This is a genomic window from Pseudomonas sp. PDM25 (assembly GCF_019219045.1).
Classification (GTDB): Bacteria; Pseudomonadota; Gammaproteobacteria; order Pseudomonadales; family Pseudomonadaceae; genus Aquipseudomonas.
Genome location: NZ_JAHUWL010000013.1, coordinates 1 through 56,988 on the forward strand (window position 1 = coordinate 1; position 56,988 = coordinate 56,988).

Genomic DNA, 56,988 nt, shown 5'->3' on the forward strand with positions numbered 1-56,988 from the left:
ATCGGCGCTTGGGTGAAAGGAGGAGGGGCGAAATCTCCCACGGTCTGTACTGCGTCAACAGTCGGAATCGAGCCTTGTCCCTCCTCCTCCCTTCAAGTCCTACCATACAAGCGAGCCTGCTCGCGAAGGCGGACTCAAGAACACTGAAGAATCAGAGTACCGTCGGTGCATTCGGCAGCACTTGCTCACCAACACAAGCCCCGCGCAATTGCCCCTCAAACTGCTCGATAATCGCTGCCCACCCTTGGCGACTCGCATGCTGACGCGCATTAAGCCGCACGCAGCGCAAGGTTTCGCGCTCCTCCAACAGCCAGCACGCCGCATCGCAAAACGCCTCTTCGTCCCCCGGCATCGCCAGTACGCCGTTGTAGCCATGGCGAATGTGCTGAGCCGCTGCTGCCTGATCGTAAGCCACCACCCCCAAACCCGACGCCAGTGCCTCAAGCACCACGTTGCCGAACGTCTCGGTCAGGCTTGGAAACAGAAACACATCTCCCGACGCATAGTGACTGGCCAAGGCTTCACCGCGTTGAGAGCCACAGAAAATCGCCTCGGGCAGTTCCTTCTCCAGGACCACTCGTTGCGGGCCGTCGCCGATCACGATCAACTTCAGGTTTTTCTGTGGATAAGTCGTGCGCAGCCTGTCGAAACTGCGCTTGAGCAAGCCGAGATTTTTCTCCTGGGCCAGGCGACCTACATGGATGACGGCAATGTCACTGTCGGCCAGACCCCACTGTTCGCGTAACGACGTCAGCCGCTTGCTCGGGTGAAACAACTGGCTGTCGACCCCACGCGACAGCAACGCAAGGCGCTCGAAATGCCGGCGCTCCAGTTCCATTCGTTGACTCACGCTCGGCACCAGGGTCAGTGTCGAACGATTGTGAAACCAGCGCAGGTAGTGGGTCAGCAATCGCGTCAGCAGTCCAAGCCCATACTGACTGGAGTACTGCTGAAAATTAGTGTGAAAGCCGCTGACCACCGAAATCCCCAAGCGCCGCGCCGCGCGCAACGCGGACAATCCCAGCGGTCCTTCCGTGGCGATGTACAGCACGTCCGGCCGATGACGCTTCCAGCGCCGCAGCAGCTTGTGCATCGACGACTGACCCCATTGCAAGCCGGGATAACCCGGTAGCGGCCAGCCCCGGCATAGCAACAACGCATCATCGCTGCCCTGCTGCTGATCGCAACCCTGACGCGGTCGCACCAATTCCACCTGATGCCCGCGCGCGCGCAAGCCGTCACACAAGCGGCCGAGGGTATTGGCCACTCCGTTGATTTCGGGAGGGAAGGTTTCGGTGATCAGAGTGATATGCAGAGCTGTCGTCATGACCTCAGTGTCGGTTGAGGCCATGTCGTCAGTGTGACGGTGGGATGATGAATTTGTGACCGAATCAGCGCTGGACTACCAGGTTTTCCGCGCCGCGTTCACGCACCCAGAACAAGGTTGCACCCGCCACGGCGGCCGGCATCATCAGGATGTTGACCACCGGAATCAGCAGCACCAGATAAACACTGCCGCCGAAACTCATGCTCTGCCAGCGCTTCTCACGCAGCCAGGCGAGCATCTCGTTCCAGCCCAGTTTGTGGTTATCCGCCGGGTAGTCGATGTACTGGATCGCCATCATCCACACCCCGAACAGCAGCCACAATGGTGCGGCAACGATGTTAACCACTGGGATGAACGAAAGGATGAACAACCCGATGGCGCGTGGCAGGAAGTAGCCGAGTTTGCGCATCTCGCGGGACAGGGTGCGGGGGATCATGGCGATCAGTTCGCCCCAGCTGAAGGACGGGAAGTCGTCGGTGCCGCGCACCACCACTTCGACTTTCTCGGCGAGGAAGCCGTTGAATGGCGCGGCGATGACGTTGGCGAGCATGGTGAAGGTGAAAAACACCATCAAAACGACAAGCACGACAAAAATCGGCCACAGGATGTAACTGAGGAAACTCAGCCAGTCGGGCAGCGACGGCATCAACGTATCGACCCATAGGCTGAATTGATGGCTGGCCAGGTAGATCAATCCGACGAACAGCACCAGGTTGATCACCAGCGGCAACAGCACGAACAAACGCAGGCTTGGGCTCAGGACTAATTTGAGGCCTTCGCGCAGGTATTGCGGGCCGGACAGAACGGGGGCGGGCATAACGTGCTCCGAGCAAAGGGGAAACGCGCCGACCTTACCGGCTTTGCCTGACGGGCGAAAGCGCGGCAGCAGCATCGACATTAACTGTAACAAAGGCGCCTATGCATCCATCGTGATGGGATAGAGACCGCCTATGAGCTGGATTGTTAAACCGTATTTCCTTAATCTTCGCCCCCTCGATACGCTGCACCCCATACTTTTTACAGGACTGTCGAGTTCAAGCCTTCCCCAAGTGCTTTCAACGGTCCTTTTTTATTCCCGCCGGCAACCCGGCGTTCCGCGCCAGAAGATTCGGGCCGGTCAACAGGAGCAGGTCATGTCTGAAGTCCGTCATTCGCGAGTGATTATTCTCGGTTCCGGCCCTGCCGGTTACAGCGCCGCAGTCTATGCCGCCCGTGCCAACCTCAAGCCACTGCTGATCACCGGCATGCAAGCCGGCGGTCAACTGACCACCACCACCGAAGTCGACAACTGGCCTGGCGACGTCCACGGCCTGACCGGCCCGGCGCTGATGGAACGCATGAAAGAGCACGCCGAGCGCTTTGAAACCGAAATCGTCTTCGATCACATCAATGCCGTGGACTTCGCTGCCAAGCCGTACACCCTGACCGGCGACAGCGCGACCTACACCTGCGACGCCCTGATCATCGCCACCGGCGCCAGCGCTCGTTACCTGGGTCTGCCGTCGGAAGAAACCTTCATGGGCAAAGGCGTTTCGGCCTGCGCGACCTGCGATGGTTTCTTCTATCGCAACAAGCCAGTGGCCGTGGTCGGTGGCGGCAACACCGCGGTTGAAGAGGCGCTGTACCTGGCCAACATCGCCAGCAAGGTCACCCTGATCCACCGTCGCGAAACCTTCCGCGCCGAGAAGATCCTGATCGACAAGCTGAATGCCCGGGTTGCCGAAGGCAAAATCGTCTTGAAGCTGAACTCGACACTGGACGAAGTCCTGGGCGACAACATGGGCGTGACCGGTGCCCGTCTGAAGAACAACGACGGCAGCTTCGACGAGCTGACCGTCGACGGCGTGTTCATCGCCATCGGCCACACCCCGAACACTTCGTTGTTCGAAGGTCAGCTGACGTTGAAAGACGGCTACCTGGTTGTACAGGGCGGCCGTGACGGCAACGCCACTGCCACCAGCCTCGAAGGTATCTTTGCTGCCGGTGACGTGGCTGACCACGTTTACCGTCAGGCCATCACCTCGGCCGGCGCTGGCTGCATGGCGGCACTGGACGCCGAGCGCTACCTCGACGATCTGCAGAACGCTTGATTCTGATTCTGTAGAAAACAAAAAACCGGCTTCGGCCGGTTTTTTTGTACTTGCAGAAATGTCCGATCAACCCTGTGGGAGTGAGCCTGCTCGCGATAGCGGTGTGTCAGTCGACAACAATGTCTAATGATAAATCGCTTTCGCGAGCAGGCTCGCTCCCACAGGGGAAATGTTGTGCTCTCAGCCCTTCAGCCGTTCCTGGACGAAGTCCATGACCTTCAACGACTGATAGATGGCATTGGCGGCAATCCGCCCGAACGGTCCGCCGTTCCAGTCCAGCAGGTACGGTTTGAACAGCTGATAACGCGTACTTTCCCCGCACACCGCTTCGGCGATGACCCTGCCGCCAATCGAGCCGGTATTCAGGCCATGGCCACCAAACGAGGTACAGGCCCAGACGCCCGGCTCGAGCAATCCCAGGTTGGGCATCTTGTTGGTGGAGTAACCCATCAGGCCGGACCAGGCCAATTCGATGTTGACCGGGGCCAGTTGTGGATAGACCGACACCATGTCGGCCTTGAGCATGGTAGCGAGGGCCTTTTCGTTCTGTTCGTTACGGGTGGTGATGCGTCCGCCCCAGAGCAGGCGGTCGCCTTCGACCACGCGGTAGTAATCCGAGGCGCGGCGGTCGTCGGAGAACGCGGCGCCGGAGTCGAGGACGTTTTTGATCGAGTCGCCCAGGTGTTCGGTCAGCACCACATAGGTCGCGATGGGCAGGTAGGCGCGGCTGAGTTTTTGCAGTTCCGGGCCGCCGTAGCCGCCAGCGCAGAACACCAGGTCCTGGCAGCACACGGTGCCGTGAGCGGTCTGGACAATTTTGTCGTCGCCTTCGCGATGCCAGGCCAGCATTTTTGAGTGTTCGAAAATCTTCCCTCTAGCCGCTTCGATGGCGAGGGCCAGGCCCAGGCAATAATTCAGCGGGTGGAAGTGCAGGGCGTTCGGATCTTCGACACCCTGGAAATAGCGCAAGGTGTGCGCCCGTTCGCGAACCTGGGGAGTGTCGAGGAAGTTGAGTTCATAGCCAAAGTCGCGGCGCATGGTCTCGATATGGTTTTTCACCTCGGCGCCGTCGTCGTAACGCTTGACCCGGATCGTGCCTGCCGATGGCGCGCAACCGGCCAGAGCCAGTTCGGCAATGTTGTGGCGGACGATATCGACGCCCTCGACCGACATTTGGAATAACGCCTTTGCCTGTTCCAGCCCGAGTTTCTTGCGGATCGCTCCCGAACCCTCAGCCCAGCCTGGTGAGACCACGCCACCGTTCCGACCGGACGCGCCCCAGGCGACTTGCTGGGCTTCGAGGACGATCACGCGTTTACCGCGCCGGGTCAGCTCCAGGGCCGCGGTAAGGCCCGCGATCCCGGCGCCGATGATGCAGACGTCGCAGTTTTCGTCAGTGCGAAGTTCGGATCTGGCCGCGCGGGGCAGCGAGGTTTGGGAGTACCAGGTGGTGGGGAAGGACATGGTCAATCCTTGAGAAATTGCTTTTTGTGGGAGCGGGCTTGCTCGCGAAAGCGGTGTGACAGTCGACCTTAGGGTTGAGCGTTATACCGCTTTCGCGAGCAAGCCCGCTCCCACAGGGGTAGGTGGGGTTATTTGATGGTCGAGTAGTCGACGCCGTACCACTTGTCCGACAGCTTGGTCAGCGTGCCGTCCTTGTGCATCTCGCCGATGATTTGACCGAGCCTGGCCTTTAATTCCGCGTCACCCTTGTCGGTGGCAATGGCCAGGGGTTCGTAAAACGCCACTGCATTGTCGACGGCCCGCAGCGGGTAACCGCTCTTCACCGCTGCGTCCAGTGTGCTGCGTTGAGTGAGGATGGCGTCCAGCCGGGTACCGTCACCCAGGCGCAGGTCGTCCAGCGGTCCGACGGAACCGGAGTAAGTCTTCATTTTTGTGGTCTTTACGTCATAAACGACGGGTGGCACGTCAGTGGTTTCAATGGCCAGCGCCTGGCTGAAATAGTCCTCGGACGTGGTGCCGCCTTCAACACCGATCGTTTTGCCATTGAGCGCTTTGTGGTCGGTGAGTGTGGATTTGTTGTGAACCGCAAACACGTAAGGCACGTAGTAATAGGTCGCGGGGAAATCGAGAATTCGCGCGCGACTTTTGGTGGCGGTCATCGAGCCCACGGACATGTCCCAGCGCCCGTTCCACTTGCCGGCGGTGATCACGTCCCAGTCAGGCGTGATGAACTTGACGGCGACGCCGAGACGCTTGGCGATCTCTTTGGAAACGTCGATGTCAAACCCGTCGATTTCATTCTTGTCGTTGATAAATCCTTGGGGAGGCCAGGTCGCCGACGTGGCGACGGTCATTGTTTTACTGCTCTGGATTTTGTCCAGAACGGCTCCGGCGTTGGCGGCGCCGACGAACACCAGCGACATTGCGGCTGCGATTACGTGTTTTTTGCTGACCATGTCCATCTCCACTTATCGTTTTTGTTATGAAGGGGCAAAGCGGTGCTCAGTGACCAATGATCTGCGACAGGAATTTCTGTGCGCGTTCGGTTTGCGGGTTGTTGAAAAACTCGGAAGGGGTGGCTTGTTCGATGACCTGGCCCTGGTCCATGAACAGCACGCGGTCGGCGACCTTGCTGGCGAAACCCATTTCGTGGGTTACGCAAATCATGGTCATACCGTCGGTGGCCAACTCGCCCATCACGTCCAGCACTTCGTGGACCATTTCCGGATCGAGGGCCGAGGTTGGTTCGTCGAACAGCATCACTTTGGGGTTCATGCACAGCGCCCGGGCAATCGCCACGCGCTGCTGCTGGCCGCCGGACAGTTGCGAAGGGTACTTGTCGGCGTGTTCGGCAATGCGTACCCGTTCCAGGTAAACCTGAGCGCGCTTTTTCGCCTCGGCGCTCGACACGCCTTGCACCAGTTGCGGGGCCAGGGTCAGGTTGTCCATTACGCTTAAGTGTGGGAACAGGTTGAAGCTCTGGAACACCATGCCGATTTCCCGGCGCACCGCGCTGACACTTTCTGCCTCGCTGGTGAGGGTGATGCCGTTGACCTGAATGTGGCCTTTCTGGAAATTCTCCAGGTGGTTGATGCAACGAATCATCGTCGATTTGCCCGAGCCCGACGGCCCGCACACCACCAGGATTTCGCCCGTGGCGACGTTCAGGTCGACATCTCGCAACGCGTGAAAATCGCCGTACCACTTGTTCAGGCCGGTGATGGAAATCATCGAAGGGCTGGCCTGCGCAACAGGTGCCAGGTCGAGTCGTTCTGCCGTAGTCATCACTCATCAACCCCTTGCAATGGATCGGTTGACCCGTTTTTCGATCCGCGCCTGCACCCGTTCGAGGATGAACGACAAGGCCCAGTAAATCATCGCGGCGGTGATCAGCATTTCCAGGTGACGGAAATCCGCGCGGCCCTGGGTCTTGGCCAGGTACATCAATTCCCAGACGCCGATCACCGACACCAGCGAACTGTCCTTGAGCATGGCGATGAACTGGTTGCCGGTGGGCGGGATGATCACCCGCAAGGCCTGCGGCATGATCACCCGGCTCAGGGTCTTGAACGGGCTGATGCCCAGGGCTCGTGAAGCCTCCCACTGACCCACCGGAATGCTCTGGATGCCTGCACGAAAAATCTCGGTCATGTAGGCGCCGTAGCACAGCGACAACGCGAGGATGCCGGCCGGCACGGCGTCCACCACATAACCCAGTTGCGGCAGTCCGAGGTAAATCAGGTAGATCTGGATCAGCAGCGGAACACCGCGAAAAAACGAGGTGTAGAACGAGGCGATGGCATTGGCCAGGCCATTGTTCGACAGCTTGGCCACGGCGCCGATCAACGCCAGTACGAAGGCAATCACGATCGCCACGGCGGAGATGTACAGCGTGGTCGCGGCGCCCTGGATGATCAGGAAACCGATCTTGTCGAGGATGAAGCTGTAGGAAAGGTCGAAGGTGTCGAAGAACGCCAGGAACAGGATCAGCAGTTCGATCCATACCACGGTGGTCTGCACCTTGAATTTCAAGCGTCCGAGGACGTGAAAGTTCAGCGTGCCCAGTGCAGCAATCGCCAGGCCGATGGTGATATTGCGAGCGGTCAGGCTGTCCGGGGCATTGCCCAACAGTGGATGCAGGAAATGACTGAGGGCGCTGTTACCCAGGTTCATCAGGTAGGAGCCGAGAAACAGCACCACGGCTACGCCAAGCAGGAATTGAGGATCATTGGACTTTTTTTTATAAATTATATTGTCGTGATACATGAATGCCTCAGGCTTGTAGGGGGTAGTGATCTCGCTTGGTAAAAGGGGTATTGGGTGAGTATTGCGACGCGAAATCGGGGACTACAAGCGAACATAATTCGCTATGTCAGTCCCGGATCGCAGTTTGCTTTTCAGGAAAGCTTCGCCAGGCAGGCCTCGAGAATATCCAGCCCTTCTTCCAGCACTGCTGCCTCAGTGGTCAACGGCGCCAAAAGCCGAATGATGTGGCGCGACTTGCCGCTGGGCATCAGCAGCAAACCGGCATCTCGTGCCAACGCGAGCAGTTGTGTCAACTGCGCCGATGCCGGTGTGCCGTCGGCATTGGCCAATTCAATACCGCGCATCGCGCCAACGCCGGTCAGGCGGCCCAGAAACGGGGACAGCTTGTTGGCGCGCCAAGCCTCGTAGCGGCTGACGATGGCTTCTTCCTGTTGCGAACCCCAGGCGTGCAGGTTCGCATCGGTCATCTCGTCCAGGGTTGCCAGTGCCGCGGCGCAGGCAATCGGGTTGCCCGAATAGGTGCCGCCCAGTCCGCCCTTGGGCAAGGTGTCGAGCAGCGACTTGCGCCCGACCACCGCACCCAGTGGTATGCCGCCAGCAATGCTTTTAGCGAGCAGGATCAGATCGGGCTCAATACCCAGTCGCGAAAATGCAAAGCGCTGGCCGGTGCGACCGAAGCCGGACTGGATTTCATCAGCGATCAGCAGGATGTTTTTTTCATCACAGAAGCGACGTAGCGCCTGGGCGAACTCCACGTCCAGCGTCAGGAAGCCCGATTCGCCCTGCACCGGTTCGACGATGAAACAGGCGACGTCATTGACGTCGATCTCGACGCTGAATAGCCGGTCCATGGCTTTTAGAGCCTCGGCGCAGGTCACGCCGTTGTCCTTGCTCGGGAAGGGCAGGTGAAAAACCGGACCCGGCAGCACGCCGACTTTCTGTTTGTAGGGCGCGACTTTGCCGTTGAGGTTGAGTGTGGCAAGGGTGCGGCCATGGAAGGCGCCGTCGAAGGCGATGACGGCCGTGCGACCGGTGGCGCCACGCACGATCTTCAGGGCGTTTTCCGCTGCTTCCGCGCCGCTGTTGGTGAGCATGCCGCTGACCGGGTACTCCACCGGAATAAACGCGGTGAGACGATCCATCAGTTCGAGGTAGGGCACATGCGGGGCGGCGTTGAACGCGTAGTGGGTCAGCCGGGTGGCTTGTTCGCGAATGGCCTCGACGATGCGCGGATGGCAATGGCCGAGGTTCAATACACCGATGCCGCCGACGAAGTCGATATAGCGTTTGCCATCGGTGTCCCAGACCTCGGCATTTTTGCCGTGGCTGAGCGTGACGGGATGAACGATGTTGATCGACTGGCTGATGGTTTCGCTGCTCATGGATGACCGACTCTGAAGAAGGGATGCTTCTTTTTATCTAAGCCGTGAGCAGCGGTGCCCGGCAAACGAAATAAAGTTGCCGGGTCAATCTTAAAAGTCGGGATGTGCTGCGCCCCTTGCAGGAGCATGGCTTGCCAGCGATGGCGTTCTTGAGATCGCCATCGCCTGTAGGAGCACGGCTTGCCAGCGATGGCGATCTCCAGGGCGCTATCGCCGGCAAGCCGTGCTCCTACTGTTTATTCAGCGGCGAGTCAGCGGTTGCTGCGAGAACTTCACGCCAGCCAACCCATGCGCAATCAACGCACGAATATTGCCGTGGTCACTGCCCTCAGGCGTCGCCACCACCGAACGATAATGCTCGCCGAACGCCAACAGCGCTTCTTCATCGCTCAAGCCTTCCAGCAGCGCCAGGCCCAGGGTCTTGCACGAACCTTCGTTCTGCCCGGCAGCGTTTTCCACGCCGCCGTTGTTGAAAGCCTGAGGCTGATAGTCGTAGCCGGCGGCGATGAAGGCCAGTGTGTCGGCAAAAACGTGTTCGCCGCTCTTGAGGCTGGCGCGCAGGGTGTTCAAATCACTCATTGGGTTTTCCTTTGGCGAACGCCGCTTGTTGTTCGGCGTTGGCTTCTTGCTGGTATAGGGCTTTCCACTCGGCGTACGGCATGCCGTAAACCACTTCGCGGGCGTCATCGAGGCTGACTTCGATCTGGCGTTCATCGGCAGCGGCCTTGTACCACTTGGACAAGCAGTTACGGCAGAAACCGGAGAGGTTCATCAGGTCGATGTTCTGCACATCCTTGCGGCTGTCCAGATGGGCGACCAGCCGGCGAAAGGCGGCGGCTTCGAGTTCCAGGCGTTGTTGATCGGTCATGGCGGGCTCTGTGCAATCAAATCGTGGCGCGGATGATAAAAGTCTGACGAGCAATGTGCCAGACGCGGTCAGCGGCTCGCGGCGAGGGTAATCGATACCGACTCGGCGAAACGCAGGGCGTGGGGTTTGTCGACTTCGACCTCGGCGTACAACACCGACTCGTTGGCCATGACCAGGTCGAGAATTTCCTGAGTCAGGCGTTCGAGCAGGGCGAAGCGATTGCCTTCCACGTGGGCGATGATCGCCTTGGTGATGGTGCGGTAGTTCAGCGCGTGATCGATGTCGTTGTCACGCACCGCTTCCTGAGCGGCATACAGGATGGTCAGGTTGATCTGCACATCCTGCTTGTTGAGGATTTCATCCTCGTTAATCCCGATGAAGGTCCGCAGGCACAGGTTCTTGACCCGTATGCGTGCCGTTCCTGGTTGAAGTTGTGGCATTGCTACTTGCTCCGTCCAATCAATTGCAGGAACTCCTGGCGGGTATTGCTCGACTCGCGGAAGGCGCCGAGCATCACCGAGGTGTTCATGGTCGAATTCTGCTTCTCGACGCCGCGCATCATCATGCACATGTGCTTGGCTTCGATGACCACCGCGACGCCCGCCGCGCCGGTCACTTGCTGTACAGCTTCAGCGATTTGCCGAGTGAGGTTTTCCTGGATTTGCAGGCGACGGGCGAACATGTCCACCAGTCGTGCAATCTTCGACAGGCCCAGCACTTTGCCCGTTGGAATATAAGCCACATGGGCCTTGCCGATGAAGGGCAGCATGTGATGTTCGCAGAGCGAGTACAGCTCGATGTTGTCGACGATGATCATTTCATCGTTGTCGGACGCGAACAGCGCGCCGTTGACGATCTCTTCGACACTTTGCTCATAACCACGGCAGAGGTACTGCATGGCTTTTGCCGCGCGAACCGGAGTGTCTTGCAGACCTTCGCGGTCGGGGTTTTCACCGAGGCCGATAAGGATCTCGCGGTAGCTCTGGGACAGGGCTTTCTGGTGCAGGGATAACGTCATGGAACATCCTCGCGGGGGCCGCTTATTTGATGTGCCGTCCGCCGTTGACGGTCAGGGTTGTGCCGGTGACATAAGGGTTGTCGAGCAAATAACGCAGGCTCTGGTAGATCACTTCGCTGCCGGGTTCGATGCCCAGCGCGGATTTGGCGAGTGCCTTGGCGCGGTACGCCGCGTCGTCGTCGGGGTTGAACATTAGCAGGGCTGGCGCGATACCGTTGACCTTGATTGTCGGCGCGTATTTCGCGGCGAAGGACAGGGTGAGGCTGTCGAGCCCGGCTTTGCTGGCGCAGTAGCCAATGTGCTTGCTGCTGCCCTTGCGTGTCACGTCGTCGCTGATGTGCACGATGTCGGCGGGGCTTGAACGTTGCAGCAAGTCGGCACAATGCAGATTGATCAGATAGGGCGCCAGCATGTGGACGTTGAACATGCGGATGAAGGCTGCGGCGTCGGTGTCCGGGGTTTCGGCCAGCCATTCGGAGGCGTTGTGGACGATTGCCCGCAGGCTGTCGGTGTGGTTTTTCAGTTCGCTGATAAACGCGAAGATCCCGGCCTCAGTGGAGAAATCTGCAAACACCGCGGTTGCCCCCAGGTCGCGCAAGACTTGCACGCCGGGGCGCTCACTGCGGTAGCTGAAGATCACCGGCTGGCCATCCTCGAGCAAACGCTGCGCACAGTGCAGGCCGACACGTTGGCCGGCACCGGTGATGAGGATTGGAGCTGCGAAAGAGGTCATGAACGGCTCGCGTCGCGGTAAGAGCAAAACTATACCAGCGACGTGGGGCATTCACCTCTACCGCGTAGGAGCAATGCTTGCTCGCGATGAACGATGACGCGGTTTCACAAAAAGACCGGGTTGTCTCAATCGCGGGCAAGCCTTGCTCCTACAGAGATCAGTGATTTTGGGGGGAGGGTGCAGCGGGCAGCGGCCGTTGCGGCGTGGTGTTCAGCCAACTGGCCAGCAGGCGGGTCGACAGCGGAATGAAGAAGTAGACCATCAGTGGGGTCAGGCACAAGGTGCTGATGAACACCCGGCTCAGCAAACCCATGTCGCTCAGCAACGGCCCGAGGACAAAGTTGAACAGCAGGGAAACCGGAAAGAATGCCAGCCAGATCGCCACAGCCTGTTTCCAGCGTGGTGGTCGTTGGCCGGCCGCGCCGAACCAGCCTTCGATGCCGCTGACTCGGTGTTCCGTTGGATGGGCAAACAAGTCACTGCCGCGTGCCAGCCATGCGGTACGCGAGGCGGAATGCTCCCAGGCGTGCAAAGTCTGCTCGTTCGCGAAGCGGAAAATAATCTGGAATTCGTCATCGTCGGGCGGCGGAGCAAGCACGCCAGAGCCGAGATAGCCGGGAAAATCAGTGGCCAGTTGTTCGCCTTCGTGCAACTAGGCGATCAGGTCTTGATAGCGCCCATCGGCGACGCGGCGCGCAACCATCAGCGTGACGGGTGAGGTAGACATTGTGTATCTCCGTATGACAATCGCGTCGCTCCGGGTAGGAGTTTCGCCAGGCGCAGCGCCGGGGTGTTGGACTGCGTCTTGGAACAAGCAAGGATTATTCCTGATTCGGTCGGGTACGTCAGTGATAGTCGCCGCGATCAACGTCTTGAATGGTGTGGGGGGAGGAGAGTTAGAATGGGATCCAATTTATACATGGACGTAGAATTAAATGCCTGTCCTGACTGACGTTGTCCCTGGATTGCAGCCCAGTCTTCCACTCGAGCAGGAAGAACTGTTTCCGATTCGCGAAGTGTCGCGCCTGACAGGGGTCAACCCAGTGACGCTACGAGCATGGGAACGCCGCTATGGACTGATCCAGCCCGCGCGCACCGAAAGTGGGCACAGACTGTATTCGTTGACCGATATCGATCGTGTCCGCAGCATCCTTGGCTGGATTGAGCGTGGTGTTGCTGTCAGTAAAGTCGGCAAGATCCTGGCCAGGATTGCGCCGCTTCAGGCCCTGTCACACATCATCCCCAATGAACTCGTACACGCTGACCACACGCAATGGCAGCAGCAAGTTCAGTCGGCGGTGAGTGCCTTTGATGAGGTTCAACTGGAGCAGGTCTATGGACAGATCTTTTCCAGTTATCCCCTGACCATCGTGTTTCAGGACATTCTGCTTCCACTCTGGAAGCAACTGCGCCAGCGCCATGAAGCATTCGGCCAGGCCAGTGAGTGGCTTTTCCTGGATGGTTTTCTGCGTTCTCGAGTGTTGCAACGCCTGCTGCTGGTGCGTGTCCTGCAACCGCGACGGGTGATTGTCTGCGCCCTGAGCGATCAGTGTCGTGAACTCGATGTGCTGGTAACCGCGCTGTTTTTGAGCAGTGTCGATTCGGCTATTCAAGTGTTGGCTATCGGTCAGCCATTCGATGAATTGGCGCTGGTCTGCGAAAGAGTCAAGCCCCAGGCGCTGGTGCTGATTTCCAATCACGCGCCTGCGCTCGAGTTGCCGCGGCGACTGAAGCGCCTGGCCTTGAGCCTTGACTGTCAGTTGTTGCTGGCGGGGGATGCGTCCGATCTGGTGCAGGAAAGCCTGGCGGGATCGTCGATTGGATGTCTGGGTAACGAAGGTTCGGTCATGCGTCAGCGTTTGAAACAGTTCCTGACAGGCAATTTGGACACCTGAATCAGAGATGCATGGCCGGATGCGTCAGCCGATGCTGTTGAAGAATGTACTGGCGCAGGCGTTCGGTTTCGTCCTTGTCATCCTGATTCAACTGATAGGCATAGAAGCCGTTCTCGGTTTCTCTCTCGAAGGTGCCGCGCAACGCGATGCGCTCGTAGCCAGACGGGCTGAACCACAAGGCGAAATGTTTTGGCGGCTTGGTCTTGTTGCGAACTTCCAGCAAAACCCCTTTGAACGACACTTCGTGCACCCACATCGTACCGGACTGGCCACTGGCATTCTCCAGTGCAACCGGTTCTTCGAGTACCAGACGCCATGGCCGGACCATCGGTCCGTCTTCATAGATGCTGGGAACGCCAAGGCGTAAATGCATTGCGTGAAATTCGTCTTCCACCAGGTGCAGCGGGAAAGTCATTTGCTGATTTTCGAAGTTGGCCTGGATGGTGACTTGCTCATGAGCGGCAAGGCGCGTGAGCAGGTCACGGATCTGTGAACCACCGTTGACGAGCAGGCTCGACGTCGCATCCCGCACATTGAGTTGCGGGTTGTGTTGCATTTTCTGGATAAAATCCAGCTCATCCTGCGTCAGGAGTGCGTCGCGTTGCATGATCTGCTCGACAGAAAAAATTACGAAGTCACCGGTGATTGTAGTTAATGACAATCAATTCTTCGTTTTGTTTTTGCCGTTCGTCGCTTTTAGTGCGGCAAGCTCGGTCTGGACCTCGGCCAGTTGCGCTTCCAACTGTGCGACTCGCTGCTGCGCCTTGACCTGAAGGGTGACGTCTTTCTGCACACCGATGAAATAAGTTTGTCCGTCATCAGGGTTTTTCATCGTCGAGAGGGACAGTTCGTTCCAGAACGGCGTGCCGTCCTTGCGATAATTTCTGAGGATTTCCCGGCAGGAACCGCCACTGCTCAACGCTTCGCGAATCAACGGGAGAGCTTCCTGGTCGCGGTCCCCTGACTGAAGAAAACGGCAATCCTGGTAGAGGATTTCTTCGCTGGTGTAACCCGTCAGGCGTTCGAATGCCGGGTTGACGTAAATCAGGATGTTGTCCTGCTCGCCTTCCTTTTCGGCAATCACGATGCCGTCGTTGGAAGCGTTGATCACCATTTGCAGCAGTTGGGCGTTAATCATCGGAGAGTCCTTTCCAATTTGATTGTGGGATGCATTCTAAAAGAACAGTGAGAACTTTCTACTGGTCACCCGGGTTAATTGAGAGTCAATCGCAGCTTTTTTGCCACGGCTGTTAATATCCCCCGTCTTTTTACTCAGCTTCAGGATCAGATTGATGAAAGTCGCCATCCTTTCCGGCTCGGTGTACGGCACTGCTGAAGAAGTCGCCCGCCACGCCGCAACTATTTTAAAAGCAGCGGGTTTCGAAACCTGGCACAACCCGCGTGCGAGCCTCGCCGATGTTCAGGCCTTTGGCCCTGAAGCCTTCCTGGCGGTGACCTCGACCACCGGCATGGGCGAGTTGCCGGACAACCTGCAACCGTTGTATTTCGCCATTCGCGACCAGTTGCCGGCGTCCTGGCGTGGCTTGCCGGGCGCCGTGATTGGTCTGGGCGATGCGAGTTACGGCGACACGTTTTGCGGCGGCGGCGAGTTGATGCGCGAATTGTTCGGCGAACTGGGCCTGCGCGAAGTCCTGCCCATGCTGCGCCTGGACGCCAGCGAAAGCGTGACGCCGGAAACCGACGCCGAGCCTTGGCTGGCGGAGTTGGTCAGCGCTCTGCGGGGTTGACCGGCCGCTCGCGCAGCAAGGCGAGCCAGGCTTGCGCGGCTTTTGACAAGTACGCGCCCTGACGCCAGATGAAGGCGATATCCCAACGCAGATAGCTCGGCGCGTTCAAGGTCAGGCGCACCACGCCTGGCCGCACCAGCCCGCGTGCCACCACGCGCGGCAACAGCACCACCCCTTGACCGGCCGCCACCAGCGCCGCAAGAAAGTCAGCCTGGCCGCTGCGACCACCTTCCTTGGGCGTAAAACCCATCTGCTGGCAGGCTTGCAGCAAGCGGTCGTTGAGCACGAAGCTGCGCTGATACAGCAGGAATGGCGTGTCGGCCAATTCCTCCAGCCCAATCACAGTCTTCGACGCCAGCGGATGATCGGCCGGCAGCAGGGCGTCCAGCGGTTCATCGCAGAAAGGCTGGGAGGCGAACTGAGGGGCCTTCGTCAACAGGCTGCCACCCAGTTCCAGCTCTCCACTCAAAACAGCCTGTTCGATGTTCAGGCTACCGCCTTCAAGCAATTGAATGCTGATGTTGGGGTAGCGTCGCCGGTACTCGGCGAACAATCCGGCGAACAGCGCGTCGCTGCCCAGTAGCGGCAAACCCAGGCGCAATTCCCCGCGGGCCAGTTGGCTCAAGTCATCCAGCTCACTGAGCAGTTCGTTGCGCAGTCGCAACATGCCCTCGGCCCGTAGAAGGACCACGCTGCCGGCGGCCGTCAGGCGCAGCTGTGAACCCTGTCGTTCAAGCAGCGCGGTGCCCAGGCTCTGTTCCAGCTGGGCGACCTGTTTGCTCACCGCCGATTGACTGATGTGCAAGGTCTTGGCGGCTTGAGTAAAACCGCCCTGATGCATGACCTCGACGAAGCTGCGTAGTTGTTTGAATTCCATCTACATGATTCCATTTTGGAATGGCTTCGAGTCTAACAATTCGCTTCGGGTATGGCAGCCCGCTCCTTAAAATGAGCACCTGTGAGGACCGAAGACATGAACGCATCAACCTTAAAAAAATTGGCTCGACTGGCGACCGAATTGGCCGTGCTGCTGGCCATCTACCTGCTCGGCTGCCAGATGGCCGTGTGGTTTGCCTGGCCTATTCCCGGTGGTGTCATCGGCATGGTGCTGTTGCTGCTGGCGTTCGCTTTGGGTGTGGTCAAACCGGCAGCGCTGCAAATGGGCGCCGGCCTGTTGATGGCCGAGATGCTGTTGTTCTTCATTCCGGCGCTCATGAGCCTGCTCGATTACGGCGGCCTGCTGCGCAGCGACGGTTGGCGAATTTTGCTGGTGATCGGCGTGAGCACGCTGATGGTGATGCTGGTGACCGCTTTTACCGTGGAACTGGTGGTGCGGTTGAGGAGGTCTCGTGAAGCTTGAGCTGATGCCGATGTTCTGGCTGGCCTTCACGCTGCTGGCCTATCTGTTCAGTCGCTGGATCTATCGGCGCACCGGGCGCTATGTGTTGTCGCCACTGATTCTGGTTCCAGCCTTGCTGTTGGCACTCGCTGTGCCGCTGCACACCGCGTATGCCGAATATTCGAGCAACACCCATTGGCTGATGTTGGTGCTGGGGCCGGTTACCGTCGCTTTTGCAGTACCGATCTGGCAGCAGCGGCAGATGCTGATGCGGCATTGGTCGGCGTTGTTGCTGGGGATGCTGGCGGGCAGCGCGGCATCTATCGGCAGTTCGTTCGGGTTGGCCAAGGCGCTGGCACTGGACAGTTCGGTGACGATGTCGCTGGTGCCGCGCTCGATCACCACACCTTTTGCCATGCCGCTGGCCCATGACCTGGGCGGCGTACCGGAACTGACCGCGGTGTTTGTGATGTTCACCGGGGTGTTCGGGGCGATGCTCGGCGGCATTTTGCTCAAGTGGTTGCCCCTGCGCAGTGCCTTGGCTCGAGGGGCGCTGTTCGGTGTCGGTGCTCACGGTGCCGGGGTCAGTCGAGCACATGAAGTGGGGGGTGAAGAGGGCTCGGTGGCGGGGTTAGTCATGGTTCTGACGGGGCTGCTGAATCTGTTCGCCGCACCCTTGTTGGCGGCAGTACTTTGACATGGATCCACGTTCATCGGCGTACTGACTCGCTAGGCCATCAAGCTGGCTGCCAATGCAACTACACGATCCCCGGGGCGTGACTAGACTGGTGTAACGTCGGTAAACAATAGAAACCCGAAGAATAAAAATTAGAGGTTCCTTGCCGTGAACGTAGCTCCCGTCCCATCGCCACACACTGTCAAAGACCAGGTCAGCGCCGCTGAGTGGCAGACCCGAGTTGATCTTGCCGCCTGCTATCGTCTGGTCGCCCTGCATGGCTGGGATGACCTGATTTTTACCCACATCTCGGCCAAGGTCCCCGGTACCGAAGACTTTCTGATCAACCCGTTCGGGTTGATGTTCCACGAGATGACTGCGTCCAGCCTGGTCAAGGTCGATCAGGCCGGCAACAAGCTGATGGACAGCCCTTACGAGATCAACCCGGCCGGTTACACCATCCACAGCGCGGTGCACGAGGTTCGTCACGATGTCGTCTGCGTGCTGCACACCCACACCGCCGCCGGAGTCGCTGTGTCGGCGCAGAAACAAGGCATTTTGCCTATCAGCCAACAATCGTTGTTTGTCCTGTCCAGCCTGGCTTATCACGCCTACGAAGGTGTTGCGCTTAACCATGAAGAGAAAGCGCGGCTGCAAGCCGACCTCGGCGAAAACAATTTCCTGATGCTGCACAACCACGGTCTGCTGACCTGCGGCGGCACCATCGCCGACACGTTCCTGATGATGTTCACCTTCCAGCGGGCCTGCGATATCCAGGTGCTGGCGCAGAACGGTGGCGCCGAGTTGATCGCCATCGAACCGCAGATTCTGGCGGGCGCCAAGGCGATGATCGCCGGCGTCACCAAAAGTGCTCAAGGGATGGGCGGCGCACTGGCCTGGCCAGCGCTGCTGCGCAAACTCGATAAACAAGACCCGGGTTATAAACTCTAATGCCTCTCGCCGAGATCCCACTGTGTGTCTGGCGCAAATGCGGCCAGACGTTCGTATTCCGTGGCCAGACCATCCGTTACTGGACGGCGGGGCAGGGTGAGCCACTGTTGCTCATCCATGGCTTCCCGACCGCCAGTTGGGACTGGCATTTCCTGTGGCAACCGCTGACCCAGCGCTATCGGGTGATTGCCTGCGACATGCTCGGCTTTGGCGACTCCGCCAAACCGGTGAACCACGAATACAGCCTGCTGGAGCAGGCCGATCTGCAACAGGCTTTGCTGGCGCACGTGAAGGTCGAGCAGCCGGTGCACCTGTTGGCCCACGATTATGGCGACAGCGTGGCCCAGGAACTGTTGGCCCGGCATTACGAAGCGCGCATTGATATCGCCAGTTGTGTGTTCCTCAATGGCGGCCTCTTTCCTGAAACCCATCGTCCGATACTGATGCAAAAACTCCTGCTCAGCCCCTTGGGCTGGATGATCGGTCGAGCTTTTTCCCGTGACAGCCTGGTGAAGAGTTTCCGGCAGGTCTTCGGCCCCCAGAGCCGCCCCACCGAGAGCGAGATGGACGATTTCTGGAGCCTGATCGAGAGCAATCACGGGCCACGGATCATGCACAAATTGATCGCCTACATCCCTGAACGGCGTGCTCAGCGCGAGCGTTGGGTCAGCGCGATGCAGCGTGGTGAAGTGCCGTTGCGGGTGATCGATGGTGAGGTCGATCCGATCTCCGGCGTGCACATGGTCGAGCGTTACCGGGAACTGATCCCGAATCCGGACACGGTCTTGTTGCCCGGTATTGGTCACTACCCTCAGACCGAGGCGCCGGGGCAGGTACTCAAGCATTACCTGGAGTTTCGCGATCAGCTGGTTTCACCGCCGCGCAAGGTTGCTTGTTCCTGACTATCCCCCTGACTTATCGCACACCATTCAGACTCACCTCAGTTCATTGTGGCTCGCATTGTCGTGCCTGACACTCGAACTAATTGTCCCCTGGCCTGCTGGAGTCCCCCAATGAATGAGTCTGTGCGCTTCGAAGATAAAGTCGTGATCATCACGGGGGCAGGCGGCGGCCTGGGTCGGGCCCACGCGCTGTTGTTCGCCAAACAGGGCGCCAAAGTGCTGGTCAACGATCTCGGCGGCTCGGCTCAGGGCGAAGGCGCAAACGCTTCGGCAGCCGACCGGGTAGTGGCGGAAATTCGTGAGGCCGGTGGCATCGCCGAGGCCAACCATGACTCCGTCACCGACGGCGACAAAATCGTTCAGAACGCCTTGGACACCTTCGGTCGTGTCGATGTAGTGGTCAACAACGCCGGGATTCTGCGGGACAAAACCTTCCACAAAATGGAAGACGGCGATTGGGACCTGGTTTACCGCGTCCACGTCGAAGGCGCCTACAAAGTCACCCGCGCCGCCTGGCCGTATCTGCGCGAGCAAAACTACGGCCGCATCATCTTCACCGCTTCGACCTCGGGCATCTACGGCAACTTCGGCCAGTCTAACTACGGCATGGCCAAACTCGGCCTCTACGGCCTGACCCGCACCCTGGCCATCGAAGGCCGCAAGAACAACATCCTGGTCAACGCCATCGCGCCTACTGGCGGCACGCGCATGACCGAAGGCCTGATCCCGCCGCAAGTCTTCGAACAACTCAAACCGGAACTGGTCAGCCCGCTGGTGGTGTATCTCGCCAGCGAGAACTGCCAGGAAACCTCCGGACTGTTTGAAGTCGGTGGCGGCTGGATGGGCAAGGTGCGTTGGGAGCGAAGCCTCGGCGCCGGGTTTGATCCGCGGGTTGGTTTTTCCCCCGAAGATGTGGCGGCGCATTGGCAACAGATCTGCGACTTCGAAGGCGCGGCGCACCCGCAGGACAACCTTGAAGCGTTGAAGGAAATGATGGCGAATTTGCAGAAGTATTCGATTTAATCAAGCCAGCAAGGTCATCGTTCTTGACCTTGCCGGTTCTTGATAGCCGGCCCCGACATCTGGTTTGCAGCGGTCATCAAGGAAAATACTTGTGAACCAATGCCGCCAGATTCGCGGCCGTTTGCGCATCCATCATCCCGTTGTAAGTTTCCGGGCGAAAGTGCAACTGAAAGGCCCTGACCAGATGTGCGAAGCCTTGTTCGGTTGACGCGCCGGAAACGTCGTATCCGTATGTCTTGAACAGTTTGAGCAAGTCGCTTCGGGCTGGAATGCCGCTCTCGTTGTATTGCTGCAGATAAGTGTCTCGGGTGACTTCGTCGAACCAGGCACCCACCCCTTTCAAGTAAAGGGCATGCCAGGGGAACTTCGGCCCAGGGTCACTCTTGCGGCCAACCGCAATATCCGAATGCCCCAGAACCTGGGTCGGGCTGATGTCCGGGTAGCGTTCGAGGATGTCCAACGCCAGCTCTTCTACGGCAGCAATTTGTTCCGGCTGATACGGCGGAAAGTTGAAAACCCCTTGGCTAAACGTTGCAAGGTTGACGATTTCAACGCTGATGGACGTGTCGTTCAGATTACTTCGATTGCCCCAGGCACTGACGCCCGCATGCCACGCCCGCTTGGTTTCGTCGACGAGGTTGAAGACTTCCTGCCTGGTATAACCTGCTTTCAAGTAGCTCGGATCGGTGATGTCGGGAACCAGATAGTGGACGCTGACATTCGGGCCGGTGAGCGTATTTATCGAACTGGAGAAGTTGCCGGCTGTGTAGTGGAAGATCAGAAAACGTACGGGGGTGATGATGTTTTTAGTGGCTCGGTATTTGTTGTAGTCAATGGGTTTCATGAACAGATTACTCGCAATTAATTTGGTTAGAGTCAGCGTGCAAAAGAATGGCTGACTTGTTTTTAACCTTAATCGCGAGGGTGCTTCGCGTGATTACAGATCTATGTAGTCGCTTTCCGAGAAGTAGGTAGGTAATAGAAACTTAGAGTGGATTAAGTAGTTTGCACCACTTTTACTTCTGCAAATCTTTGCCATCGCTACAAAACCATCCCCCATAAAAAAGGCCGCTGCAAACGCAGCGGCCAAAGTAAGACGATTGATCAAGGAGCAATAAATCAACGTCAGTGAACACGGGGCGATGAGTCGAACATCTTCAACTCCTCTGAAATCTGTCACCAATGGCGTGGACTAGACACCGCCATTGCTTCCTGCTTTCCGGCCGTTTGCCGTGAAAGCCCGGCAAGAATAAGGCTTTGAGCCAAAAGGAAAAATAGCGATTCATGACATGAACTGTTGCAGCATGAGTAACAGTGCTGACAGACCCCTCCCACACGCCATGCGTTGCGTTGATAACCCCCCATCCAGCCCATCCATAACCCGCGCAAATCCCCGTCCCATGCGGGCATTCATCCTTTGGAGGTACACCGCGAATACCTCCTTGGTGCGCTTATCGCTCCCAACGCGCGGCAGTAGGGTGGGGCCTTCTGTCACTCACCGGGGAAGACGCATGACAAAAACAACAATGCGCGCCATCTTCACGCCGCAAGCGCTGGCCGCTGCGGTTGCCTTGGGTTGCTGCGCCCAGGCGCAGGCTGTTTCATTCAACATTGGGGAAATCGAGGGGACCTTTGACTCTTCGCTGTCCGTCGGCGCGAGCTGGGGCATGCGCGATGCCGACAAGTCTCTGGTGGGCACGGTCAACGGCGGTACCGGCCAGTCTTCGACCGGGGATGACGGGCGGCTGAACTTCAAGAAGGGCGAAACCTTCTCCAAGATCTTCAAGGGTATTCATGACCTCGAATTGAAGTACGGCGACACCGGGGTGTTCGTGCGTGGCAAGTACTGGTACGACTTCGAACTCAAGGACGAGGATCGCGAGTTCAAACCGATCAGTGATAGCGGTCGTAAAGAAGGCGCCAAGTCTTCCGGGGCGCAGCTGCTCGACGCCTTCGTCTATCACAACTATTCCATCGCTGAACTGCCGGGCACGGTGCGCGCCGGCAAGCAGGTGGTGAGTTGGGGTGAAAGTACCTTCATCGGCAACTCGATCAACAGCATCAACCCGATCGACGTTTCAGCGTTCCGCCGTCCTGGCGCCGAAATCAAGGAAGGCCTGATTCCGGTGAACATGTTGTTCGCCTCCCAAAGCCTGACCGACCAACTCTCGGTGGAAGGTTTCTATCAACTGGAGTGGGACCAGACTGTCGTCGACAACTGCGGCACCTTCTTCGGCAACGACGTGGTGGCAGACGGCTGCAACAAGAATTACACGGTGGCCAGCCCGGCGATTGCACCGTTGCAACCGATCGCTGCAGCGTTTGGCCAAGGCTTCGAAGTCAGCAGGGAAGGTGTGATCGTCCCGCGCGGTGGGGACCGCGATGCCCGCGATTCGGGACAGTGGGGAACGGCGCTGCGCTGGCTCGGCGACGATACCGAGTACGGCCTGTACTTCATGAACTATCACAGTCGCTCCCCGACGGTCGGCACCACCACTGCCGGTCTGACAACGCTGGCACGGATTCCGGCCATCGTCGGTGCCGCCAACAGAATCGCGCCCGGCACCGGGTCGGCACTGGCTCAGAGTGTGATGCTCGGTCGTGGCCAGTATTACCTTGAGTACCCGGAAGACATTCGTCTCTACGGCGCGAGCTTTTCCACCACCTTGCCTACCGGCACGGCGTGGACCGGCGAGATCAGCTATCGCCCCAACGCTCCGGTGCAAGTCAACACCAACGACCTGACGCTGGCCTTGCTCAACCCGATCGCAGGCGGCGCGGCATCGCCTATTGCCACCACGCCAGGTGCCGACAACAAAGGCTACCGCCGCAAGGAAGTGACCCAGGTCCAGAGCACCCTGACGCACTTTTTCGACCAAGTGCTGGGTGCCCAGCGGCTGACCCTGGTTGGCGAGGCGGCGGTGGTGCACGTCGGTGGCCTGGAGTCGCGAACCAAGCTGCGTTACGGCCGTGACTCGGTCTATGGCCAATACGGTTTTGGCGGCGATACCGACGGTTTCGTCACCTCGACCTCCTGGGGCTACCGCGCCCGGGCAATTCTCGATTACGCCAACGTGATCGGCGGGATCAACCTCAAGCCCAACCTGTCCTGGTCCCACGACGTCGCCGGCTACGGCCCCAACGGTCTGTTCAACGAAGGCGCCAAGGCCGTCAGCGTCGGCGTCGATGCCGACTACCGCAACACCTATACCGCGAGCCTCAGTTACACCGATTTCTTCGGCGGTGACTACAACACCCTGGAAGACCGCGACTTCCTGGCGCTGAGTTTCGGCGTGAACTTCTGATCTGGCTGAGAAGGATGAATTTAATGCGCAAGATGATTCTGCAATGCGGCGCCCTGGCCTTGAGTCTGCTGGCTGCCAACGTGATGGCGGCGGTATCGCCTGATGAGGCCAACAAACTGGGCACCAGCCTCACGCCGGTGGGTGCCGAGAAGGCCGGCAACGCCGACGGCTCGATCCCGGCCTGGACCGGCGGCATCCCGAAAAACGCTGGCGCAGTCGACAGCAAAGGTTTCCTGGCTGACCCGTTCGCCAGTGAAAAACCGCTGTTCACCATCACCGCGGCTACGGTCGACAAGTACAAAGACAAGTTGTCGGATGGCCAGGTAGCGATGTTCAAGCGCTATCCGGAAACCTACAAGATCCCGGTCTACCCGACCCATCGCACCGTGGCCCTACCCCCGGAGATTTACGAGTCGGCCAAGCGCTCCGCACTGAACGTGAACAGCATCAACGACGGTAACGGCCTGGCCAACTTCACCGGCAACCGCTACTACGCGTTCCCGATTCCGAAGACCGGCGTCGAGGTGTTGTGGAACCACATCACCCGCTATCACGGCGGCAACCTGCGCCGCATCATCACTCAGGTGACCCCGCAAACGAACGGCAGCTACACGCCGATCCGCTTCGAGGAAGAGATCGCCGTACCGCAACTGATGAAGGACCTGGACCCGGAAAAAGCCGCCAACGTGCTCACCTTCTTCAAGCAATCGGTGACGGCCCCGGCACGTCTGGCGGGTAACGTGCTGCTGGTGCACGAAACCCTCGATCAGGTGAAAGAGCCGCGTCTGGCGTGGATCTACAACGCCGGCCAGCGTCGTGTGCGTCGCGCACCGCAAGTGGCTTATGACGGGCCGGGTACTGCGGCTGACGGCCTGCGCACGTCCGACAACTTCGACATGTTCTCCGGCGCACCGGATCGCTACGACTGGAAACTGGTCGGCAAGAAGGAAATGTACATCCCTTACAACAGCTACAAACTCGACTCGCCGAGCCTCAAGTACGACGACATCGTCAAGGCCGGGCACATCAATCAGGACTTGACCCGTTATGAGTTGCACCGGGTCTGGGAAGTGATCGGTACGGTCAAACCGAGTGAACGGCACATCTACGCCAAACGCCACATGTACCTCGACGAAGACAGCTGGCAAGTGGCGCTGGCGGACCACTACGACGGTCGCGGTCAGCTGTGGCGAGTCGCCGAGGGTCACGCTCAGTACTACTACGATCACCAGACTCCGGCCTACACCCTCGAAGCGCTCTACGACATCATTGCCGGCCGATACATTGCCCTGGGAATGAAGAACGAAGAGAAGCACAGTTTCGAATTCGGCTTCGAAGCCAAGGCCGCCGACTACACGCCATCGGCCCTACGCGCCGAGGGCGTTCGGTAAGGGTTTTGATACATTGGCAGTACAAAAGGCGACCGGGTGGTCGCCTTTTTTATGGCTGCCAATCAGCGTGCTGAATACTTCTCAACAAGCGGGTTAGAGAGGGCTAGGGTTGCCGGACAATTATAAAAAGGCACGCCGCAATGACCGCCATGATCCCGTGTCTGGACCGTCCTGGATTTCTGCCCCGTCTGTCCACTCATCACTTGTCACGGGCTCGCTTGACCGAGCCGTTACTGGCGTCTACGGCACGGGTGAAATTACTCTGCGCGCCAGCCGGCAGTGGCAAGACTGCGCTGCTCGCCGAATGCCTGTTACAGGCCCCGCTGCAGTGCCGCGTGTTCTGGTTGCCATTGTCTGGCGTGGTGTTGAGCGCGGTGGATTTTCGTCAGCGTCTGGCAGAGACGCTGGGGCTGGCTACGTCGAGTGAAACGGAGCTACTGGGCTATCTGGCGCGATTGCAGACGCCGACCTGGCTGTTTCTGGATGATTATTGCCGCCTGCCTGATCCGGAGCTGGACCTGTTGCTCGATCGCATGCTGGCGACCAGCAGTCCGATGCTGACCTGGTGGCTGGGTGCTCGCCGCCGGCCACCCTGCAACTGGCCAAGGTTGCTGCTCGACGATGAGTTGTACGAGTGCGAAAGCACTTCGCTGGCTTTTACGGCCAATGAAGTCGAGCAGATAGTGCAGCCCTGGGTACCGGAGCATGCCGGCAAAGTGGCCAGTCGGATCATCCTGCGCACCGGCGGCTGGTGTGCCGGTGTGCGGATTGCATTGCTGCAGAAATGCGACTGGTCGCGTCAGGACAAACCCCTGGGACGGGCGGACACCTTGCTCGATTACCTGGAGCATGAGTTGTTCAACTCGCTGACGCCTGAGTTGAGCGAAGCCTGGCGGGTGCTGGCCCATTTGCCCCGCTTCAATGCCCGGCTGTGCGATCACCTGTTCGGGGCCGGAGAGGGCGCTCAGTACTTGCGGACCTTGCAAACGCTGGGCTGTTTTATCGAACCTTGGGGGGACTCCACCGATTGGCTGCAGATATTCACCCCGTTCACCCAGTTGTTGCGCGATGAGCAATGGCCGGCGGGACGCTCCTGGCATCGGCGTGCCTGCCAATGGTTCTGTACCGAACAGGACTGGAAATCGGCCTTCGAACAGGCCTTGCTCGCCGAGGAATATGAGGTGGCGGTCAGCCTGTTGCAGCACTTCAGTTTCGAGCATTTGTTCGAGGAGCAAACGGTGGTGCTGTTGTTGCGTTTGCATGAGCAGCAAGGCGAGGAATTGACGCTGGGCAGCCCGCAATTGGTCGGATTGATTACCGCTGCGCTGTTGTTCGCCGGACGTTTCGAACAGGCGACCGCCTGTATCGCGCATTTGGCGCATTTCACGCCTCAACCCTCGGCGGTGCTTGAGCGTCAACTGATTGCACGTTGGCAGGCCCTGCAGGGTTGGTTGCTGCATTTACAGGGACGAATGGAGGCTTCGCGCGCGCACTTTCTTGACGCGTTGAGCGTGCTCGATCCTGAATGTTGGACGGCGCGCCTGATGTGTTTGTCCGGTTTGACGCAACAGGCATTGCTAAGGGGCGAACTCGACGTGGCGCAAGCCCACAACCGCGACGCGCTGTGCCTGGCGCGGGCACAAGGTTCGCTGGTGTTCGAAGGCCTGATGGAACTCGATCATGCGCAATGGCTGGAGCAGCGGGGTGCCCCGGCTCGCGCTGAAAGCCTGCTCTGCAATATCGATGAACTGCTCCGTCAGCGTTCGGATCGACCCGCACCCTTGTTGGGACGAATTGCATTGCGTCGTGGGCGGTTGGCCCTGTGTCAGGGGCTGGATGAACAGGCAGCGGATTTTTTTCACTCCGGGTTGGAGGACTGTGTTCGCAATCAAGATAAACGTGCGCTGTACGGGTTTCTCGGGCAGGCACAACTGGCCGCCAATCAGGGCGACTACGCCCAAGCCTTCGTCCGTCTGCGCGATGCCGAGCGATTGATGCAACAGCGGCAGATTCCGGACACGGTCTACCGTGGTGCTCTGCTGCAGGTCAGCAGTCAGTGCTGGTTGCAACAGGGGCGTCCCGAACTGGCCCGTGAGGCGTTGAGTCGGGTGCTCAAACATTATCGGGGGCCACAGGCCCGGCAGGCTCCCCCGGCGACACTGGAGCTGATTCCGCGGATTGAGTATTTGTTGATTCTGGCCGAGGTCAAACTGCAACGGGTGGAGAATCCTTTGGCTCGACTCGCCGCTCTACTCGAGCATACACAAGTGAACGCAATGGTCAGCCTGGAAGCCGAGCTTCTGCTGGCAATGGCCGAGGCGGCGTTCATGGTGGGCGAACTGGGGAGTGCCCGGCAGTTTTTCGAAAAGGGCGAAACGAAGGCGAGCCGTTGTAACTTGCCGCAGTTGTTGACGCAGTTATACAGACGTTGCCCCAGCCTCTTGTCGGAACTGCACGTTGTCGATAATAACGAGCCATGTTCCGATAGGGAGACTAATGAAAGCCCACTGAGTCTGAGAGAGTTGGAAGTGCTTGAGTTAATTGCGTCGGGAAGTTCTAACCGGCAAATAGCTGATAAGTTGTTCATCTCATTGCATACTGTTAAAACACATGTCCGGCGGATTCATGGAAAGTTAGGGGTTGAGCGCAGGACGCATGCCGTGGCAAGGGCAAGAATGCTGGGTTTGTGCGGTTAATGGTTATTTAATAAAATTATTAACCTGTTTTTATGTTCTGGGTAATTAATGTTTTGTAAAGGACGGCGGGTGTCTTTATTGGTTTTGATTACGTTAAGTTAATTGCACTGGTTCAGGCAACGTTCGTTGTCTGATTTTTTAAAGTGCATTAATGGAATATGCATATGAGTGTTCAGGAAGTATCGCTGACACAGGCGCATCTGGGGCCGGTGTTTGAAAGTTTTACCGCGCTGGAAGAAGCGCTGAAGAAAAGCCCGTCGTTTAAACTAATCCTGCAAGAGGTTTTGTTGAAGGAACTTCAGCAGCTGTTGCTGGAGGTCTTCATCAGCAGGACTTACATCAATGCCCGACGTTCAGGCATTGCGAATCAGGAGCCGACCGGTCTGTTCACGGACGTGTTCATGGAGTGTCTGAGCCGTGGGCGTGCTCCTGTTTATGACGTGACTCAGTACGGCGTTTATGACGTGCATAACTCCGTGGATGAATCGGACCGGGTTGACGGTCTGGATGTGGTTGCTCTAGGGGAGCTGATCGGCGATGTGCTGGGTACGCTGGAACAAAAATACACGCTAGGTCTGGAACGATACTGGACGACACCTCTGGGCAAGGACGTCAACAGTAGTAAGCTGGCCTCTCGCCGCAGTGATCTGCGGGACTTGTATGCGGCGCTTTTCTGGCAAGAGTTGAAAGCAACAGTACAAATGCAAGGGGTGAGGTCGGAAGTAGAAGAGAGCTGCGAAGTTTATATCAGGGGCAATCTCCAGACGCCGGCTTGCAGTCTTTCTGTGGAACTGGAAAACGGACGATTTGCAACGCTGGCTTGTTGTTTTGTCATGTATTCAAGTGGCCGGACCATCGATGAGCTTGTGCCTGCCAATGATGACTGGGTCATTCTTTATACCCCTGAAAACGGGCTGGAAACGTTCCAGACGTCGGCAATAATGCATCGCTCGCTTGAGCTACGCCTGAGCGACCCGAAAAGCCGAATGCAGTTGCTCAAAGGTATTTCACAGCAGCACGCTGAACAGGTAAAAAGTGTTCCCGATATCCGTTATTTCAGAATCTATGGCGAAGTTTTCCAGATCGTCATCGACAATCTGTTGAATAAACAATGGCATGAAGTTGCTCATGGAATTCGCCGTTTGCTGGAGCCGGATGCGGATCTGCCCGCCATCATTCAATCGATTGAGCAGAGTCAACGTCTGGGCGAATTGGGCGATGATGCCAAGCACCGCACCGCACGTCTGCTCGCATTGGTGACGAAGAATGCCAGGCCACAATGGCTGAAGGAAACTTCCACCACCGAACAGGAAGTTTTTGCCTCTTTGGAACAGGCGTTGCTCAGTAGCCAGGTGAAATTGCATGAGGTGATGGGGGGACTGTCCTCATTCCAGGAGTATGTGCGGCGTGTCGTCGAAGAACATATTTCCCAGGGCGATGCCAATCGCGTTGATCCGGATACCGTTTGGGTGAAGGTAACGCATCGGGTACGTATGGGCGCCAGGAACATCGAGCATGTCCAGCGTAAAAATCTGACACAGCTGTTTATGTACGGTGTGCATGATGTTGCCGGGAGATACACCATTCAGTTTGAAGAGCATCATTACAATCCACGACTGACAGTTTCCAATATCGAATTCGCCATCCGGCAGTTTGATCTTCGTTTGAAATATGCCAATGAGCGAACTTATCGCCTCAGCAATCCGCAAGTTAAAGACGCCATGCGGGAAGTATTAAGTCAACAGACTGCACTCAGTAACTACGCCGCGATACTTCAAAAACATATCAGCCCGAAAGCACAGGACATCATGCAGCGCTATCTGTTTGGCGATCCTGGAATGGAGGCGTACAGCGTTGCTTTTGTCCACTACTACCGCCCCTTCAAAAATATGATCGTTTACCGTGCCAGAGGTACAACTCCTGAACTTTCGATGCATGTGCTCTATGCGCCTGGTGCACCGACGGGCCAGCAATGGTATGAGTTTCCCGATCTGACGGCATTGAAGCGACAGTTCGGTACGTGGGGTTTCGGGCAGCGCAACAGTGACTTCCTGATCGGGCAGGCTTTCAGCACGGATCGTGCGGAGTTCGTGAAGGACTATCTCTCCTATGACGAGCCGGAGCGGGTGCTCCAGCCATGGTGGTGGGGCGGTGTCACTTTGGTGAAATGGACGAGCGGAGTGGAAGACGGACCGCTGATGGGCGCCATCCATAACATTGTCGACTGGGAGATTGCCGAAGAACAGGTGGTTACACCCAACTGGTACAGAAAGGCTGCGGCACAAGATCGCGAACTTTTCACAAGGCTGAACACAGACTTCAAAGCCATCTACCAGGTATCAAAAGAACCACTGCATATTGAAACGTTTGCTGCCTTCTCACGAAAATTGGTCATGAAGGCGCTGAACGATTATCTGCGTCTATCCGGCCCGCATCCGGAAATCGATCCAGATCGGGTGAGAGTCAAGTTGCGTGGATACGACTATATGACGCTCACCAATGTGTTCATTCAGTGGCAGATTTGGCGCGCTGATGGAACGGTGTGGTTCGGCTCCATGGATAACTCGTCGCTGGGGCGCTTGAATGAGGCCACCGTCACTGCGTTGATCGACTTATTGCCGGGAGAAAAATATGAGCAGTATCTGCAGCAGGATTTTCTGGCAACGCCTTCTTATGATCTGAAGTCGAAGCTTTACTGCAAGATCGTGCAGAACGAAATGCTCAGGGCAGCATTGACACAAAAACTTCAGGGCTCTCTTTCCGGTGAACACTTCAATTGGCTCAAGGGGCTGATCGAGGGGCTGGATCATGATCGTTCTTACAATCCGGTTCCGTTCCTGACGGGTGCCGCGCCAGGCGAAGGCGTGTATACGCTGGCGCTCGAAGGGCGACGGTTGGAGGGGGCCTATACGTTTGGGCGCAACGTGGCTGGCAGGTTGGAATACCTGATCTACATTCCGAAAGCACCGGATGGCCTGACATTCCGTCCCATTGAGTCATTGACTCAGGGCTTGAAGGGATACTCACTGGGCAATCATGTTGTCGGGCTTGTCAGGTTGGAGGACAGAGGCGTAGTGCAACGTTATGTCGACAACTGCCGCAATGCTTCAGGTGCCTTGCCGACGCCAAGGTTGCAAGACAGTTACCCTGTGACCCACTTCAGGTTCGAATACAACAGCATGGTGTCGCGGCTTATCTACGACGTCGACTATCAGACGAGCACGCATGCGGAAATCTTCTGGCGTAATGTGATGACCGGCGCAGAACTGGTGGTGGATGTCATCTCGCTGTTTGTCCCTCCAGTCGCTCTGGTGGCCAGCATCCTGCGTATCACGCGCTCGATCGTTCAAGGTGTGGTTGCCTACAGCCTGGGCGATGAAGATGCCGGAAAAGCCTACCTCGCCTCGGCCTGGAGAAGCACCATCCTCTTGTATATTGGCATCGTCTCGGGGGTTGGCACATCCACTTCGGCAGTGGGCCTTCTGACGCGGATCAAAGACATCTCTGATATTGTGTCGACCGCGAGCGGCGTTCCGGTGGGCGTCGACTATGTCACTGCGGTGACGTCCACGTACCTGCTTCAGGACAGTAAAGCCCGAATCACAGATTGATCCTGCCGGGTTAGCCATTACTCCGGCTGATACCCCATCCGCCAACTCACGGCCCGCGTCGCAGCCAACAACCGCTGCGCCGCCGGGCCGTTTTCGTCGGCGTGGAACAACGAAGCCGGACCGACGATGGTCAGCACGGCGGCGATCTGTCCGACCGCGTTGAACACCGGGGCCGACAAGGCGTCCACGCCCGGCATCAACAAACCATGCACATGATGCAGACCGCGTTCGCGGATCTGTTCGCACAACGCCTGGTAGGCCTGATCGTCCGCCAGCGTATGTGAAGCGCTGCTGTGCAGTTCCTGCTCGCGCAATTCGACGGTTTCACGCTTGGGCAGATAGGCGCCGAACACCAGCCCTGTGGACGAACTGAGCAACGGCAATACCGAACCCAATTGCGTCACCACCGTCACCGCGCGCACTGCTGGCTCGATGTGCACCACGGTCGCGCCCTGGTTGCCCCACACCGCTATAAAGCAGGTTTCGTTCAACTCATCGCGCAATTCAGCCAGGGGCAGGGCGCCGACTTTCAGCACGTCCATACTGTTGAGTGCGGCGAGACCGACGCGCAAGGCTTCGCGGCCCAGACCGTAATGGTTGGTGGCCGCATTCTGTTCAGCAAAACCGCTGGCGATCAGCGCCTGTAGATAGCGGTGAACCTTGCTCGCCGGCATCTGTACGTGTTCGGCCAGGCGCGACAGTGACGTCGATGGCGATAACTCGGCCAAGGCCTTGAGGATGTCGGTGCCGACCTCGGCCGAGCGGACTTTCTGTTTATCGTTGCTGCGCGGCGTTTCCATGGAGGCGGTCTGATCCCGGGACGAATGGGCGTCTTTATAGCTTGACGGTCAATACCAATCAAATTACGTTAAGCGTAATCGAATTACGATAAAAATAACCCGGGCGTGCCCAGACCTCTTGAATGGAGCGACAGGCCATGCCTACTCCCTGTTCAGGAGGCTCCATGAACCTCGATTCAACGGCGCCCGAGCTGGCTTATCAGTCCGGCTTCGGCAACGAATTCAGCAGCGAAGCGTTGCCTGGCGCACTGCCCGTCGGCCAGAACTCCCCGCAAAAAGCCCCTTACGGTCTCTACACCGAACTGTTCTCCGGCACCGCGTTCACCATGGCCCGCAGTGAAGCGCGGCGCACCTGGATGTACCGTATTCAGCCGTCGGCCAATCACCCGGCGTTCGTCAAACTGGATCGGCAACTGGCCGGCGGCCCGTTGGGTGAAGTGACCCCCAATCGTCTGCGTTGGAACCCGTTGGACATCCCGAGCGAGCCAACCGATTTCATCGACGGGCTGGTGAGCATGGCTGCCAACTCCGGCGCGGAAAAACCGGCCGGGATCAGCATTTATACCTACCGCGCCAACCGTTCCATGGAGCGCGTGTTTTTCAACGCCGATGGCGAACTGCTGCTGGTACCGGAGCTGGGACGTCTGCGCATCACAACGGAATTGGGCGTACTGGAACTGGAGCCGCTGGAAATCGCCGTGCTGCCACGCGGCCTGAAATTTCGCGTCGAACTGCTCGATCCGCATGCCCGCGGCTACATTGCCGAGAACCACGGCGCGCCACTGCGCCTGCCAGACTTGGGGCCGATCGGCAGCAATGGCCTGGCCAATGCGAGGGACTTCCTGACCCCGGTCGCGCATTACGAAAACCTCAAGCAACCGACCACGCTGGTGCAGAAATTCCTCGGCCAGTTGTGGGGCTGTGAGCTCGATCATTCGCCGTTGAATGTGGTCGCCTGGCACGGCAACAACGTGCCGTACAAATATGACCTGCGTCGTTTCAACACCATCGGCACGGTCAGTTTCGACCACCCGGATCCGTCGATCTTCACCGTCCTGACGTCGCCGACCAGCGTCCACGGTCTGGCCAACCTCGACTTCGTGATCTTCCCGCCACGCTGGATGGTCGCCGAGAAAACCTTCCGGCCACCGTGGTTTCACCGCAACCTGATGAACGAATTCATGGGCCTGATCAAGGGCGAGTACGACGCCAAGGCCGAAGGCTTCGTGCCCGGCGGCGCGTCCTTGCACAGCTGCATGAGCGCCCACGGCCCGGATGGCGAAACCTGCACCAAGGCGATCAACGCCGAACTCGCACCAGCGAAAATCGACAACACCATGGCTTTCATGTTCGAGACCAGCCAGGTGCTGCGCCCGAGCCGCTTCGCCCTGGATTGCCCGCAACTGCAAAACAACTACGATGCCTGCTGGGCCACGCTGCCCGCCACTTTCGACCCGACCCGGAGATAACCCATGACTCAGACTTCCATCACTCGTAGCTGGGTTGCCTCCGCCAACGGCCACGCGGATTTTCCGCTGCAAAATCTGCCGTTGGGCGTGTTCAGCGTGAAGGGCGGCGCGCCGCGCAGTGGCGTGGCGATCGGCGACCATATCTTTGATCTGGGAGCGGCACTCGATGCCGGGCTGTTCGACGACGGTGCTGCGCGGACCGCCGTTGAAGCCACCCGTGGCGGCCAGTTGAATGCATTTTTCGCGCTGGGTCGCGAGGCTCGTGTCGCGCTGCGTCAACGCATGATCGAGTTGTTCAAGGAAGACAGCACCCAGCGCGGCAAGATCGAAGCCCAAGGCGCAAAACTGCTGCCGCTGGCGGCGGATTGCCAGATGCACCTGCCGGCGAAGATCAACGACTACACCGACTTCTACGTCGGCATCGAGCACGCGCAGAATGTCGGCAAACTGTTCCGCCCGGACAACCCGTTGCTGCCGAACTACAAGTACGTGCCGATCGGTTATCACGGCCGCGCTTCGACCATTCGCCCATCGGGCACCGAGGTTCGCCGTCCGAAAGGCCAGACGCTGCCAGCCGGCCAGACCGAGCCGACGTTTGGTCCGTGCGCACGTCTGGACTATGAGCTGGAGCTGGGCATCTGGATCGGTCAGGGCAACGACATGGGCGACTCGATCGCCATCGGTGACGCGGCCGATCACATCGCCGGTTTCTGCCTGCTCAACGACTGGTCGGCGCGGGACATCCAGGCTTGGGAATACCAGCCGCTGGGGCCGTTCCTGTCGAAGAGTTTCATCACCAGCATCTCGCCTTGGGTGGTAACTGCTGAAGCGCTGGAGCCGTTCCGTCGCGCTCAGCCGGCACGTCCGGAAGGCGATCCACAGCCACTGCCGTACCTGTTCGACAAACGCGATCAAGCCGCTGGCGCCTTCGACATCGAACTGGAAGTGCTGCTGCTCACCGAAGGCCTGCGCGAACAAAACCTGCCGGCCCATCGCCTGACCCTCAGCAATACCCAACACATGTACTGGACCGTGGCGCAAATGGTCGCGCACCACAGCGTCAACGGCTGCCAGTTGCAGGCCGGTGACCTGTTCGGTTCGGGCACGTTGTCGGGACCGGAGAACGGTCAGTTCGGCAGCCTGCTGGAAATCACCGAGGGCGGTAAAAAGCCGATCGAACTGGCGTCTGGCGAGGTGCGTAAATTCCTTGAGGACGGCGACGAAATCATCCTGCGTGCCCGTTGCAACCGCGAGGGTTTTGCCTCCATCGGTTTCGGCGAGTGCCGCGGCAAAGTGCTGCCGGCACAGTAAGAGGATCGGGTCATGGAACTCTATACCTACTACCGTTCGACTTCGTCCTTTCGGGTGCGTATTGCGTTGGCGCTCAAGGGACTGGACTACCAGGCGCTGCCGATCAACCTGATCGCGCCGCCAGGTGGCGAACATCGACAGCCGCCGTATCTCGGCATCAATCCGCAAGGCCGGGTGCCGGCCTTGCGCACCGATGAAGGCGAACTGCTGATCCAGTCGCCGGCGATCATTGAATACCTGGAGGAACGTTATCCACAGGTGCCGCTGCTCTCCAAAGACTTCGCCGCTCGCGCCCATGAGCGTGGTGTGGCGGCGGTGATTGGTTGCGATGTGCATCCACTGCATAACGTCAGCGTACTCAACAAGCTGCGGCAGTTGGGGCACGATGAACCGCAAGTGGTGGAGTGGATCGGGCACTGGATCAGCCAGGGATTGGCGACGGTGGAGCAGTTGATCGGCGATGAGGGTTATTGCTTTGGTCCGACGCCTGGGCTGGCGGATGTTTACCTGATTCCGCAGCTGTACGCGGCCGAGCGCTTCAGCATTTCACTTGAGGCGTACCCGCGGATTCGTCGAGTGGCGGCGTTGGCGGCGACGCATCCGGCATTCATCAAGGCGCATCCGGCGAATCAGCCAGATACCCCTTAACACCCTCACACCGAACCAATGTGGGAGCGGGCTTGCTCGCGAAGAGGGCGTGTCAGTCAACATGAATGTAGCTGACACACCCTCTTCGCGAGCAAGCCCGCTCCCACAGGGGATGTGTGGTTAATGGACGATGGAGTTAGGCGGCAAATGTCCCAACCGTTCAGTCAGGCGAATCCGCTGAATCGGGTCGTCACTGAGCAGCAGGGCATGCTCCAGGTCGAAGCGCTCGGCGTTCGGGCAATCCAGCCGTTGATAGAGGCTGGCCCGGGCCAGGTAATCGGAGGCACTGGCGTTGCCCAGTTCCAGCACGCGTTCGGCGTCGATCAGGGCGCCGATGTAGTCATCGTTGGAAAGGTGTAACTGACGCAGGTTGCGCGACAGCCGCTGCAGCATTTGCACCGGTTCGGCGGTGAGCAAATGCTCGGCGCCAAGCTGCATGTTCGGGCCGTACTGGCGTTGCAGCAATTCCCGGCAATCGTTGGGGTACAAACGACGCCCGCCGCACGGGTCGAGCAGGTGATCGGCGCCCGGTACCCGCAGCAGGAAATGCCCGGGGAAGTTGACTCCAACCATGGGGATTTCCAGACCTTTGGCCAGTTCCAGAGCAATCAATCCCAGGCTCAGTGGCTGCCCGCGTCTGCGTTCCAGCACTTTATTGACCAGCGCGACTTGCGGACGCAATGGCGTGGAGTCGTCCTGAGCGAATCCCAAGTCATTCATACGCCGTAACAACGGCTGGGCCAGCTCGCTCACCGGCAACATCGGCAAGCCACAACTGACCCGTTGTTGAAGGTCCTTGAAACCTTGCAGCACGGCCTCGGGATTGACCTCACTGTCGTGTTCGGCGGCAATCCACAGCGCCGCCTCGAACAGCGCGGGCGGTGAACGTTGCAGACAGTCGAAAAAACGTTGGCGGGGGGTCATCAAAATCTCCGGCTAATGCCTCGTTTTAGCCCCGTCTCCGGCATTCGTCCAGTGCCGAACATAGGCGGTTGCAGGTTATGTCCGAAAGTCTGCATGGCGGCGTCGCTTATTCCGGTGCGCTTCTGCAATTTTTGGGCGCAAGCCTATACTGGCCACTACAAGAAGTGATTCGGGAGCCCTACGATGTTCGCTCTCATGCAAAGCACTCGCCTTGAATCCCTGCATCTGAGCGTCGACTCGGTCACCGGGTTGAAGGCGGTCATTGCCATTCATAACAGCCGGCTGGGACCTGCCCTGGGCGGGTGTCGTTACCTTGCCTATCCCAGCGACGAGTCCGCCGTCGAGGATGCGGTGCGCCTCGCCCAAGGCATGAGTTACAAGGCGGCGCTGGCCGGCCTGGCTCAGGGCGGCGGCGTGGCGGTGATTGTTCGCCCGGTTCATGTGGAAAACCGCGCCGCGCTATTCGAAGCCTTCGGGCGTTGCATCAATCAGCTCGACGGCCGCTACATCACCGCCATCGACAGTGGTACCTCGGTGGCGGACATGGATTGCATCGCCCAACAGACCCAGCACGTCACCAGCACCACCGCGGCGGGCGACCCGGCACCGCACGCGGCGATGGGCGTGTTCGCCGGTATTCGTGCCACCGCCATGGCCCGGCTGGGCAGCGATAACCTCGAAGGCCTGCGAGTAGCGATTCAAGGGCTCGGCAACGTTGGCTATGCCCTCGCCGAACAGCTGCACGCCGCCGGAGCCGAATTGCTGGTCAGCGACATCGATCACGGCAAAGTCCAACTGGCGATGGAGCAACTTGGCGCCCATCCGATCGCCAACGACGCGCTGCTCAGCACCCCTTGCGACATTCTCGCGCCCTGCGGCCTCGGTGGCGTACTCAATAGCCACAGCGTGACGCAACTGCGCTGCGCAGCGGTGGCCGGCTCGGCGAACAACCAACTGACCCATCTGGAAGTCGCTGATCAACTGGAACGGCGGGGCATTCTGTATGCGCCGGATTACGTGATCAATTCCGGCGGGCTGATCTACGTTTCGCTCAAGCACCGCGGCGAAGAGCTATCGACCATCACCGCACACCTGTCGAAAATCAGCTCCCGGCTGACCGAAGTCTTCGCCCATGCCCAAGCGGAAAAACGCTCGCCGGCCCGGGTAGCGGACGAGTTGGCGGAGAAAGTGCTGTATCGATGAAGTGAACCGATGAAGGAGTGAGGGCCTATCCGGCAGACTTGCTCCCAAGGCCTGGCGCCACAAGCGTCAGGCTTGACTGACGCACGCTGACGCGGCGTGCCAGGAGCCCCTGTGATGCTTCACAAGGTTGAGCTGCCTTACACCCGATTTTTATCCCCTGACGGCCAATTGCTCGGCGAACTTCCTGCCTGGGCCGACGATTTCAATTTGCTCACGCGCCTTTATCGGCAGATGGTCCTGACCCGCCTTTTCGATCAGAAAGCCGTCGCCCTGCAACGCACCGGGCGCATTGGCACTTATGCGCCGACATTGGGCCAGGAAGCCATTGGCGTCGCCGTCGGCAGCGTGATGCAGGCCGAAGACGTGCTGATTCCGTATTACCGTGACACCGCCGTGCAATTGATGCGCGGGGTGCGCATGGAAGAAATCCTCCTGTACTGGGGCGGTGACGAGCGCGGCAGCGATTTTGCCGAACCGGCGGCGGCCCAGGACTTTCCGATCTGTGTGCCGATTGCCACCCAGGCGTTGCATGCCTGCGGCGTTGCCAGTGCATTCAAAATCCGCGGCGAACATCGGGTCGCCGTCACCACCTGCGGCGACGGCGCCACCAGCAAGGGCGATTTCCTCGAAGCCCTCAACGTCGCGGGTGCCTGGCAGTTGCCGGTGGTGTTCGTGGTCAATAACAACCAATGGGCGATCTCGGTGCCACGACGGATTCAGTGCGGCGCCCCGACCCTGGCACAGAAAGCGATCGGTGCCGGGTTCCACGGTGAGCAGGTCGACGGCAATGACATGCTCGCGGTTTATGACCGGGTACACGTGGCCCTCGACAGGGCGCGTCACGGTAAAGGCCCGGTGTTGCTCGAGTGCCTGAGCTACCGCCTCGGCGACCACACGACAGCCGACGATGCCACACGCTACCGGTCGGCGGACGAGGTCAAGCAGGCCTGGCTCGAAGAGCCGGTCAAACGCTTGCAACGTTTCATGGTTGACCAGGGCGTGTGGGACGAAGGCCGCGAACAGGCGCTGATCAGCGAATGTCAGGGCTTGGTTCAACGTGCTGTGGATAACTTCGAAGCGGCGGGTATTCAGGCGCCCGAATCGATCATGGATCACGTCTACGCCCAATGGCCGGCGTCCCTCGCCGGGCAGCGTGAAGAATTGCTCGAACGGGCGGCGCGCCGCGCGGGAGATGCGAGCCATGAGTAACGGCAAAGTCACGTTGCTGGAAGCGGTGAATCTCGCGTTGCATCGGGCCATGAGCGAAGACGAAAACGTCATCGTCCTCGGTGAAGACGTCGGGGTGAACGGCGGGGTGTTTCGCGCTACCCAAGGGCTGCGCGACAGCTTTGGCTTCAAGCGAGTCATCGACTCGCCGCTGGCCGAAACCATGCTCGGCGGACTGGTGGTCGGCATGGCCGCTCAGGGCTTGAAACCAGTGGTGGAAATCCAGTTCATGGGTTTCATCTACGCGGCCATGGAACACCTGGTGTCCCACGCCAGCCGCATGCGCAATCGCACCCGCGGGCGGATCACGTGCCCGATGGTGATGCGCACGCCGATGGGCGCAGGAATTCGCGCGCCGGAACATCACAGCGAAAGCACAGAAGCATTGTTCGCGCACATTCCAGGTCTGCGGGTGGTGATTCCGTCATCGCCGGCCCGGGCCTATGGCTTGTTGCTGGCGGCCATCGATGACCCGGACCCGGTGGTGTTTCTCGAACCGACCCGGCTCTATCGCATGAACCCGCAACCTCTGTTGGATGACGGTAAACGCCTGCCACTGGACAGCTGTTTCACCCTGCGTGAAGGCAGCGACATCACGCTGATCAGCTGGGGTGCCAGTGTGATGGAAACCCTGCAAGCTGCCACCGCATTGGCCGAGCGGGGCGTCTCGGCGGAAGTGATCGATGTCGCGAGCATCAAGCCGCTGGACCTCGACACCATGGAAGCCTCGGTGCGCAAGACCGGTCGTTGCGTGATCGTTCATGAAGCGCCGCGCTCCTGTGGCGTCGGTGCGGAAATCGCCGCGAGCCTCTATGAGCGGGTGTTGCTGGAATTGCAGGCACCGATCCAGCGCGTTACGGCGCCGGACATTCCGCCGCCGCTGTATCGACTTGAGTCGCTGTACATGCCCAACGTCGAGGACATTCTTCAGGCCTGCGATAACGTTCTTCACTTTGCCTGAACCCAAGGAGGCTGCGATGAAATACTTCAAACTGCCGGATCTGGGCGAAGGTTTGCAGGAGGCGGAAATCGTCCGCTGGCACGTCGCGGTCGGCGATAACGTCAAGGCCGATCAACTGCTGGTGTCGGTAGAAACCGCCAAAGCCCTGGTGGATATTCCCGCGCCCTATGACGGCGTGGTGGCAAAACTTTACGGCGGCGAGGGCGACATCGTTCACGTCGGAGAACCCTTGCTCGGCTACGAAGGCGAAGCCGATGCGGGCACCGTAGTGGGGCGACTCGAAGGTGGCGGCAGCAGTCAGGAGGACTCGTTTTTCATCGGAGCGGCCCCCTCGACCCGAGAGCACCTGGCGACTCGCGCCACGCCGGCCGTGCGGCAATTGGCCCGGCAACTTGGCGTGGAGTTGAGCGGTGTGACGGGCTCTGGCCACGAGGGGCTGATCACCCGGACGGATGTGGAAAACGCGGCTCAAACTGAACTGGATCGCTTCGGCGGCGAACGGTTGCGCGGTGTGCGGCGCAGCATGGCGCTGAACATGGCCCGGTCCCATGCCGAAGTCGTGCCGGTGACGATTTTCGGTGATGCCGACCTGCATCGCTGGGGTCAGGCGCGCGAACCGCTGATTCGTCTCGCCAAAGCGATGGCCGCCGCGTGCGCCGTGGAGCCGGTGCTCAACAGCGCCTTCGATGGCAAAAGCCTGTCGCTCAAGCAACACGAACGGCTCGACCTGGGCATCGCCGTGGACACCCCGGACGGCTTGTTCGTGCCAGTGCTGCGCGATGTCGGTCACCGCACCCCGGCTGATTTGAAGGAAGGCGTCATGCGATTAAGAGCCGATGTGCAGGCGCGATCGATTCCGCCCAAGGAAATGATGGGTGCAACCCTGACGCTGTCGAATTTCGGCACCTTGTTCGGTCGCTACGCCAACCCGGTGGTGGTGCCGCCGCAAGTCGCGATCCTCGCCGCTGGCGCGATCCGTGACGAACCGGTCGCGGTCGATGGCGCGGTGGTGGTGCATCCGGTTTTGCCGCTGTCCCTGACTTTCGATCATCGTGTGGTCACGGGGGGCGAGGCGGCGCGTTTCTTCAAGGCGCTGGTCGAGGCGCTGGAACAACCCGACGCTTAAGTTTTTCGCAGGCATGAAAAAGGCCCTGAGTCATTTGACTCAGGGCCTATTCAATTCGGGCGTTGCTTACTTGGCAGCCTTGGGCGCTTTAGCAGGCTTGGTCGGCTCAGCGACTTCAACAGGTGCAGGCGCCTCAACGGGGGCAGCCTTTTCAACGACTTCAGCAGGCGCATTCAGCAATTCGGACAACGCGTCCGGTTGGCTCTTGAACGCCTTGGCGAACACATCGCGGTTCTTCGCCATGTAGATACCGGCTTCTTCCACTTGCTGTTCGGTCAGGGACGGAACGGCTTTTTGCAACACTTCGGCCAGCAACTCGGCCAGTTCGAGCATTTTGTCATGACGGTCAGCTTCGGCTTTATCCATGAACAAGCGCTCCAGATCTCGGCTGCTGCGGTATACCACTTCGACGGCCATTCACCACCTCACATGCCTTCACATTAAGTTGTCTTGTCGACCACTGTATTTATATACAGCGAAAAGGATAAGCGAATCCCTGCGCTTTGGGTAGTGGCTTTTTAATGTAGACCGAATTCAGGTGGTCTGCGCAAACCTGTGGGAGCCGAGCTTGCTCGCGATGAGGCCTTCGAATCCAGTACAAAAGTGTCCAGTAGCAGCCCATCGCCATCTCACCCAACAGCCTCTGGCCTTTTTTCTGCATGCAGAACAACCGTCACGTCAAACCCGCATCATCCGCTCGAACCGAGCTAAGGAAGAATCATCGTGAAAATCAACTGGGCCGAGAACCTGCGGCAGAACGTGCATCAACTGGCCGAGTCCCTGGGCAACCTGTTCGTCGAGACCTTCCACTACCTGGCGCTGTTCGCCATCGGTGCAGTCACCGCGTGGGCGGCGGTGATGGAGTTTTTGCAGATGATCGAGGCGGGGCACATCAAGATCGATGACATCTTGCTGCTGTTCATCTACCTGGAACTGGGGGCGATGGTCGGGATTTACTTCAAGACCAACCACATGCCGGTGCGTTTCCTGATCTACGTCGCGATCACCGCGCTGACGCGACTGCTAATCTCCAACGTCTCGCACCACAACCCACCGGATATCGGCATCATCTACCTGTGCGGCGGGATTCTGCTGTTGGCGTTCTCGATTCTGGTGGTGCGTTACGCTTCGTCGCAATTCCCTTCGGTGAAGATCGAACACCCGCAACGCAAGATCGGTGCGGGTTCCGGTGAGCATCCCGAAGTCGAGAAGGGCGAGCTTTAAAGCCGCATGGCTGGCCGGCTGTGGCCCTTGACGCGCGGCGGCGGCAGGTTGTGATTGTCGCCGTCGGTCATGGCTTCGAGGATGGCCACGGCGCTATGGCCCTGTTCGATGGCGATGCCGAACTGAATGCTTTGTACCAGGCGTTTGAGGCGCTGGGGGTCATTGCGTTGTTCGGCGCTGATCATCCGTTTGGCGACCACGTGACCGCTGTTGGACAGGGTCAGCATGATGCTGCCATCCAGGCCCTGAATGCTCAGGTTGATCTGATAATCCGCTGCAAAAGCATCGGTAATGAGCTGAAAAGGGTTGTCCATGATGCGTTACCGCCTGATTGAACGTGCAGTTGTTGACCCGCCGTGATCGGGATTAGTTCGCAACACCAGACCACCGGCACGTCGCTCGCTGAGGTTTTCAACAGTCCTTTTGCCTCACAGGTAACGTAGCAAGGGGCATGCCGGAAAAATTGTCGAACAATAGACACGGCAAAAAAGAAGGCGGGCACTACAGCCCGCCTTCTTTTTGCCTGCCCGTTTCAGGGCATGAATGAGTAGATGATCGCAGACAGTGCAATCAAACCGATCAGTACCACGAACACGTTCGAGGCCTGACCCGAATACTGGCGCAAGGCTGGCACTCGACGGATGGCGTACATCGGCATCAGGAACAAAAGGCACGCGATGATCGGCCCGCCGAGGGTTTCGATCATGCCGAGGATGCTCGGGTTGAAGGTCGCCACGGCCCAGCAACTGAGGATCATGAACAGTGCGGTCACGCGGTTCAGCCAGCTCGCTGACATCACCCGGCCACGACCGCGCAGGCTTTTCACAATCAGTCCCTGAAAGCCTTCGCTGGCGCCGATGTAATGGCCGAGGAAGGACTTGGTGATCGCCACCAGCGCAATCAGCGGCGCCGCGTAAGCGATGACCGGTGTCTGGAAGTGGTTGGCCAGGTACGACAGGATCGAGATGTTCTGCGCCTTGGCAGCCGCCAAATCCGCCGGTGACAAGGCCAGCACGCAACTGAAGCAGAAGAACATCACCGTCACCACCATCATCGCGTGGGCGATGGCGAGGATGCCGCTGCTTTTGCGTTCGGCCTGTTCGCCGTAACGCTGTTTCTGATCGACGGAGAAGGCGGAGATGATTGGCGAATGGTTGAACGAAAACACCATCACCGGGATCGCCAGCCACAACGTCTTGAAGAACAGCGGCATCGGCATGCCTTCACTGGCGGTGGCGAAGAATGCGCCGTTCCAGTTCGGGATCAGGCTCAAACCGAGCAGCAGCAACGCCGCCACGAACGGATAAACCAGCACGCTCATGCATTTGACGATGACGCCCTGACCGCAACGGACGATGGCCATCAGACCGAGGATCAGCACCAGTGACAGAATCGCCCGTGGTGGCGGGGCGATGTGCAACTGATGCTCCATGAAGCTGCTCAAGGTATTGGTCAGCGCCACGCTGTACACCAGCAGAATCGGGAAGATCGCAAAGAAATACAGCAGCGTGATCAGCTTGCCCGCCCCGATGCCGAAGTGTTCTTCCACCACTTCGGTGATGTCCCCGGAACGCCCGGACAACACGAAGCGGGTCAGGCCGCGGTGGGCGAAGAATGTCATCGGGAAGGCCAGCACTGCCAGGATCAGCAGTGGCCAGAAACCGCCTACGCCGGCGTTGATCGGCAGGAACAGCGTGCCAGCGCCGATGGCGGTGCCATAAAGGCCAAGCATCCAGGTGGTGTCGTGTTTACTCCAGCCTTTGTGGGTTATTTCGCTATTGCGTGTCAGGTCTACAGCAGGATTATCGGCAGCAGGTGTACGTACATCGGTCATCGTTTGGCCTCGTTATTGTTCTTGCTCGGGCTCACGTGTTACAGGCGTCGGGAATGCTCCTCAGCACTCCACCCAGCTGACAGCCAGGCCGCCCCGTGAAGTCTCTTTGTATTTGTCATGCATGTCGGCGCCGGTATCGCGCATGGTGCGGATTACCCGGTCCAGGGAAATGAAGTGTTTGCCGTCGCCGCGCAAGGCCATTTGCGTAGCGTTGATCGCCTTCACGGCGGCGATGGCGTTGCGCTCGATGCACGGCACTTGCACTAGGCCGCCGACCGGGTCGCAGGTCAGGCCGAGGTTGTGTTCCAGGCCGATTTCGGCGGCGTTTTCCAGTTGCTCTGGCGTGGCGCCGAGCACGTCCGCCAACCCGGCGGCGGCCATGGCGCACGCGGAGCCCACTTCGCCCTGGCAGCCAACTTCGGCGCCGGAGATAGACGCGTTTTTCTTGCAGAGGATTCCTACGGCCGCGGCGCCCAAGAAGAACGCGACGACGTCATCGTCCGACGCGTCCGGGTTGAATTTCATGTAGTAGTGCAGCACCGCCGGAATGATCCCCGCCGCGCCATTGGTCGGCGCCGTGACCATGCGCCCGCCCGCTGCGTTTTCTTCGTTCACGGCGAGGGCAAACAGGTTCACCCACTCCATGGCCGATAGCGTGGAGGTGATGACATTCGGCTTGCCGATTTCCAACAGGCTGCGGTGCAATTTCGCCGCGCGACGCGGAACCTTCAGACCGCCGGGCAGGATGCCTTCATGGCGCAGCCCTTGCTCGACGCATTCGCGCATCACCGACCAAATGTGCAACAGGCCCTGACGGATTTCCGCTTCGCTGCGCCAGGCCAGTTCATTGGCCATCATCAACTCGGAAACGCGCAGACCGTGCTGGTTGCAGAGCTTGAGTAGTTCGGCGGCGCTGGAAAAATCGTACGGCAGCACCACATCGCTGGTGGGCGCGATACCGGACTCGGCTTCGGCCGCTTCGATGATAAAACCGCCACCGATCGAGTAGTACGTTTGCTCCGACAATTCACCGGTTTCGCCAAAGGCCGTCAGGGACATCGCATTGGGGTGGTAGGGCAGGCTCTCGTCGAGCAGCAGGAGGTCGCGTTGCCAGTTGAAGGCGATGGTGGTTTTGCCTGCCAGAGACAGTTCGCCGGTTTCGCGCAGGGTCTGGATTCGACTGTCGATGGACGTGGGATCGATGCTGTCCGGCCACTCGCCCATCAGGCCCATGACGCAGGCGCGGTCGGTGGCGTGACCGACGCCGGTCGCCGACAGCGAGCCATACAGTCGGATTTCTACCCGCCGTACGTCGGCCAGCAATTGTTGGTCAATCAGGGCTTGGGCGAAGGTCGCGGCGGCGCGCATCGGGCCGACGGTATGGGAACTGGACGGACCGATGCCGACTTTGAAGAGATCGAAAACACTGATAGCCATGCTAAAGCCTATACAAGCAATGGAAGAGAAATCGCTGCCATTTTTGTAGGACAAGCGCAATGTCGGCGATACTGCCTACCTCGGTCCTACGTGACCAACGAAACTTCCTAAGACAGCCTTTAGCAGGACTAAACAATGAGTCGCCAATTGCACGCCCAGACTTACGTCTGGCTGCACGTGTTTTCCTGTGCCGCGCGGCACTTGTCGTTCACCCGTTGCGCCGAAGAGCTGCACATCACGCCGGGTGCGGTCAGTCAGCAAATCCGACAGCTGGAAGAGCGACTGGGTTTTCGCCTGTTTCATCGTCGCGCTCGCGGCGTGGAATTGAGCGCTGAAGGCCAGCGACTGGCCATCACGGTCAACGAGGCCTACGGCAGCATCGATGCGGAATTGCGACGACTGGATGCCGGAATGATCAGTGGGATTTTGCGGGTGCGCTCTATTCCATCGTTCCTGAGCAAGTGGTTGACCCCAAGGTTGCCGCGCTTGCAGCAGCGCTTTCCGGACATTCAATTACGTCTGGTGGCCGAGGACAGCAGCGTGCCATTGCACGAAGGCGACTTCGATTTGGCCATCGACCTGAATGACGGCAGCTATCCCGGTTTGTTATCCACAACCTTGCTCGACGAGCAGATTTTTCCGGTCTGTGCCCCAGGCCTGCTGCGCGGCCGGCCGCCGCTGCATGGCCCGGCGGACCTGATGCATTTCCCGTTGCTGCACGACATTACCGCCTGGCGCGGCAGTTACGAGTACGCGGAATGGGAGTTTTACCTCAACGCCATCGGCTTCGAAGGTGCGGACGTGCGGCGCGGGCACACCTTCAATCGCAATCACCTGACCATCGAAGCGGCGATTGCCGGGATGGGCGTGGCGATTGCGCGGCGAACCTTGCTCAATGACGAATTGGAACGGGGGACGTTGATCGTGCCGTTTGGCCTGGCGGTACCCAATCACAAGCGTTACGTGCTGCTCTATGCGCCTGGGGCGCTGAGCCATCCGGGCGTGCGTGCGGTGCATGACTGGCTGGTGGAAGAGGCGGGGATATTTCGAAGCCTGCATCCGCTGGCGAAGCGGCAGATGTGAGCAATTGTGACAAAAGAGTCAGGCGACCCAACTCCCGACCTTAACAGCGCTTTTGCTCCTTGTCTGGCTTTTTTTGCGAATCAAAATTTATCTTTTTTTAGGGGTTGAATTGTTCTGCGAGCCGACCGATTGTGTAAGTAAGAGGTCACGGTGATGACGCCCAAGGGCCAGCCGAAGGGCCTCTCGCGAGCTAGCTGAAATAAGGGATGAACTATGCAAATCCAAGTCAACAGCGATAACCATATTCAAAGCAGCATCCGACTGGAGGAGTGGGTACGTACTACCATTGAGAGCACGCTCGAACGTTATGAAGAGGACCTGACACGCGTCGAGGTTCATCTGCGGGACGAGAACGGCGACAAGCCCGGTCCCCATGACATGCGCTGTCAGCTGGAAGCGCGGCCAAAAGGCCACCAACCGATTTCTGTCACCCATAAAGCCGCAAACCTGGAACTGGCGATCGACGGTGCGGCCGAAAAACTTGAACATGCGCTTGAGCACCTGTTCGGCAAACTGCGGGGCAAACCACGTGCCGCTATAGTGCCGTTCGAGAGAGTTGCAGCCGATGCGCTGCTGGAAGACGAGTTTCTCGAGAACGAACAGGCTGCGCAAAACGGCTGATATCTGATTAGGTTTTGACCTTCCACCACTGACAAACGGGTCTGCTTATGCAGGCCCGTTTTTGTTTGTGCTGACTGACCGCTGACTGCTGTAACAACGATCCCGTCAGATTCTATTTTGCACATGAGAATATTTATCATTAATATTGCGACCTTGTTGGCTCCGTGACATTCACGAGGCCTCACCCGTTTCAAGGTCGAAACATGAAAGGCAAAATCACCGCGCTCCCCGTTTCCTACCGACTGGCTGTCACTTCCCGAGTGCTGGCCGCCGTGCTGGGGGGGTACCTCGTCGCGGCATTGGCCAGTGTCAGCCTGACGATGTGGCTGCCTTTGGCTCGTGGCGAAGCGGTGGTCACCGGGATGATGACCTCGTTTTTGGTGTATCTGGTCGCCGTGCTTTGGTGCTTTGCCTGTCGAAGTGCGTGGCAAGCCTGGTTCGGATTGATCGTGCCAAGCGTGGTTTTGGCGGCGGTGGCGGGGCTGGCGTACTGGTTGGGCCACTGATGAAAGAGGGCTTTCGGCAGGCCATGGCCTGGCTGCACACCTGGGCCGGGTTGATCTTCGGCTGGTTGCTGTTCGCGATTTTCCTGACCGGCACGCTCGCCTATTTCAAGGATGAGATCAGCCACTGGATGCAGCCGGAAATTCCCGCCCGTTCGCTGTCCTCCGCAGCCAGTCTGACCCTGGCCCAGCGCTACCTCGAGCAGCACGCCGCGGGTGCCTCGCGATGGCTCATCGATTTGCCGGATGCTCGCGAACCCGGGCTGTCGGTGAGGTGGCAGCAAGCACCGGCCAAGCCCGGCACGCGCGGTCAATTCACCGAAAAACTCCTCGATCCGCAAACCGGCGTAGAAGTGCAGGGCCGGGACACACGCGGTGGCGAGTTCTTTTACCGCTTCCACTTTCAGCTGCAGATGCCCTATCCGTGGGGGCGCTGGCTGTCGACGATCGCAGCGATGGTGATGTTCGTCGCGCTGATCAGCGGGATCATTACCCACAAGAAAATCTTCAAGGACTTCTTCACCTTCCGCCCGCGCAAGGGCCAGCGCTCCTGGCTGGACGGGCACAACGCGGTGGGCGTTCTGGTGTTGCCGTTTCATTTGATGATCACTTACAGCAGCCTGGTGATTTTCATGTCGATGGTGATGCCGGCGAGCATCCTTACCGCCTACAAAGGTGATGCCGAGGCGTTTTACGATGAGGTATTTCCGGCGTCCAATACGCCCGACATGGCAGGCAAACCGGGCCAGTTGGCACCCTTGGCTCCGCTGCTGGAACGGGCCAGCGAGCAGTGGTCGGGCGGGCGAACCGGGTCGCTGACGGTGAACAATCCGGGCGATGCGAATGCCTCGGTCATTCTTGTGCGTGACGGCGCCGACCGAGTAGTCCACGACTTTGGCAGCGCGGTGACATTCAACGGTGTGACCGGACAGTTGGTCAGCGCAACGCCGAAGCAAGCATTGCCCATGGCGATTGCCGGCAGTTTCTATGGCTTGCACATGGGCCATTTCGCCGGTCCGGTGTTGCGCTGGCTGTACTTCATGTGTGGTTTGGCGGGCACTGCGATGATCGGCACCGGACTGGTGATCTGGCTCGGCAAGCGTCAGCTCAAACATGCGAAGAGCGGTGTGATGCCGTTTGAGTTGCGGCTGGTGGAAGTGCTGAACATCGCCAGCCTGTCGGGGTTGATGGTCGCGGTGGCGGTGTTCTTCTGGGCCAATCGATTGTTGCCGGTCGCAATGGCCGGGCGGGCGGATTGGGAGGTGAACAGCTTCTTCATCGTCTGGGGCCTGAGTGTGTTGCACGCCGTGGTCCGCCGCGGTCGCGCCGCGTGGGTCGAACAGTTGGCGCTGACGGCGTTGCTGTTCTGTGCGCTGCCGTTGCTGAACGCGTTGACTACGCCTTATCACTTGGGCGTCACCCTGATGCAGGGGGATTGGGCCATGGCCGGTTTCGATCTGACGTGTCTGGGCAGCGGTCTGTTTTTCGCGTGGACTGCGTGGAAAATGCAGCGCGCGGGGCAGGCTGGAATCGCCACCCGACCACGGGCGAAACCGATGCTGCTTGAGCAAGAGGCGCACTGAATGTTCCTGGCCTTGTTGCTGTGCTACGGCGGTTTCACCGCGCTGTGTTTATCGATGGATCGGCATCACGCCGAACTGCTGGGGCGCAAGCCCTCGGCCCGTCGCCGCCAAGCAATGAAACTCAGTGGCTGGTTGTTGCTGGCGTTATCGCTGTGGGCTGCGGTGTCGTCGACGGGGTGGGGACTTGGATTGGTGGAGTGGTTTGCGGTGTTGATGCTCAGCGCTTTGCTGCTGGTGTGGTTGATGACGTATCGCCCGCGCCTGGCCTTGGCGTTGGCCGGTTTGAGTTTGCTTGCCAGCCCCGTCGCCGTGTTTGCAAAGGGCTGACCTGATGATCACCAGCCCCCCGGAATCCCATGACGACGAACATCGTAGTGCGCGTGCGCATTTCCTGCAGGTGTTCCTTTCCCAGCGTTCGCAAATGGAAGCGCTGGTGAGCCGTCGTGTCGGTTGTCGGGCGACCGCCGCGGACCTGGTGCAGGATTTGTTCCTGCGTTTCTGGCGTCGGCCGCTGGTGCAAGTCGAAGAGCTCAGCACTTACCTGTTGCGCTGCGCCGGCAACATCGCCATCGACCATTTGCGCAGCGAAGGCACGCGGGTGCGGGTCAATGAGGGCTGGATGCCGGATCAACCCGACAGCCACGGCAGCGAGCCGCAAGCGGCGCTGGAGGCGGGCAACGATTTGCGTCACGTCGAAGCGGCGTTGCGCGCGCTGCCCGAGCGCACGCGGCAGATCTTTTTGCTCAACCGTATTCACGGGCGCAAATACGCCGAGATCGCCAAGGCCATGGGGTTGTCCCAAAGCGCCGTTGAAAAACATATGATGCGCGCCCTCGAGGCTTGCAAGGCCAGCCTGCGGGAACCCGAACCGCGCACGCCAGGGAAAGCATTGTGACCAACACCGAACGCGTCACCCCGACGCCTGCTCAGGAACAGGCGGCCTTCGCCTGGCTGAGTCTGTTGCATGACCAGCCCAGCAGCGGCGATCAGGCCACCTTCAGCCATTGGCTACAGGCCGACCACGCCCATGCCGAGGCTTACGCCCAGGCGCAAGTGGTGTGGGAGTTGACCGAAACTCCGGCCCGAACGTTGGCCGGTGAAGAAGCGTTTGCCTTGCAGGGTTATCTCAATGCGATGAATCGCTCGCGCCGTACCCGCGTTCGGCGTTGGTCCGGGGCGTTGGCGATGGCGGCGTGCATGGTAGTGATGATCGGCGTCGGTGCTGGCTGGCAACCGTCGCGCTGGGTCGATGATCTGGGCGCGGACTATGTGTCGGCGCCGGGGGAGATTCGCACTGTCACGCTGTCGGATCAGTCACAAGTCACGCTTGATGCCGACAGCGCGATTGCGGTGGATTTCAGTCGTGGCGAGCGGCATGTCCAGCTGCGGCGCGGCGCCGGATTTTTCAGCGTGACCCACACCGGCGAGCCGTTTGTGGTGGACGCTGAAAAAGGTCAGGCGCGGGTGCTGGGGACTCAGTTTGAAGTGCGTCTGCAACCGCACGGTGCGCAGGTCACGGTGTTGTCCGGGCGGGTCGGTGTGACGGCGAACAAGTACGCCGAGCAACAAATTCTCATCGCTGGCCAGCAAGTGGCTTATGGCGAGGGTTCGGCGCAAAAACTCCATGCGGTCGACAGCGAAGCGCAATTGGCGTGGCGTCAGGGATGGCTCAATTACTACAAGGCGACACTCGCCGACGTGGTGCAAGACCTTGGGCGTTATTACCCGGGACGGATTGTGCTGCTCAACGATGAACTCGCGGGGCGTCGGGTCAGTGGCAGCTTTCCGAGCCAGGATCCGCAAGCGGTGCTGAGTTCGTTGCAAGGGGTGTTGGGGTTTGAGCAGCACAAGGTTTTGGGGCGTTTGATTATTTTGCGTTGAGGCTGCTGGCCCCATCGCGAGCAGGCTCGCTCCCACATTTGAAATGCATTCCCCTGTGGGAGCGAGCCTGCTCGCGATGGCGTCAGATCGAACACACATTCTTTCAACTGATCGTTCCCACGCTCTGCGTGGGAATGCATCCCGTGTCGCTCTGCGTCACATCAACTGCGGACGCAGAGCGTCCATGGCGGCATTCCCACGCAGAGCGTGGGAACGATCGAAGTGTTTTGAAAATAATTTCAAAATTCTGATGAGGTAAACCCGGACGCCATCCGTGTAGTGACTGAAACTGCGAGTCATTCGCATCCGTAACGGTTCTACACAGGTCATGAGCAATGAAGTCCAGGGCAAAATCGGGTTCGGTCAAACAGTGGTTGGGTACGTGTGCCTTGAGCTTTTCGGCGCTGGTATTGCTGCCGTTGAGTGTGGCGGTGGCGGCTGAGGCCGGGAGTGCCCGGCAGAGTGCGTCGTTCAGCTTCGCAATGGCCGCCAAACCGCTGCCCCAGGCCTTGAGCGACTTCAGCCGGATCACTGGCATCAGCGTGGTCTACACCGATGAGGCGCCGTACGGCATCAACGCTCCAGCGCTCAGCGGGCAGATGAGTGCCGAGCAGGCGATGCAGCGTTTGCTCAGCGGTTCGGGGTTCACCTTCCGTCGCACTGACGGTCACACCTTGCTGCTGGAGCCGTTGCCTACCGATGGTGCCTTGAACCTGGGCGCGACTACCATCACCTCGGTGGCCGATCAGTCCATGAGCTATCAGCCGCCGCCCACCAGTTCGGTGATGCGCTCTTCGGCCTTGATCCAGGAAATTCCCCAGACCGTCAACGTGGTTCCGGCGCAGGTTATTCGCGATCAGGCGCCGCGCAATCTGGACGACGCGCTGGCCAACGTCAGCGGCATTACTCAAGGCAACACACTGGCGAGCACTCAGGATTCGGTGATGACTCGCGGTTTCGGCGACAACCGCAACGGCTCGATCATGCGCGACGGCATGCCGATCGTGCAGGGCCGTGGCATGAATGCGACTGTGGACCGGGTAGAAGTGCTCAAGGGCCCGGCCTCGCTTCTTTATGGCATTCAAGACCCGGGCGGCGTGGTCAACATGGTCAGCAAAAAGCCCGAGCTTGAGCAGTACAACGCGTTGACCCTGCGTGGCTCGACCTATGGCGACGGCAAAAACGGCAGCGGCGGCGGCCTCGACAGCACCGGCGCGTTGGGTGATTCCGGGTTGGCCTATCGCATGGTCCTGGACCACGAAGACGAAGATTACTGGCGCAACTTCGGTACTCACCGCGAGACATTGGTAGCACCGTCCCTGGCCTGGTTCGGCGAAAGCACCAAGCTGCTGTTCTCCTATGAACACCGCGAGTTTCTGACCCCGTTCGACCGCGGCACAATCATCGACCCGCGTGACAACCATCCGCTGGACATCTCCCGCGAGCGTCGCCTCGACGAACCCTTCAACAACATGGAAGGCCGCTCGGACCTGTATCACTTCGAGGCCGATCACGAGCTCAACGACAACTGGAAAGCCCACTTCGGCTACAGCTGGAACCGCGAAACCTACGACGCCAGCCAGGTGCGCATCACCGCCATCGACACCAATAAGGGCACGTTGACTCGCAGCATGGACGGCACTCAAAACGCGATCAGCACCGACCGCTTCACCACCGCCAGCCTGGAAGGCAATGTCCAGCTCGCAGGGATGAAACATGACCTGGTGTTCGGCGTCGATGATGAATACCGCAAGATCTACCGCGAAGACCTGATCCGTCAGAAAAGCTTGAGCACCTTCAGTTACGTCAACCCGGTTTACGGCCGCGAAGTCGCCGGCACCACGGTCAGCCCGGCCGACAGCGCGCAGACCGATGAACTGCGCAGCGATTCGGTGTTTTTGCAGGACTCGATTCACCTGACCGATCAATGGATTCTGGTGGCCGGCGGGCGCTTCCAGGAATACGACCAGTACGCCGGCAAAGGCGTGCCGTTCAAGGCCAACACCGACAGCAACGGTCAGAAATGGGTGCCTCGCGCCGGTCTGGTGTATCGCTACACCGATGAACTGTCGTTCTACGGCAGCTACACCGAATCGTTCAAACCCAACTCGACCATCGCACCGTTGAGCGGCAGCAGCACCGTGCTGGACGGCAGCATCGCGCCGGAAGAAGCCAAGTCCTGGGAAATCGGCGCCAAGCTCGACATGCCGGGCCGCGTCACCGGTAACGTCGCGCTGTTCGACATCAAGAAGCGCAATGTGCTGGTGGCCAACTCCGAAGGTCCGGTGACGATCTACAGCGCCGCCGGTGAAGTGCGTTCCCGTGGGCTGGAAGTGGACTTGAGCGGTCAGTTGAGTGATCGCTGGAGCATGATCGGCAGCTATGCCTACACCGACGCTGAAGTGACGGAGGACCCGATCTACAAAGGCAAGAAATTGCAAAACGTCGCCAAGAATAGTGGTTCGCTGTCGGCGGTTTATGACTTTGGCACTATCGTCGGTGGCGATCAGCTACGGGTCGGCGCAGGGGCGCGGTATGTCGGTGAGCGAGCGGGTAACGCGGTGAACGATTTCGACCTGCCGAGCTACACCGTGGCCGATGCGTTCGCTACCTACGACACCAAAGTCGAGGGGCAGAAGGTCAAGTTCCAGCTCAATGTGAAGAACCTGTTTGACCGCACCTACTACACCTCGGCGGCGAGCCGGTTCTTTGTGTCGATGGGGGATTCGCGGCAGGTATCGCTCTCAAGCACGCTGGAGTTCTGATCGCAGACCGCGTCATCGTTCTTCGCGAGCAAGCCCGCTCCCACAGGGGAATGCATTCCAAATGTGGGAGCGGGCTTGCTCGCGAAGGCGGCATCCCAAACACCGAAAATCTCAGGTCTACCGCAAAAACGCCTGCCGATACTCGCCGGGCGTTCCCCCCAATGCCTGACGAAACCGATTGGTGAAATGACTCGCACTGGCAAACCCACACGCCAATGCAATATCCCCCAACGGCTGCGACGTCGTACGCAGCAACTCCCGCGCCCGGCTCAGTCGCCGCGACAGCACATACTGATGCGGCGGCAAGCCAAAACTCTCGCGAAACATCCGTGCAAAGTGGTATTCGGATAGCGCACACAACGCCGCCAACTGCCCCAGGCTAATCGCCTCGGCCAATTGGTTGTCGATGAACTCCACCAACTGCCGTCGCTGATGCGCAGCCAATCCGCCTTTCAGCCGCAAGCCCTCACGCATTCCAACCTGGCCGAGCAGCACGTGGCTGAGCATTTCATGGGCCAGGCTGCTGGTGAGCACGCGTTCGCCGGGCTCGTCCCAGTTGAGTGTGAGCATTTGCCGAAAGCGCCGGGCTTGCGCCGGGTCGTCGAGAAAGGTGGCTTCGCGTAGCTGTAGCTCACGAGGTTCGCGGTCCAGCAACGTAACGCAGCCGAGGGCGAATTGTTCGGGGCTGAAATACACGTGGGCCAGGCGTATGTCGCCGTTGATCACCCAACCCGATTGATGCTCTGCCGGCAGGATGCACAGCTTGTCCGGGCCGCCCTTGGTGCCGGGTTGGTCGCGGCGAAAAGTGCCGGTGCCGCCAGCGATGTAGCAGGACAGGGTGTGATGACTCGGCGCTTCGTAATCCTGGGCGTCGTGATGATTGCTCCACAAGGCTGCAGCCATGCCGTCACCGAGCTCGGCGCTGTGCTCGAGGCGAGCATTGGGCGAGCGGTTGAGGGCTTGAAAGACTTGCAGGGTTTCCAGTGCAGGCATGATGGCTTCTCTTTGACGCCTTGCATCCTACTCCGTAGCCGTTCGGCTGCCAGCCTGTGGCCGGACAAAAGCGCAAGTTTATGCAAGTGCGAAAGGCCCTGGCGCAGGACACTGAACGCCTATTCAGGAGTCTTTGCCATGAACCTTTCGTTATATCTGCTGACCGTGCTGATCTGGGGCACCACCTGGATTGCCTTGAAATGGCAATTGGGCGTGGTGGCGATTCCGGTGTCGATCGTCTATCGCTTCGGCCTCGCCGCGTTGGTGCTGTTCGTGATGCTGCTGCTGAGTCGCCGCCTGCAAGTGATGAACCGTCGCGGGCATCTGATCTGTCTGGCGCAGGGGTTGTGCCTGTTCTGCATCAATTTCATGTGTTTTCTGACGGCCAGCCAGTGGATACCCAGCGGTCTGGTCGCGGTGGTGTTTTCCACCGCCACGTTGTGGAACGCACTCAATGCACGCGTGTTCTTCGGCCAGAAAGTCGCTCGCAATGTGCTGATGGGCGGTGCGCTGGGGCTGCTTGGGCTTGGCCTGTTGTTCTGGCCTGAGGTGGCAGGCCACACCGCGAGCCCGCAAACCTTGCTCGGGTTGGGCCTGGCATTGCTCGGGACACTGTGCTTCTCGGCGGGCAACATGCTGTCGAGCCTGCAACAGAAAGCCGGGCTCAAACCGCTGACTACCAATGCCTGGGGTATGGCCTATGGCGCGGCCATGCTGTCGGTGTGGTGCCTGGTCAAAGGCATTCCGTTCGACATGGAATGGAATGCGCGCTACATCGGCTCGCTGCTGTACCTGGTGATTCCGGGTTCGGTGATCGGTTTCACGGCCTACCTGACGTTGGTCGGGCGGATGGGGCCGGAACGCGCAGCCTATTGCACCGTACTGTTCCCCGTCGTGGCGCTGAATGTGTCGGCGTTTGCCGAAGGCTATCAATGGACCGCGCCCGCCTTGGTGGGTTTGGTACTGGTGATGCTGGGCAATGTGCTGGTGTTTCGTAAGCCCAGGGCGCCGATGGTGCAGGGCAACGGCAAACTCGCGTAAAGGTTCGGGTGGAGCGTTGAGGCAGCTCAGCGCTCGGTCCTGAGCGCGACGAATATCAGCAATGGAAGTAGGAAATCAACTATATGCCGAGCCCAGTCCTTGGCGTTCCATACTTGTGAGGTATCCATGTTGAACCATTCGACTCCGATAACCTGCAGGCAAACGTAATAGACAAAAATACCAATCATTAAACCAATGAGTGAAAACTTTTTTGCCTCGTGAAACTCTTCCGCAGACCTGTTTATTTTTCGATAAAGATGAAAGGCGCCTATCAGGCAATAGGTTGTGAAGGTAACTTCCAAGGTAATGATTAACCAGTAAATTCGGTGGTGAAGCATGGGCGAGGTGATTGCCCTGTAACTCAGCCTTGGGTTACTCCGGGTGGTGTCCATGCTTAGCACATGGCCGACGTACTCATAGTTTGATGCGTAGTCGGTGAAGTTGCTGTACATCACTAGTAGGCCAAAAAAGCTTATATAAATAATTAGCAGAATTTTTATATATCTGATGAGCTTGTCGGTTGTAAGGTTGTTCAAGCTTGTGTTCTCCGTCACTGTTTTCCGTTGAGTCGGATAAGTGGCGGGGAGTTTATAGCGCTTAACTGTTTTACGTGGATTGACTGAGTTGCAAGTTGTGTAACCCAGTGGGCAGACGTTTAAAAACATCTGCCCGTTTTAATCAGCCTTTCCACACTTGCGGGTTCACCAGATCTTGTGGTCGCTCACCCAGCAAAGCGCTGCGCAAGTTGGCCAAGGCACGGTTGGCCATGGCTTCGCGAGTTTCATGAGTCGCCGAGCCGATGTGCGGCAATGTCACCGCGTTTTTCAGTTGGAACAGGGGGGACTCGGCCAGCGGCTCTTTCTCGTAAACGTCCAGCCCGGCGCCACGAATCCGATTGTTTTGCAGGGCTTCGATCAAGGCGGGTTCGTCCACCACCGGGCCGCGGGCAATGTTCACCAGAATCGCACTGGGTTTCATCAATGCCAATTCACGGTGGCTGATCAGGTGTCTGGTTTTTTCGCTGAGCGGCACCACCAGGCAGACGAAATCAGCTTCGGCCAGCAGTTGATCAAGGCTGCGCATCTGCGCGCCGAGTTCTTGCTCCAGTTCGGTCTTGCGGCTGTTGCCGCTGTAGAGGATCGGCATGTTGAAGCCCAGCCGCCCGCGAC

Annotated in this window: 53 protein-coding genes and 2 pseudogenes (1 of these 55 only partly in view); 29 read left to right on the forward strand and 26 right to left on the reverse strand. The window is 59.0% G+C overall.

What is annotated here, in order from left to right; genetic code table 11:
* Positions 1-151: 151 nt before the first annotated feature.
* On the reverse strand, positions 152-1,351 hold the full coding sequence (locus KW848_RS22670; RefSeq protein ID WP_218538098.1) for a glycosyltransferase family 1 protein: 1,200 nt from the start codon (positions 1,349-1,351) through the stop codon (positions 152-154).
* Positions 1,352-1,391: 40 nt separating this feature from the next.
* On the reverse strand, positions 1,392-2,144 hold the full coding sequence (gene cysZ, locus KW848_RS22675) for a sulfate transporter CysZ (RefSeq protein WP_111450508.1): 753 nt from the start codon (positions 2,142-2,144) through the stop codon (positions 1,392-1,394).
* Between the two features lie 316 nt (positions 2,145-2,460).
* Here cysZ and trxB point away from each other — a divergent pair, with 316 nt between their 5' ends.
* Positions 2,461-3,417 (forward strand): thioredoxin-disulfide reductase, encoded by a 957-nt coding sequence (gene trxB / locus KW848_RS22680; protein ID WP_111450392.1) that lies wholly within the window; start codon positions 2,461-2,463, stop codon positions 3,415-3,417.
* A 180-nt stretch (positions 3,418-3,597) separates the two neighbouring features.
* Here the strand turns inward: trxB and KW848_RS22685 are convergent, their stop codons facing one another.
* The 11 genes and pseudogenes from KW848_RS22685 to KW848_RS22735 form a co-directional block, all read right to left on the reverse strand.
* Positions 3,598-4,881: an FAD-binding oxidoreductase gene (locus KW848_RS22685; RefSeq protein ID WP_218538099.1), complete on the reverse strand. Its 1,284-nt coding sequence runs from the start codon at positions 4,879-4,881 to the stop codon at positions 3,598-3,600.
* A 128-nt stretch (positions 4,882-5,009) separates the two neighbouring features.
* Positions 5,010-5,837 (reverse strand): transporter substrate-binding domain-containing protein, encoded by an 828-nt coding sequence (locus tag KW848_RS22690; RefSeq protein ID WP_192410165.1) that lies wholly within the window; start codon positions 5,835-5,837, stop codon positions 5,010-5,012.
* 46 nt (positions 5,838-5,883) lie between these two features.
* Positions 5,884-6,612: an amino acid ABC transporter ATP-binding protein gene (locus KW848_RS22695; RefSeq protein WP_132834042.1), complete on the reverse strand. Its 729-nt coding sequence runs from the start codon at positions 6,610-6,612 to the stop codon at positions 5,884-5,886.
* 60 nt (positions 6,613-6,672) lie between these two features.
* On the reverse strand, positions 6,673-7,647 hold the full coding sequence (locus KW848_RS22700; RefSeq protein WP_192410166.1) for an amino acid ABC transporter permease: 975 nt from the start codon (positions 7,645-7,647) through the stop codon (positions 6,673-6,675).
* A gap of 131 nt (positions 7,648-7,778) precedes the next feature.
* Positions 7,779-9,029 (reverse strand): aspartate aminotransferase family protein, encoded by a 1,251-nt coding sequence (locus KW848_RS22705; RefSeq protein WP_218538100.1) that lies wholly within the window; start codon positions 9,027-9,029, stop codon positions 7,779-7,781.
* A 240-nt stretch (positions 9,030-9,269) separates the two neighbouring features.
* Complete coding sequence (locus tag KW848_RS22710) at positions 9,270-9,608, reverse strand: HopJ type III effector protein (RefSeq protein ID WP_033057919.1); 339 nt, start codon at positions 9,606-9,608, stop codon at positions 9,270-9,272.
* Positions 9,601-9,897 carry a DUF1244 domain-containing protein gene (locus KW848_RS22715; protein WP_111450387.1) on the reverse strand — a complete coding sequence of 99 codons (297 nt, stop codon included), beginning with the start codon at positions 9,895-9,897 and terminating at the stop codon, positions 9,601-9,603. The genes KW848_RS22710 and KW848_RS22715 overlap by 8 nt, the downstream gene beginning before the upstream one ends.
* 68 nt (positions 9,898-9,965) lie before the next feature.
* Entirely contained in the window at positions 9,966-10,337 is a 372-nt protein-coding gene (folX, locus tag KW848_RS22720) for a dihydroneopterin triphosphate 2'-epimerase (RefSeq protein ID WP_008150698.1), read from the reverse strand.
* Positions 10,338-10,339: 2 nt separating this feature from the next.
* Positions 10,340-10,915 carry a GTP cyclohydrolase I FolE gene (gene folE / locus KW848_RS22725; RefSeq protein WP_218538101.1) on the reverse strand — a complete coding sequence of 192 codons (576 nt, stop codon included), beginning with the start codon at positions 10,913-10,915 and terminating at the stop codon, positions 10,340-10,342.
* A gap of 22 nt (positions 10,916-10,937) precedes the next feature.
* A complete protein-coding gene (gene folM / locus KW848_RS22730; RefSeq protein WP_111450386.1) occupies positions 10,938-11,648 on the reverse strand; it encodes a dihydromonapterin reductase in 711 nt (236 codons plus the stop codon).
* A 157-nt stretch (positions 11,649-11,805) separates the two neighbouring features.
* Positions 11,806-12,375 (reverse strand): annotated as a pseudogene (locus KW848_RS22735) (antibiotic biosynthesis monooxygenase).
* A 208-nt stretch (positions 12,376-12,583) separates the two neighbouring features.
* Between KW848_RS22735 and KW848_RS22740 the strand changes: the two are divergent.
* Positions 12,584-13,543, forward strand: coding sequence for a MerR family transcriptional regulator (locus KW848_RS22740; RefSeq protein WP_218538102.1), 960 nt, complete (start codon positions 12,584-12,586; stop codon positions 13,541-13,543).
* A 1-nt stretch (position 13,544) separates the two neighbouring features.
* On the opposite strand, the gene KW848_RS22745 is transcribed toward KW848_RS22740, so the two are convergent.
* Together KW848_RS22745 and KW848_RS22750 are read right to left on the reverse strand one after the other, a co-directional pair.
* A complete protein-coding gene (locus tag KW848_RS22745; RefSeq protein WP_111450383.1) occupies positions 13,545-14,150 on the reverse strand; it encodes a hypothetical protein in 606 nt (201 codons plus the stop codon).
* A 54-nt stretch (positions 14,151-14,204) separates the two neighbouring features.
* Positions 14,205-14,681 (reverse strand): PAS domain-containing protein, encoded by a 477-nt coding sequence (locus tag KW848_RS22750; RefSeq protein WP_008150687.1) that lies wholly within the window; start codon positions 14,679-14,681, stop codon positions 14,205-14,207.
* A 154-nt stretch (positions 14,682-14,835) separates the two neighbouring features.
* Here KW848_RS22750 and KW848_RS22755 point away from each other — a divergent pair, with 154 nt between their 5' ends.
* The gene (locus KW848_RS22755; protein WP_218538103.1) at positions 14,836-15,291 is read left to right on the forward strand and encodes a flavodoxin; all 456 of its coding nucleotides are present in this window, start codon (positions 14,836-14,838) and stop codon (positions 15,289-15,291) included.
* On the opposite strand, the gene KW848_RS22760 is transcribed toward KW848_RS22755, so the two are convergent.
* Positions 15,272-16,168: a LysR family transcriptional regulator gene (locus tag KW848_RS22760; protein WP_218538104.1), complete on the reverse strand. Its 897-nt coding sequence runs from the start codon at positions 16,166-16,168 to the stop codon at positions 15,272-15,274. The two genes, KW848_RS22755 and KW848_RS22760, sit on opposite strands and share 20 nt — an antisense overlap.
* Positions 16,169-16,264: 96 nt before the next feature.
* Here KW848_RS22760 and KW848_RS22765 point away from each other — a divergent pair, with 96 nt between their 5' ends.
* The 5 genes from KW848_RS22765 to KW848_RS22785 all read left to right on the forward strand — a co-directional run bounded on the left by KW848_RS22765 (position 16,265) and on the right by KW848_RS22785 (position 20,182).
* Positions 16,265-16,651 (forward strand): CidA/LrgA family protein, encoded by a 387-nt coding sequence (locus KW848_RS22765; RefSeq protein ID WP_134096671.1) that lies wholly within the window; start codon positions 16,265-16,267, stop codon positions 16,649-16,651.
* The gene (locus KW848_RS22770) at positions 16,641-17,327 is read left to right on the forward strand and encodes an LrgB family protein (protein WP_033057889.1); all 687 of its coding nucleotides are present in this window, start codon (positions 16,641-16,643) and stop codon (positions 17,325-17,327) included. Before KW848_RS22765 ends, KW848_RS22770 begins: the two co-directional genes overlap by 11 nt.
* A gap of 147 nt (positions 17,328-17,474) precedes the next feature.
* The gene (locus KW848_RS22775; RefSeq protein ID WP_218538105.1) at positions 17,475-18,257 is read left to right on the forward strand and encodes a class II aldolase/adducin family protein; all 783 of its coding nucleotides are present in this window, start codon (positions 17,475-17,477) and stop codon (positions 18,255-18,257) included.
* Positions 18,257-19,159, forward strand: a complete 903-nt coding sequence (locus KW848_RS22780) for an alpha/beta fold hydrolase (protein ID WP_218538106.1) — start codon at positions 18,257-18,259, stop codon at positions 19,157-19,159. The genes KW848_RS22775 and KW848_RS22780 overlap by 1 nt, the downstream gene beginning before the upstream one ends.
* Positions 19,160-19,270: 111 nt before the next feature.
* Positions 19,271-20,182 (forward strand): SDR family oxidoreductase, encoded by a 912-nt coding sequence (locus KW848_RS22785; RefSeq protein WP_218538107.1) that lies wholly within the window; start codon positions 19,271-19,273, stop codon positions 20,180-20,182.
* 76 nt (positions 20,183-20,258) lie between these two features.
* Here the strand turns inward: KW848_RS22785 and KW848_RS22790 are convergent, their stop codons facing one another.
* Positions 20,259-21,026 (reverse strand): N-acetylmuramoyl-L-alanine amidase, encoded by a 768-nt coding sequence (locus KW848_RS22790; protein ID WP_218538108.1) that lies wholly within the window; start codon positions 21,024-21,026, stop codon positions 20,259-20,261.
* 667 nt (positions 21,027-21,693) lie between these two features.
* Between KW848_RS22790 and KW848_RS22795 the strand changes: the two genes are divergently transcribed.
* The 4 genes from KW848_RS22795 (at position 21,694) to KW848_RS22810 (ending at position 31,185) form a co-directional block, all read left to right on the forward strand.
* A complete protein-coding gene (locus KW848_RS22795) occupies positions 21,694-23,487 on the forward strand; it encodes a DUF1302 domain-containing protein (protein WP_218538109.1) in 1,794 nt (597 codons plus the stop codon).
* Between the two features lie 23 nt (positions 23,488-23,510).
* The gene (locus tag KW848_RS22800; protein ID WP_218538110.1) at positions 23,511-24,878 is read left to right on the forward strand and encodes a DUF1329 domain-containing protein; all 1,368 of its coding nucleotides are present in this window, start codon (positions 23,511-23,513) and stop codon (positions 24,876-24,878) included.
* 140 nt (positions 24,879-25,018) lie between these two features.
* Positions 25,019-27,574 (forward strand): LuxR C-terminal-related transcriptional regulator, encoded by a 2,556-nt coding sequence (locus KW848_RS22805; RefSeq protein WP_218538111.1) that lies wholly within the window; start codon positions 25,019-25,021, stop codon positions 27,572-27,574.
* 164 nt (positions 27,575-27,738) lie between these two features.
* The gene (locus KW848_RS22810) at positions 27,739-31,185 is read left to right on the forward strand and encodes a dermonecrotic toxin domain-containing protein (RefSeq protein ID WP_218538112.1); all 3,447 of its coding nucleotides are present in this window, start codon (positions 27,739-27,741) and stop codon (positions 31,183-31,185) included.
* 17 nt (positions 31,186-31,202) lie between these two features.
* Here the strand turns inward: KW848_RS22810 and KW848_RS22815 are convergent, their stop codons facing one another.
* Positions 31,203-31,985 (reverse strand): IclR family transcriptional regulator, encoded by a 783-nt coding sequence (locus KW848_RS22815; protein ID WP_218538113.1) that lies wholly within the window; start codon positions 31,983-31,985, stop codon positions 31,203-31,205.
* 164 nt (positions 31,986-32,149) lie between these two features.
* Between KW848_RS22815 and hmgA the strand changes: the two genes are divergently transcribed.
* From hmgA to maiA, 3 genes are read left to right on the forward strand one after another with little or no spacing between them, the layout of a single operon-like run.
* Positions 32,150-33,454: a homogentisate 1,2-dioxygenase gene (gene hmgA, locus KW848_RS22820; RefSeq protein ID WP_218538114.1), complete on the forward strand. Its 1,305-nt coding sequence runs from the start codon at positions 32,150-32,152 to the stop codon at positions 33,452-33,454.
* Positions 33,455-33,457: 3 nt separating this feature from the next.
* On the forward strand, positions 33,458-34,765 hold the full coding sequence (gene fahA / locus KW848_RS22825) for a fumarylacetoacetase (protein WP_218538115.1): 1,308 nt from the start codon (positions 33,458-33,460) through the stop codon (positions 34,763-34,765).
* Positions 34,766-34,777: 12 nt separating this feature from the next.
* On the forward strand, positions 34,778-35,413 hold the full coding sequence (maiA, locus tag KW848_RS22830; RefSeq protein WP_218538116.1) for a maleylacetoacetate isomerase: 636 nt from the start codon (positions 34,778-34,780) through the stop codon (positions 35,411-35,413).
* A gap of 120 nt (positions 35,414-35,533) precedes the next feature.
* Here the strand turns inward: maiA and KW848_RS22835 are convergent, their stop codons facing one another.
* A complete protein-coding gene (locus KW848_RS22835) occupies positions 35,534-36,337 on the reverse strand; it encodes a SirB1 family protein (protein ID WP_218538117.1) in 804 nt (267 codons plus the stop codon).
* Between the two features lie 183 nt (positions 36,338-36,520).
* Here KW848_RS22835 and KW848_RS22840 point away from each other — a divergent pair, with 183 nt between their 5' ends.
* The 4 genes from KW848_RS22840 (at position 36,521) to KW848_RS22855 (ending at position 40,854) form a co-directional block, all read left to right on the forward strand.
* Positions 36,521-37,540 (forward strand): Glu/Leu/Phe/Val dehydrogenase dimerization domain-containing protein, encoded by a 1,020-nt coding sequence (locus KW848_RS22840; RefSeq protein WP_218538118.1) that lies wholly within the window; start codon positions 36,521-36,523, stop codon positions 37,538-37,540.
* Positions 37,541-37,654: 114 nt separating this feature from the next.
* Positions 37,655-38,749, forward strand: a complete 1,095-nt coding sequence (gene pdhA, locus KW848_RS22845; protein ID WP_218538119.1) for a pyruvate dehydrogenase (acetyl-transferring) E1 component subunit alpha — start codon at positions 37,655-37,657, stop codon at positions 38,747-38,749.
* Positions 38,742-39,728, forward strand: coding sequence for an alpha-ketoacid dehydrogenase subunit beta (locus KW848_RS22850; protein ID WP_192410185.1), 987 nt, complete (start codon positions 38,742-38,744; stop codon positions 39,726-39,728). Before pdhA ends, KW848_RS22850 begins: the two co-directional genes overlap by 8 nt.
* A gap of 16 nt (positions 39,729-39,744) precedes the next feature.
* Complete coding sequence (locus KW848_RS22855; RefSeq protein WP_218538120.1) at positions 39,745-40,854, forward strand: dihydrolipoamide acetyltransferase family protein; 1,110 nt, start codon at positions 39,745-39,747, stop codon at positions 40,852-40,854.
* A gap of 162 nt (positions 40,855-41,016) precedes the next feature.
* Here KW848_RS22855 and KW848_RS22860 read toward each other — a convergent pair.
* Positions 41,017-41,271 (reverse strand): annotated as a pseudogene (locus KW848_RS22860) (YebG family protein); the annotation flags it as partial.
* A gap of 306 nt (positions 41,272-41,577) precedes the next feature.
* Here KW848_RS22860 and KW848_RS22865 point away from each other — a divergent pair.
* Positions 41,578-42,078 carry a phosphate-starvation-inducible protein PsiE gene (locus KW848_RS22865; protein WP_008150634.1) on the forward strand — a complete coding sequence of 167 codons (501 nt, stop codon included), beginning with the start codon at positions 41,578-41,580 and terminating at the stop codon, positions 42,076-42,078.
* Here KW848_RS22865 and KW848_RS22870 read toward each other — a convergent pair.
* The 3 genes from KW848_RS22870 to KW848_RS22880 all read right to left on the reverse strand — a co-directional run bounded on the left by KW848_RS22870 (position 42,075) and on the right by KW848_RS22880 (position 45,349).
* Positions 42,075-42,392 (reverse strand): DUF3509 domain-containing protein, encoded by a 318-nt coding sequence (locus KW848_RS22870; RefSeq protein ID WP_008150633.1) that lies wholly within the window; start codon positions 42,390-42,392, stop codon positions 42,075-42,077. The two genes, KW848_RS22865 and KW848_RS22870, sit on opposite strands and share 4 nt — an antisense overlap.
* 218 nt (positions 42,393-42,610) lie before the next feature.
* Complete coding sequence (locus tag KW848_RS22875; RefSeq protein ID WP_192410188.1) at positions 42,611-43,912, reverse strand: serine/threonine transporter; 1,302 nt, start codon at positions 43,910-43,912, stop codon at positions 42,611-42,613.
* Positions 43,913-43,972: 60 nt separating this feature from the next.
* On the reverse strand, positions 43,973-45,349 hold the full coding sequence (locus tag KW848_RS22880) for an L-serine ammonia-lyase (protein ID WP_218538121.1): 1,377 nt from the start codon (positions 45,347-45,349) through the stop codon (positions 43,973-43,975).
* A 135-nt stretch (positions 45,350-45,484) separates the two neighbouring features.
* Here KW848_RS22880 and KW848_RS22885 point away from each other — a divergent pair, with 135 nt between their 5' ends.
* The 8 genes from KW848_RS22885 to KW848_RS22920 all read left to right on the forward strand — a co-directional run bounded on the left by KW848_RS22885 (position 45,485) and on the right by KW848_RS22920 (position 53,785).
* Entirely contained in the window at positions 45,485-46,432 is a 948-nt protein-coding gene (locus tag KW848_RS22885; RefSeq protein ID WP_218538122.1) for a LysR substrate-binding domain-containing protein, read from the forward strand.
* Between the two features lie 213 nt (positions 46,433-46,645).
* Complete coding sequence (locus KW848_RS22890; protein ID WP_111450355.1) at positions 46,646-47,053, forward strand: HPF/RaiA family ribosome-associated protein; 408 nt, start codon at positions 46,646-46,648, stop codon at positions 47,051-47,053.
* A 203-nt stretch (positions 47,054-47,256) separates the two neighbouring features.
* Complete coding sequence (locus KW848_RS22895) at positions 47,257-47,559, forward strand: DUF3649 domain-containing protein (RefSeq protein WP_218538123.1); 303 nt, start codon at positions 47,257-47,259, stop codon at positions 47,557-47,559.
* On the forward strand, positions 47,559-49,139 hold the full coding sequence (locus KW848_RS22900) for a PepSY domain-containing protein (protein WP_218538124.1): 1,581 nt from the start codon (positions 47,559-47,561) through the stop codon (positions 49,137-49,139). Before KW848_RS22895 ends, KW848_RS22900 begins: the two co-directional genes overlap by 1 nt.
* On the forward strand, positions 49,140-49,466 hold the full coding sequence (locus tag KW848_RS22905; RefSeq protein ID WP_218538125.1) for a DUF3325 domain-containing protein: 327 nt from the start codon (positions 49,140-49,142) through the stop codon (positions 49,464-49,466). It begins immediately after the preceding gene.
* Positions 49,467-49,470: 4 nt separating this feature from the next.
* On the forward strand, positions 49,471-50,034 hold the full coding sequence (locus tag KW848_RS22910) for an RNA polymerase sigma factor (RefSeq protein ID WP_218538126.1): 564 nt from the start codon (positions 49,471-49,473) through the stop codon (positions 50,032-50,034).
* Entirely contained in the window at positions 50,031-51,020 is a 990-nt protein-coding gene (locus tag KW848_RS22915) for a FecR family protein (protein WP_218538127.1), read from the forward strand. The genes KW848_RS22910 and KW848_RS22915 overlap by 4 nt, the downstream gene beginning before the upstream one ends.
* Before the next feature lie 335 nt (positions 51,021-51,355).
* Entirely contained in the window at positions 51,356-53,785 is a 2,430-nt protein-coding gene (locus tag KW848_RS22920; protein ID WP_218538128.1) for a TonB-dependent receptor, read from the forward strand.
* A 117-nt stretch (positions 53,786-53,902) separates the two neighbouring features.
* Here KW848_RS22920 and KW848_RS22925 read toward each other — a convergent pair whose 3' ends face one another.
* Complete coding sequence (locus KW848_RS22925; RefSeq protein WP_218538129.1) at positions 53,903-54,778, reverse strand: AraC family transcriptional regulator; 876 nt, start codon at positions 54,776-54,778, stop codon at positions 53,903-53,905.
* Positions 54,779-54,916: 138 nt separating this feature from the next.
* Here KW848_RS22925 and KW848_RS22930 point away from each other — a divergent pair, with 138 nt between their 5' ends.
* Positions 54,917-55,819 (forward strand): DMT family transporter, encoded by a 903-nt coding sequence (locus KW848_RS22930; protein WP_111450347.1) that lies wholly within the window; start codon positions 54,917-54,919, stop codon positions 55,817-55,819.
* Between the two features lie 26 nt (positions 55,820-55,845).
* Here KW848_RS22930 and KW848_RS22935 read toward each other — a convergent pair whose 3' ends face one another.
* Together KW848_RS22935 and KW848_RS22940 are read right to left on the reverse strand one after the other, a co-directional pair.
* Complete coding sequence (locus KW848_RS22935) at positions 55,846-56,355, reverse strand: DUF2165 domain-containing protein (RefSeq protein WP_218538130.1); 510 nt, start codon at positions 56,353-56,355, stop codon at positions 55,846-55,848.
* Between the two features lie 142 nt (positions 56,356-56,497).
* Positions 56,498-56,988: the 3' portion of a D-glycerate dehydrogenase gene (locus tag KW848_RS22940; RefSeq protein WP_218538131.1), read on the reverse strand. Its footprint extends 484 nt past the window's final position; 491 of the gene's 975 nt are visible here — the last part of the coding sequence; its start codon lies beyond the right edge, outside the window — the gene reads right to left on this strand; its stop codon occupies positions 56,498-56,500.

Coding starts and splice junctions, on each gene's coding strand:
- KW848_RS22755 (WP_218538103.1), top strand. CDS start 14,836: ATGAAAGTCGCCATCCTTTCCGGCTCGGTGTACGGCACTGCTGAAGAA.
- maiA (WP_218538116.1), top strand. CDS start 34,778: ATGGAACTCTATACCTACTACCGTTCGACTTCGTCCTTTCGGGTGCGT.
- KW848_RS22750 (WP_008150687.1), bottom strand. CDS start 14,681: ATGATTAACGCCCAACTGCTGCAAATGGTGATCAACGCTTCCAACGAC.
- KW848_RS22795 (WP_218538109.1), top strand. CDS start 21,694: ATGACAAAAACAACAATGCGCGCCATCTTCACGCCGCAAGCGCTGGCC.
- fahA (WP_218538115.1), top strand. CDS start 33,458: ATGACTCAGACTTCCATCACTCGTAGCTGGGTTGCCTCCGCCAACGGC.
- KW848_RS22760 (WP_218538104.1), bottom strand. CDS start 16,168: ATGGAATTCAAACAACTACGCAGCTTCGTCGAGGTCATGCATCAGGGC.
- folE (WP_218538101.1), bottom strand. CDS start 10,915: ATGACGTTATCCCTGCACCAGAAAGCCCTGTCCCAGAGCTACCGCGAG.
- KW848_RS22890 (WP_111450355.1), top strand. CDS start 46,646: ATGCAAATCCAAGTCAACAGCGATAACCATATTCAAAGCAGCATCCGA.
- KW848_RS22765 (WP_134096671.1), top strand. CDS start 16,265: ATGAACGCATCAACCTTAAAAAAATTGGCTCGACTGGCGACCGAATTG.
- KW848_RS22880 (WP_218538121.1), bottom strand. CDS start 45,349: ATGGCTATCAGTGTTTTCGATCTCTTCAAAGTCGGCATCGGTCCGTCC.
- KW848_RS22840 (WP_218538118.1), top strand. CDS start 36,521: ATGTTCGCTCTCATGCAAAGCACTCGCCTTGAATCCCTGCATCTGAGC.
- KW848_RS22785 (WP_218538107.1), top strand. CDS start 19,271: ATGAATGAGTCTGTGCGCTTCGAAGATAAAGTCGTGATCATCACGGGG.
- KW848_RS22670 (WP_218538098.1), bottom strand. CDS start 1,351: ATGGCCTCAACCGACACTGAGGTCATGACGACAGCTCTGCATATCACT.
- KW848_RS22875 (WP_192410188.1), bottom strand. CDS start 43,912: ATGACCGATGTACGTACACCTGCTGCCGATAATCCTGCTGTAGACCTG.
- KW848_RS22895 (WP_218538123.1), top strand. CDS start 47,257: ATGAAAGGCAAAATCACCGCGCTCCCCGTTTCCTACCGACTGGCTGTC.
- cysZ (WP_111450508.1), bottom strand. CDS start 2,144: ATGCCCGCCCCCGTTCTGTCCGGCCCGCAATACCTGCGCGAAGGCCTC.
- trxB (WP_111450392.1), top strand. CDS start 2,461: ATGTCTGAAGTCCGTCATTCGCGAGTGATTATTCTCGGTTCCGGCCCT.
- KW848_RS22900 (WP_218538124.1), top strand. CDS start 47,559: ATGAAAGAGGGCTTTCGGCAGGCCATGGCCTGGCTGCACACCTGGGCC.
- KW848_RS22715 (WP_111450387.1), bottom strand. CDS start 9,897: ATGACCGATCAACAACGCCTGGAACTCGAAGCCGCCGCCTTTCGCCGG.
- pdhA (WP_218538119.1), top strand. CDS start 37,655: ATGCTTCACAAGGTTGAGCTGCCTTACACCCGATTTTTATCCCCTGAC.
- KW848_RS22695 (WP_132834042.1), bottom strand. CDS start 6,612: ATGATTTCCATCACCGGCCTGAACAAGTGGTACGGCGATTTTCACGCG.
- KW848_RS22690 (WP_192410165.1), bottom strand. CDS start 5,837: ATGGTCAGCAAAAAACACGTAATCGCAGCCGCAATGTCGCTGGTGTTC.
- KW848_RS22910 (WP_218538126.1), top strand. CDS start 49,471: ATGATCACCAGCCCCCCGGAATCCCATGACGACGAACATCGTAGTGCG.
- hmgA (WP_218538114.1), top strand. CDS start 32,150: ATGAACCTCGATTCAACGGCGCCCGAGCTGGCTTATCAGTCCGGCTTC.
- KW848_RS22740 (WP_218538102.1), top strand. CDS start 12,584: ATGCCTGTCCTGACTGACGTTGTCCCTGGATTGCAGCCCAGTCTTCCA.
- KW848_RS22905 (WP_218538125.1), top strand. CDS start 49,140: ATGTTCCTGGCCTTGTTGCTGTGCTACGGCGGTTTCACCGCGCTGTGT.
- KW848_RS22930 (WP_111450347.1), top strand. CDS start 54,917: ATGAACCTTTCGTTATATCTGCTGACCGTGCTGATCTGGGGCACCACC.
- KW848_RS22870 (WP_008150633.1), bottom strand. CDS start 42,392: ATGGACAACCCTTTTCAGCTCATTACCGATGCTTTTGCAGCGGATTAT.
- KW848_RS22835 (WP_218538117.1), bottom strand. CDS start 36,337: ATGACCCCCCGCCAACGTTTTTTCGACTGTCTGCAACGTTCACCGCCC.
- KW848_RS22700 (WP_192410166.1), bottom strand. CDS start 7,647: ATGTATCACGACAATATAATTTATAAAAAAAAGTCCAATGATCCTCAA.
- folX (WP_008150698.1), bottom strand. CDS start 10,337: ATGCCACAACTTCAACCAGGAACGGCACGCATACGGGTCAAGAACCTG.
- KW848_RS22800 (WP_218538110.1), top strand. CDS start 23,511: ATGCGCAAGATGATTCTGCAATGCGGCGCCCTGGCCTTGAGTCTGCTG.
- KW848_RS22815 (WP_218538113.1), bottom strand. CDS start 31,985: ATGGAAACGCCGCGCAGCAACGATAAACAGAAAGTCCGCTCGGCCGAG.
- KW848_RS22925 (WP_218538129.1), bottom strand. CDS start 54,778: ATGCCTGCACTGGAAACCCTGCAAGTCTTTCAAGCCCTCAACCGCTCG.
- KW848_RS22855 (WP_218538120.1), top strand. CDS start 39,745: ATGAAATACTTCAAACTGCCGGATCTGGGCGAAGGTTTGCAGGAGGCG.
- KW848_RS22805 (WP_218538111.1), top strand. CDS start 25,019: ATGACCGCCATGATCCCGTGTCTGGACCGTCCTGGATTTCTGCCCCGT.
- KW848_RS22705 (WP_218538100.1), bottom strand. CDS start 9,029: ATGAGCAGCGAAACCATCAGCCAGTCGATCAACATCGTTCATCCCGTC.
- KW848_RS22685 (WP_218538099.1), bottom strand. CDS start 4,881: ATGTCCTTCCCCACCACCTGGTACTCCCAAACCTCGCTGCCCCGCGCG.
- KW848_RS22850 (WP_192410185.1), top strand. CDS start 38,742: ATGAGTAACGGCAAAGTCACGTTGCTGGAAGCGGTGAATCTCGCGTTG.
- folM (WP_111450386.1), bottom strand. CDS start 11,648: ATGACCTCTTTCGCAGCTCCAATCCTCATCACCGGTGCCGGCCAACGT.
- KW848_RS22710 (WP_033057919.1), bottom strand. CDS start 9,608: ATGAGTGATTTGAACACCCTGCGCGCCAGCCTCAAGAGCGGCGAACAC.
- KW848_RS22810 (WP_218538112.1), top strand. CDS start 27,739: ATGAGTGTTCAGGAAGTATCGCTGACACAGGCGCATCTGGGGCCGGTG.
- KW848_RS22920 (WP_218538128.1), top strand. CDS start 51,356: ATGAAGTCCAGGGCAAAATCGGGTTCGGTCAAACAGTGGTTGGGTACG.
- KW848_RS22780 (WP_218538106.1), top strand. CDS start 18,257: ATGCCTCTCGCCGAGATCCCACTGTGTGTCTGGCGCAAATGCGGCCAG.
- KW848_RS22790 (WP_218538108.1), bottom strand. CDS start 21,026: ATGAAACCCATTGACTACAACAAATACCGAGCCACTAAAAACATCATC.
- KW848_RS22745 (WP_111450383.1), bottom strand. CDS start 14,150: ATGCAACGCGACGCACTCCTGACGCAGGATGAGCTGGATTTTATCCAG.
- KW848_RS22885 (WP_218538122.1), top strand. CDS start 45,485: ATGAGTCGCCAATTGCACGCCCAGACTTACGTCTGGCTGCACGTGTTT.